The 55,105-nt window shown below is 61.1% G+C and carries 56 protein-coding genes (1 of these 56 cut by a window edge); 43 read left to right on the top strand and 13 right to left on the bottom strand.

Annotated elements, in window-relative coordinates:
* Positions 1–482 precede the first annotated feature (482 nt).
* The 6 genes from HPY65_15145 to HPY65_15120 all read left to right on the top strand — a co-directional run bounded on the left by HPY65_15145 (position 483) and on the right by HPY65_15120 (position 5,771).
* Positions 483–1,565, top strand: a complete 1,083-nt coding sequence (locus tag HPY65_15145) for a 4Fe-4S binding protein (GenBank protein NPU85811.1) — start codon at positions 483–485, stop codon at positions 1,563–1,565.
* 96 nt (positions 1,566–1,661) lie between these two features.
* Entirely contained in the window at positions 1,662–1,892 is a 231-nt protein-coding gene (locus tag HPY65_15140; GenBank protein NPU85810.1) for an amphi-Trp domain-containing protein, read from the top strand.
* A 76-nt stretch (positions 1,893–1,968) separates the two neighbouring features.
* A complete protein-coding gene (locus HPY65_15135) occupies positions 1,969–2,787 on the top strand; it encodes a DUF169 domain-containing protein (protein NPU85809.1) in 819 nt (272 codons plus the stop codon).
* Positions 2,788–2,967: 180 nt separating this feature from the next.
* A complete protein-coding gene (locus HPY65_15130; protein NPU85808.1) occupies positions 2,968–3,978 on the top strand; it encodes a DctP family TRAP transporter solute-binding subunit in 1,011 nt (336 codons plus the stop codon).
* A gap of 17 nt (positions 3,979–3,995) precedes the next feature.
* On the top strand, positions 3,996–4,481 hold the full coding sequence (locus tag HPY65_15125) for a TRAP transporter small permease (protein ID NPU85807.1): 486 nt from the start codon (positions 3,996–3,998) through the stop codon (positions 4,479–4,481).
* Positions 4,482–4,484: 3 nt separating this feature from the next.
* Complete coding sequence (locus HPY65_15120) at positions 4,485–5,771, top strand: TRAP transporter large permease (protein ID NPU85806.1); 1,287 nt, start codon at positions 4,485–4,487, stop codon at positions 5,769–5,771.
* On the opposite strand, the gene HPY65_15115 is transcribed toward HPY65_15120, so the two are convergent.
* Complete coding sequence (locus HPY65_15115; protein NPU85805.1) at positions 5,755–6,684, bottom strand: bile acid:sodium symporter; 930 nt, start codon at positions 6,682–6,684, stop codon at positions 5,755–5,757. The genes HPY65_15120 and HPY65_15115 overlap by 17 nt on opposite strands.
* 271 nt (positions 6,685–6,955) lie before the next feature.
* Here HPY65_15115 and HPY65_15110 point away from each other — a divergent pair, with 271 nt between their 5' ends.
* The 3 genes from HPY65_15110 (at position 6,956) to HPY65_15100 (ending at position 10,096) form a co-directional block, all read left to right on the top strand.
* Entirely contained in the window at positions 6,956–7,936 is a 981-nt protein-coding gene (locus HPY65_15110; GenBank protein ID NPU85804.1) for a ketoacyl-ACP synthase III, read from the top strand.
* Positions 7,937–8,145: 209 nt separating this feature from the next.
* Positions 8,146–8,388 carry an acyl carrier protein gene (locus HPY65_15105; protein NPU85803.1) on the top strand — a complete coding sequence of 81 codons (243 nt, stop codon included), beginning with the start codon at positions 8,146–8,148 and terminating at the stop codon, positions 8,386–8,388.
* Positions 8,389–8,449: 61 nt separating this feature from the next.
* The gene (locus HPY65_15100; GenBank protein ID NPU85802.1) at positions 8,450–10,096 is read left to right on the top strand and encodes an alpha/beta hydrolase; all 1,647 of its coding nucleotides are present in this window, start codon (positions 8,450–8,452) and stop codon (positions 10,094–10,096) included.
* Between the two features lie 15 nt (positions 10,097–10,111).
* Here the strand turns inward: HPY65_15100 and HPY65_15095 are convergent, their stop codons facing one another.
* Complete coding sequence (locus HPY65_15095; protein NPU85801.1) at positions 10,112–11,026, bottom strand: 2-dehydropantoate 2-reductase; 915 nt, start codon at positions 11,024–11,026, stop codon at positions 10,112–10,114.
* A 237-nt stretch (positions 11,027–11,263) separates the two neighbouring features.
* Here HPY65_15095 and HPY65_15090 point away from each other — a divergent pair, with 237 nt between their 5' ends.
* Positions 11,264–11,668: an MliC family protein gene (locus HPY65_15090; GenBank protein NPU85800.1), complete on the top strand. Its 405-nt coding sequence runs from the start codon at positions 11,264–11,266 to the stop codon at positions 11,666–11,668.
* Positions 11,669–11,858: 190 nt separating this feature from the next.
* Positions 11,859–12,269 carry a 4Fe-4S binding protein gene (locus HPY65_15085; GenBank protein ID NPU85799.1) on the top strand — a complete coding sequence of 137 codons (411 nt, stop codon included), beginning with the start codon at positions 11,859–11,861 and terminating at the stop codon, positions 12,267–12,269.
* An 82-nt stretch (positions 12,270–12,351) separates the two neighbouring features.
* Here the strand turns inward: HPY65_15085 and HPY65_15080 are convergent, their stop codons facing one another.
* The gene (locus HPY65_15080; GenBank protein ID NPU85798.1) at positions 12,352–12,702 is read right to left on the bottom strand and encodes a hypothetical protein; all 351 of its coding nucleotides are present in this window, start codon (positions 12,700–12,702) and stop codon (positions 12,352–12,354) included.
* A gap of 279 nt (positions 12,703–12,981) precedes the next feature.
* Here HPY65_15080 and mtaB point away from each other — a divergent pair, with 279 nt between their 5' ends.
* The 11 genes from mtaB (at position 12,982) to HPY65_15025 (ending at position 25,842) form a co-directional block, all read left to right on the top strand.
* The gene (mtaB, locus tag HPY65_15075; GenBank protein ID NPU85797.1) at positions 12,982–14,358 is read left to right on the top strand and encodes a tRNA (N(6)-L-threonylcarbamoyladenosine(37)-C(2))-methylthiotransferase MtaB; all 1,377 of its coding nucleotides are present in this window, start codon (positions 12,982–12,984) and stop codon (positions 14,356–14,358) included.
* The gene (gene rnc / locus HPY65_15070; protein ID NPU85796.1) at positions 14,351–15,046 is read left to right on the top strand and encodes a ribonuclease III; all 696 of its coding nucleotides are present in this window, start codon (positions 14,351–14,353) and stop codon (positions 15,044–15,046) included. The genes mtaB and rnc overlap by 8 nt, the downstream gene beginning before the upstream one ends.
* A complete protein-coding gene (locus HPY65_15065) occupies positions 15,043–16,101 on the top strand; it encodes a radical SAM protein (GenBank protein NPU85795.1) in 1,059 nt (352 codons plus the stop codon). Before rnc ends, HPY65_15065 begins: the two co-directional genes overlap by 4 nt.
* Positions 16,102–16,474: 373 nt before the next feature.
* Positions 16,475–17,728: a hypothetical protein gene (locus HPY65_15060; GenBank protein NPU85794.1), complete on the top strand. Its 1,254-nt coding sequence runs from the start codon at positions 16,475–16,477 to the stop codon at positions 17,726–17,728.
* A gap of 202 nt (positions 17,729–17,930) precedes the next feature.
* Entirely contained in the window at positions 17,931–18,839 is a 909-nt protein-coding gene (gene era / locus HPY65_15055) for a GTPase Era (protein NPU85793.1), read from the top strand.
* Positions 18,840–18,863: 24 nt separating this feature from the next.
* The gene (locus HPY65_15050; protein NPU85792.1) at positions 18,864–20,075 is read left to right on the top strand and encodes an MFS transporter; all 1,212 of its coding nucleotides are present in this window, start codon (positions 18,864–18,866) and stop codon (positions 20,073–20,075) included.
* 168 nt (positions 20,076–20,243) lie between these two features.
* Positions 20,244–21,731, top strand: coding sequence for a hypothetical protein (locus HPY65_15045; GenBank protein NPU85791.1), 1,488 nt, complete (start codon positions 20,244–20,246; stop codon positions 21,729–21,731).
* A 102-nt stretch (positions 21,732–21,833) separates the two neighbouring features.
* A complete protein-coding gene (locus HPY65_15040; GenBank protein ID NPU85790.1) occupies positions 21,834–22,946 on the top strand; it encodes a branched-chain amino acid ABC transporter substrate-binding protein in 1,113 nt (370 codons plus the stop codon).
* A 244-nt stretch (positions 22,947–23,190) separates the two neighbouring features.
* Positions 23,191–24,096 carry a branched-chain amino acid ABC transporter permease gene (locus HPY65_15035; protein ID NPU85789.1) on the top strand — a complete coding sequence of 302 codons (906 nt, stop codon included), beginning with the start codon at positions 23,191–23,193 and terminating at the stop codon, positions 24,094–24,096.
* Positions 24,097–24,118: 22 nt separating this feature from the next.
* A complete protein-coding gene (locus HPY65_15030; GenBank protein ID NPU85788.1) occupies positions 24,119–25,075 on the top strand; it encodes a branched-chain amino acid ABC transporter permease in 957 nt (318 codons plus the stop codon).
* Positions 25,072–25,842 (top strand): ABC transporter ATP-binding protein, encoded by a 771-nt coding sequence (locus HPY65_15025; GenBank protein ID NPU85787.1) that lies wholly within the window; start codon positions 25,072–25,074, stop codon positions 25,840–25,842. The genes HPY65_15030 and HPY65_15025 overlap by 4 nt, the downstream gene beginning before the upstream one ends.
* A gap of 52 nt (positions 25,843–25,894) precedes the next feature.
* On the opposite strand, the gene HPY65_15020 is transcribed toward HPY65_15025, so the two are convergent.
* Together HPY65_15020 and HPY65_15015 are read right to left on the bottom strand one after the other, a co-directional pair.
* Positions 25,895–26,473, bottom strand: coding sequence for a PilZ domain-containing protein (locus tag HPY65_15020; GenBank protein ID NPU85786.1), 579 nt, complete (start codon positions 26,471–26,473; stop codon positions 25,895–25,897).
* A gap of 70 nt (positions 26,474–26,543) precedes the next feature.
* A complete protein-coding gene (locus HPY65_15015; protein ID NPU85785.1) occupies positions 26,544–27,797 on the bottom strand; it encodes a PilT/PilU family type 4a pilus ATPase in 1,254 nt (417 codons plus the stop codon).
* A 303-nt stretch (positions 27,798–28,100) separates the two neighbouring features.
* Between HPY65_15015 and HPY65_15010 the strand changes: the two genes are divergently transcribed.
* Positions 28,101–28,823: an ABC transporter ATP-binding protein gene (locus tag HPY65_15010; protein NPU85784.1), complete on the top strand. Its 723-nt coding sequence runs from the start codon at positions 28,101–28,103 to the stop codon at positions 28,821–28,823.
* Positions 28,824–28,955: 132 nt separating this feature from the next.
* Positions 28,956–29,672, top strand: coding sequence for an epoxyqueuosine reductase (locus HPY65_15005; protein ID NPU85783.1), 717 nt, complete (start codon positions 28,956–28,958; stop codon positions 29,670–29,672).
* A 30-nt stretch (positions 29,673–29,702) separates the two neighbouring features.
* Here HPY65_15005 and HPY65_15000 read toward each other — a convergent pair whose 3' ends face one another.
* Positions 29,703–30,878 carry an ABC transporter substrate-binding protein gene (locus HPY65_15000; protein ID NPU85782.1) on the bottom strand — a complete coding sequence of 392 codons (1,176 nt, stop codon included), beginning with the start codon at positions 30,876–30,878 and terminating at the stop codon, positions 29,703–29,705.
* Between the two features lie 232 nt (positions 30,879–31,110).
* Here HPY65_15000 and HPY65_14995 point away from each other — a divergent pair, with 232 nt between their 5' ends.
* From HPY65_14995 to HPY65_14965, 7 genes are all read left to right on the top strand, one after another.
* Positions 31,111–31,986 (top strand): DMT family transporter, encoded by an 876-nt coding sequence (locus HPY65_14995; GenBank protein ID NPU85781.1) that lies wholly within the window; start codon positions 31,111–31,113, stop codon positions 31,984–31,986.
* A 453-nt stretch (positions 31,987–32,439) separates the two neighbouring features.
* Positions 32,440–34,128, top strand: coding sequence for a methylmalonyl-CoA mutase family protein (locus HPY65_14990; GenBank protein ID NPU85780.1), 1,689 nt, complete (start codon positions 32,440–32,442; stop codon positions 34,126–34,128).
* Between the two features lie 21 nt (positions 34,129–34,149).
* Complete coding sequence (locus HPY65_14985) at positions 34,150–34,554, top strand: cobalamin B12-binding domain-containing protein (protein NPU85779.1); 405 nt, start codon at positions 34,150–34,152, stop codon at positions 34,552–34,554.
* A gap of 4 nt (positions 34,555–34,558) precedes the next feature.
* Positions 34,559–35,530 (top strand): methylmalonyl Co-A mutase-associated GTPase MeaB, encoded by a 972-nt coding sequence (gene meaB, locus HPY65_14980; GenBank protein ID NPU85778.1) that lies wholly within the window; start codon positions 34,559–34,561, stop codon positions 35,528–35,530.
* Positions 35,531–35,647: 117 nt separating this feature from the next.
* Entirely contained in the window at positions 35,648–36,235 is a 588-nt protein-coding gene (locus tag HPY65_14975; protein ID NPU85777.1) for a cob(I)yrinic acid a,c-diamide adenosyltransferase, read from the top strand.
* A 289-nt stretch (positions 36,236–36,524) separates the two neighbouring features.
* Positions 36,525–37,052 carry a DUF2284 domain-containing protein gene (locus tag HPY65_14970; protein NPU85776.1) on the top strand — a complete coding sequence of 176 codons (528 nt, stop codon included), beginning with the start codon at positions 36,525–36,527 and terminating at the stop codon, positions 37,050–37,052.
* Between the two features lie 40 nt (positions 37,053–37,092).
* On the top strand, positions 37,093–37,287 hold the full coding sequence (locus HPY65_14965) for a hypothetical protein (GenBank protein ID NPU85775.1): 195 nt from the start codon (positions 37,093–37,095) through the stop codon (positions 37,285–37,287).
* 147 nt (positions 37,288–37,434) lie between these two features.
* Here the strand turns inward: HPY65_14965 and HPY65_14960 are convergent, their stop codons facing one another.
* The 6 genes from HPY65_14960 to HPY65_14935 form a co-directional block, all read right to left on the bottom strand.
* Positions 37,435–38,007: a C_GCAxxG_C_C family protein gene (locus tag HPY65_14960; GenBank protein ID NPU85774.1), complete on the bottom strand. Its 573-nt coding sequence runs from the start codon at positions 38,005–38,007 to the stop codon at positions 37,435–37,437.
* Positions 38,008–38,049: 42 nt separating this feature from the next.
* Positions 38,050–39,207 (bottom strand): acyl-CoA dehydrogenase, encoded by a 1,158-nt coding sequence (locus tag HPY65_14955; protein ID NPU85773.1) that lies wholly within the window; start codon positions 39,205–39,207, stop codon positions 38,050–38,052.
* A 190-nt stretch (positions 39,208–39,397) separates the two neighbouring features.
* Positions 39,398–40,279, bottom strand: coding sequence for an acyl CoA--acetate/3-ketoacid CoA transferase subunit beta (locus tag HPY65_14950; GenBank protein NPU85772.1), 882 nt, complete (start codon positions 40,277–40,279; stop codon positions 39,398–39,400).
* A gap of 45 nt (positions 40,280–40,324) precedes the next feature.
* Complete coding sequence (locus HPY65_14945) at positions 40,325–41,380, bottom strand: acyl CoA--acetate/3-ketoacid CoA transferase subunit alpha (protein ID NPU85771.1); 1,056 nt, start codon at positions 41,378–41,380, stop codon at positions 40,325–40,327.
* 473 nt (positions 41,381–41,853) lie between these two features.
* Entirely contained in the window at positions 41,854–42,198 is a 345-nt protein-coding gene (locus HPY65_14940; GenBank protein ID NPU85770.1) for a hypothetical protein, read from the bottom strand.
* 1 nt (position 42,199) lies between these two features.
* Positions 42,200–43,408: a methanogenesis marker 1 protein gene (locus HPY65_14935; GenBank protein NPU85769.1), complete on the bottom strand. Its 1,209-nt coding sequence runs from the start codon at positions 43,406–43,408 to the stop codon at positions 42,200–42,202.
* A 315-nt stretch (positions 43,409–43,723) separates the two neighbouring features.
* Here HPY65_14935 and HPY65_14930 point away from each other — a divergent pair, with 315 nt between their 5' ends.
* From HPY65_14930 to dnaB, 12 genes are all read left to right on the top strand, one after another.
* Positions 43,724–45,085 carry an acetyl-CoA C-acyltransferase gene (locus tag HPY65_14930; GenBank protein NPU85768.1) on the top strand — a complete coding sequence of 454 codons (1,362 nt, stop codon included), beginning with the start codon at positions 43,724–43,726 and terminating at the stop codon, positions 45,083–45,085.
* A gap of 141 nt (positions 45,086–45,226) precedes the next feature.
* On the top strand, positions 45,227–46,084 hold the full coding sequence (locus tag HPY65_14925; protein ID NPU85767.1) for a 3-hydroxybutyryl-CoA dehydrogenase: 858 nt from the start codon (positions 45,227–45,229) through the stop codon (positions 46,082–46,084).
* A gap of 152 nt (positions 46,085–46,236) precedes the next feature.
* Positions 46,237–46,569, top strand: coding sequence for an STAS domain-containing protein (locus tag HPY65_14920; protein ID NPU85766.1), 333 nt, complete (start codon positions 46,237–46,239; stop codon positions 46,567–46,569).
* Positions 46,570–46,607: 38 nt separating this feature from the next.
* Complete coding sequence (locus tag HPY65_14915; GenBank protein NPU85765.1) at positions 46,608–47,060, top strand: ATP-binding protein; 453 nt, start codon at positions 46,608–46,610, stop codon at positions 47,058–47,060.
* A 17-nt stretch (positions 47,061–47,077) separates the two neighbouring features.
* Positions 47,078–48,028, top strand: coding sequence for a GNAT family N-acetyltransferase (locus HPY65_14910; GenBank protein ID NPU85764.1), 951 nt, complete (start codon positions 47,078–47,080; stop codon positions 48,026–48,028).
* A 94-nt stretch (positions 48,029–48,122) separates the two neighbouring features.
* The gene (locus HPY65_14905) at positions 48,123–49,790 is read left to right on the top strand and encodes a SpoIIE family protein phosphatase (GenBank protein ID NPU85763.1); all 1,668 of its coding nucleotides are present in this window, start codon (positions 48,123–48,125) and stop codon (positions 49,788–49,790) included.
* Between the two features lie 133 nt (positions 49,791–49,923).
* Complete coding sequence (locus HPY65_14900) at positions 49,924–50,826, top strand: hypothetical protein (GenBank protein NPU85762.1); 903 nt, start codon at positions 49,924–49,926, stop codon at positions 50,824–50,826.
* A gap of 139 nt (positions 50,827–50,965) precedes the next feature.
* A complete protein-coding gene (gene rpsF, locus HPY65_14895; protein NPU85761.1) occupies positions 50,966–51,463 on the top strand; it encodes a 30S ribosomal protein S6 in 498 nt (165 codons plus the stop codon).
* Between the two features lie 4 nt (positions 51,464–51,467).
* The gene (locus HPY65_14890; GenBank protein NPU85760.1) at positions 51,468–51,734 is read left to right on the top strand and encodes a 30S ribosomal protein S18; all 267 of its coding nucleotides are present in this window, start codon (positions 51,468–51,470) and stop codon (positions 51,732–51,734) included.
* 108 nt (positions 51,735–51,842) lie between these two features.
* Positions 51,843–52,772 carry a YybS family protein gene (locus HPY65_14885; protein ID NPU85759.1) on the top strand — a complete coding sequence of 310 codons (930 nt, stop codon included), beginning with the start codon at positions 51,843–51,845 and terminating at the stop codon, positions 52,770–52,772.
* A 61-nt stretch (positions 52,773–52,833) separates the two neighbouring features.
* Positions 52,834–53,286, top strand: coding sequence for a 50S ribosomal protein L9 (locus HPY65_14880; GenBank protein ID NPU85758.1), 453 nt, complete (start codon positions 52,834–52,836; stop codon positions 53,284–53,286).
* Positions 53,287–53,306: 20 nt separating this feature from the next.
* A complete protein-coding gene (dnaB, locus tag HPY65_14875) occupies positions 53,307–54,662 on the top strand; it encodes a replicative DNA helicase (GenBank protein NPU85757.1) in 1,356 nt (451 codons plus the stop codon).
* 202 nt (positions 54,663–54,864) lie between these two features.
* Here the strand turns inward: dnaB and rpoH are convergent, their stop codons facing one another.
* On the bottom strand, positions 54,865–55,105 hold the 3' portion of the coding sequence (gene rpoH / locus HPY65_14870; protein ID NPU85756.1) for an RNA polymerase sigma factor RpoH. Its footprint extends 620 nt past the window's final position; only the last 241 of its 861 coding nucleotides appear in the window; its start codon lies beyond the right edge, outside the window — the gene reads right to left on this strand; the stop codon is at positions 54,865–54,867.

Here is a 55,105-nt window from a genome sequence, read left to right as displayed (position 1 = left end):
TGATGGTTTTTGAAGCTTTTTCCCAGCAGATATTTTCTGGCTTTGCTCTCGCTGGATATTACATTATGATAACTAGTTAAGTCCATGAGGCACCCTTATCACAGGTGCCAGCACAGGATCAATTACCTTCCTTTTTATTAAACAGAACCAGCCGCCGATCGGGGGTCGGATGACAGGAGGGGGACTTCCCTCGCGCTCAGGAGCGTTTTTTCGACCCTGCAGCGTCTCGCTCCGCTGCAAAGTCATAACTCGCGCCCAGGGGCGCTCAGACAGATGACTTTGCGGGCGCTTCGCTGCGACGGCAGGGTGCCCCGAAAAAGCCGCTATTCGCGCTCCGGGAAGCCCCCGTGGCAGCCCCCGCGCCATCACCCTCTAAACCGCAGGTAGTGCCCGAGCGGGCTGTTAAAAAAAATGCCCGGATGCAAGGCCCCCGAAATCCTGAACCATGAGTCGTACCCTTTGAGGATGAAAGGAAGGTTTTCATGGACGCCTACGAAAAGCTGCGGACCGTTCTGGACGCCCATCCCACCGGGGCACCCCCGTCCCCTGCCATCGACCGGATCCTCCGGATCCTCTTCACGCCCGGGGATGCCGCGCTGGCCGCCACCATGAGCTTCTCGCCCCGGCCGGTTCCGGCGATCGCCGCGAAGGCCGGGCTGGATCCCGCCGAAGCGGAGCGGATGCTCGAGGCCATGGCGGACCGGGCCGTCGTCTTCTGCCGGGAGAAGGACGGGAAACGATCCTACGGGCTCCTGCCGACGATCCCGGGCCTCTTCGAGTTTCCTTTCATGAAGGGGAGGACACGTCCGGAGCACGAGGAACTGGCGAAACTCTGGGATGAATACCACCGGGAGGGCCTGGGGGCCTCCTTTTCCGGGAATCCGACCCCCGTCGCCCGGGTGATTCCCGTCGGCGAGTCCCTGGAGGCGGCGGGACGCGTCCAGCCCTACGAGGAGGTGGCGAAGCTGATCGGAGAAGCGGGATTCATCGGGCTCGGCCGGTGCGCCTGTCGCATCGCCGTGGGTGCCTGTGATTCGCCGACGGAGACGTGTCTCTTCTTCGATGCCCCCGCCCGGTTTCTCGTCCAGCGGGGATACGCCCGGGAGATCGGCCGGGTCGAGGCCCTCCGGGTCCTGGGTGAGGCCGAAAAAGCGGGCCTCGTTCACGTCAGCAACAACAGCGCCGACCGGCCGACCTTCCTGTGCAACTGCTGCCGCTGCTGCTGCACGATCCTCACCTGCAAGACCCAGCTCTCCCTGCCCAACGCCTTTTCGACAAGCGGCTTCCTCGCCCGGGTGGACGCGGATGCCTGCACGGGCTGCAGGATCTGCGCCGACGAGCGGTGCCCCGTGGGGGCCGCCGTCATGGAGGACGACATGGCGGTCGTTTCCGCGGAGGCCTGCATCGGCTGCGGCCTCTGCGTCACGGGCTGCCCCGCGGAGGCCATCGCCCTCGTGCGGAGGGAAAATCCCCCCGCTGTCTGCACCGACGGGCAGGAGATGGGGGCTCGTGTCCTGAAGGAAAAGGGGAAACTGGAGCGCTTCCTGGAGGTCATGAAGGGATAGCGCAGCCTGTGCAGGGTGCGGCGCTTTCTTTTGACAAGGCGACCGGTTTTCCGTACCCTGGCCGCAGCCAGGATCACAGCCGATCAGGAGGCGACCATGAAAAAGAGAAAAGCGGAACGGGATGTCGAAAAGACCGTGACCAGGGAGGCTTTTGTCCGGAAGCTCCGACGCCTGGCGGACGACGTTGAGGCGGGGAGGCCTTTCCGGATCCAGGTGGCCGGGGAGAAGCTGACCGCTCCGGCCTCCGCGGAGATCAGCATCGAACACGAGCGCGAAGGGGGCGTTGAAGAACTGGAGTTTCAACTCCGCTGGAAGAAGCGTCGCTGACCCCGGAATGCACCGTTTTCACGACACGGAGAACGTCCCTCCGTTCCCGGGCCGGTTTTATGCTGGAGAGGTTGTCATGGAAAGCCGAATCGCCGAGGCCGTCCGCCTGAAGATTCCGCCCGTGGGCCTCCTGTGGGCCGACGAGAAGCCGGACCGCGCCATGATGTTCCAGGCAGGGAAATGGGGCTGCGTCATGTGGCTCGTTGCCGCCGCGACCAAGGGCAAGACGGCGGCCTGCGACGTCACGACATTCGGATGCGTAGGCGGCGGCGTAGGCCTCGGGTTTGGTAACCAGTACCGGAACTTTCCCGACGGCGAGGAGGGGTTCTGCCACTTCCTCTCCACTGGGAACGCCGAACGGGAAGGGGGAAAGGAATTGGCCGAGCAGGTTCGCCCGTTCCTCCGGGACGAGGCCTTCGACCACTTCCTCCACGGCGAGCGTTACATCAAGGATCCCGCCCTGGTACGGCGCTTCCTGGCCAGCCTGCCCATGCGGGAGATCCCTGCACGGTACGTCGTGTTCAAACCCCTGGCGGACGTGGACCCCGAACGGGACAACCTCCGGACCGTCATCTTCTTCGCCGATCCGGACCGGCTCTCCGCCCTCGTAGTCCTGGCCAACTACGGCCGGGGGGACAACGAAAACGTCATCATCCCTTACGCCGCCGGCTGCCAGACCGTCGGCATCTATCCCTACCGGGAGGCCGAGTCCCCCCTCCCCCGGGCCGTCGTCGGGCTAACAGACCTCTCCGCACGGCTCTACCTCCGCCGCCAGCTCGGGGGAGACCTGCTGACCTTCGCCGTCCCGAAGGCCCTCTTCGAGGAGATGGAAGGCAACATCAGGGGCTCCTTCCTGGAGCGCTCCACCTGGCAGGGATTGCTGGAAGGCTGTTGAAAAAAGGCGTCTGCTGTGTTGCCCTTTTCCCGAAATCCGTTTTCCGGTGTCATCTTCCTTGAATTTCCCCCGCCGTTCCTGTACGCAGTACCTGTCGGTTTCCCCTGCCGCCCGTCGGGAGTAGCGCCCGGCTCGGCCGGGCCGGCCGTGCCCACCAATCGAAAGGAGGATGCAGATCCCATGAAACGAATGATGCTGATCCTGTTGTCCCTGGCCGTGGTTTCCTTCATGGCGGGATGCGGAGGGGGCGAAAAGCCCGCGGCGACCGGAAAGGGCGAGGCAAAGATGGAACTGAAGCTCGCCTCCATGACCCCGACAAGCCACACCTACAACCAGGGCGCGGCGAAGTTCGTCGAGCTGGTGAAACAGCGCTCGAACGGACGCATCGACGTCAAGATCTATCCGGAAGGACAGCTCGGCAAGGGCGAGCGGGAACTCCTCGAGGCGATCCAGCAGGGCACCATCGACGCCTATGTAGGCTCCACGGCTCCCCTCAGCGGCTTCAGCCCCTCCATGGGCATCCTGGACCTTCCTTTTCTCTTCCGCGATTATGCCCATGTGGACATGGTCCTCGACGGGGCCATCGGACGGCAGCTCATGGACGAGATCGAGAAGACCGGCATGAAGGGCCTGGCCTTCTGGGAAAACGGCTTCCGGAACCTCACGAATTCGAAGCTCCCCGTCAGAAACCCGGCGGATGCCAGGGGGCTCAAGATTCGCACCCAGGAGAACAAGATCCACATCGCCGCCTGGAAGGCCGTCGGCGTCAACGCCGTCCCCATGGCCTGGGGCGAGGTCTACGGCGCCCTCCAGCAGAAGGCCATCGACGGCCAGGAGAACCCGATTGCAGTCATCTACTCCGTCAAGCTGAATGAGGTTCAGAAGTACCTGACCCTGAGCCAGCATGTCTACTCACCGGCGATGCTCATTTTCAGCCTGAAGAAGTGGCAGACCTTCTCGAAGGAGGACCAGGATCTGCTCCTGAAGGCGGCCCTGGAGACGGCGGCCTACCAGCGAAAGCTGGGCCGTGACAACGAGGCGAAGCAGATCGCCGAGCTGGCCGAACGGGGCATGGCGGTCACAAAGGACGTGGACAAGGCGGCCTGGCTGAAGGCCATGAAGCCGGCCCTTGAGGAATTCATTCCCCAGTTCGGCAAGGACCGTGTGGACGCCATCCGGGCCGCGAAATAGCGGGAGTGGTGTTTTCCGTGTCTGCCCTGGCAAGGCTGAACGAGTGGCTCGCCCGGGCTGCGGAGGCGGCCCTCGTCGGTTTCATGGCGGTTATCGCCGTCATCGTTCCCTATGAGGTTTTCGGCCGCTACGTTCTGGGAGAAATGCCCGCCTGGTCCGGCGAGGCCGCGACGTTCGCCCTGGTCTGGGTCACCATGATGGGCGGCGCCGCCGGCCTCCGGCGGGGCTACCGCATCGGCATTACCGTTCTCTATGAAAAGCTGACCCCCGGAGCCGCCCGGGCCGTGCGCGTCGTCGCAGACCTGCTGGTCCTGGGGTTCTTCCTGGTCATGGCCGTCTACGGCCTTCAGCAGACGCTGATCAACATCCGGCAGACGTCGCCGGCCATGGAGCTTCCCATGGCCTTTCCCTACGCGGCCCTGCCCATTGGTTTTGTCCTGATGTTCCTCTTCACCCTGGAGGAGACGATCCGGATCCTCCAGGGTGCACCCCGGGAGGGCTGACCCGTGCTGGCGGCCTTCCTGATTCTCTTTGTCGTCCTGATCGTCCTTGGCGTTCCCATCGCCGTGGCCCTCGGAGGGTCTGCGCTGGGTTACGTGCTGTTTCAGGACGGCCTGTCGCTCACACTCCTGGTACAGACCGCCTTCGCCGGAATGTCCTCCTTTCCCCTCCTGGCCATCCCCCTGTTCATGCTGGCGGGGAACCTGATGAACGAGGGCGGGATCACGGAGGACCTGGTCCGCTTTGCCCGCCTGGCCATGGGCCATGTAAGCGGCGGCCTCGGACTGGCGACGATCCTGGCCAGCGCCATCTTCGCCGCCATCTCCGGCTCCGCCGTGGCGACGGCGGTGGCCATCGGGGCCGTCATGCTGCCGGCCATGCACACCGCCGGGTATGACGACGACGTCTCCGCCGCGGTGACGGCGACAGCCTCCTGCATGGGCCCCGTCATCCCACCCAGCATCCCCTTCATCATCTACGGCGTCCTCGCCAACGTCTCCATCGCCGCCCTGTTCCTGGCGGGGATCCTGCCGGGCATCATCCTTGGCCTGGCCCTGATGACCTACATGGTCCTCACGGCCCGCCGGCGGGGATATCCCCTCGGGGAGCGGACACAGATCGGGGAACTGGCGAAGGGAACCGTTCGGGCACTCCCGGCCCTGCTGATGCCGGTCCTCATCGTGGGCGGAATCCTGGGTGGGGTCTTCACGCCGACGGAGGCTGCGGGGGTGGCGGTGGTGTATGCCCTCGTCGTGGGGATGTTCTTTTACCGGAAGATCCGCCTGAACCGCCTGCCGGCGGTACTCCTGGCGGCGGGCCTGGAAACGGCGGTGGTGATGCTGCTCCTGGGGCTGTCGGAGCCCTTCGCCTGGGTCGTAGCGGTGGAGCAGGTCCCCCTGAAGGCCGTCGGCTTCCTGGCGGAGTGGAGCACGTCGCCGGTGGTTTTCCTGCTCCTGGTGAACCTGTTCCTCCTCTTGGTCGGGGTCCCCATGGAGACGGCGCCGGCTCTGACGATCGTCACGCCGGTTCTGGCGCCCATGGCCGAGAAGATGGGGATCGACCCCGTCCATTTCGGCGTCATCGTCTGCTTCAACCTCGTCCTGGGCCTCATCACGCCCCCCGTCGGAGGCGTCCTGTTTTCCATCTGCAGCATCTCCGGCCTCACCCTCGAGCGCCTGAGCCGGGCCATCTGGATCCCCTTCGCGATCGCCGTAGCGGTCCTTCTCCTGGTTACCTTCATACCCGCCCTGAGCACGATGATTCCGTCGGCGTTTTTTACCGGGAGACCTTAGCGCGCGGCCCGCGGGCACGGGTTTTGTAAAACCGCAGCGGAATGATAATGGCGAAGTAGGGAATCAGGTACATCGCCGCCACGGTGGGCTCCAGGGGCCCGAAGAACCGGGAGGCGAAGACGATGACCAGGACGTTGTTGATGTTGCCGGCGGCAACGGCGCCGGCGAGACGGTCTGCGACGGGACCCTTCCGGAAAAGAAGGCATCCCGGCACGGCGAAGAGGCCGCACAGCAGGGTCGCCACGCCCGTCGCCTCGATCAGAAGCGCCGGTTCCCGGCGGAAGAAGTCCGCGTATTGCGAGAAAACCCCGAGGTTGATCACGGCGAACAGCACCAGCGAGATCGGGTAGTTGAGCTTCAGGAGCGGCGGCAGCGTGCGCGGCGCCCAGCGCCTGAGAATCTCCACGGCAATGATGGGGATGAAGATCACCGTTGCCAGCATGCGGAGCATGGCGACGAAGGACAGAGATACGGACTGTCCCAGGAAAATCTCCACCAGGAGCGGGAGTGTGATGGGGACCAGGGGCGAGGTCGCTACGACCAGGACCATGACCAGGGCGCTGTTTCCTCCCACCACGGTGGAAATGAAAGGGGCCGTGACCCCCGTGGAGACAGCCGCCAGGAGGAGCGCCGAGGGGGCGTAAGATGGGGCGAGGAAGAGAAAGAGGAAGTAGATTCCCGCGGGCAAGAGCAGGAGCTTGAAGAGCGTGAACAGCGCGACCGCACTGGGCGACCGCTTGAGCAGAGCCCCGATTTCGTCCAGCCGGACCGTGAGGAAGCTCAGGAAGAAGAGGACCATCAGGAAATGCTGCGGATAGGGCTGAAACGCCGACCCGAGACGGGGGTAAAGGACGGCCGCCAGGATGGAGAGGTAGACGACCAGGAGGAGAACGTAATCCTTTGTGCGCAGCATGGCTTCCCGGATGCCGGCCCTTCGATTGCACCGTGTGGCGGAGGGCCGCGAGGCGACACTGTATCCGATCCCTCTCCGGTTGTCAGGCGGATATTTGGGTTCGCGAAGATGTTTCCCCGCCGCCAGGAATGTCGTCCGGCCTTTCCCGCAACGCCTCCGCCTTATCGGCAGCCATAAAAAACGGCGAACGGGCTTGTCCATAAATCCCGTTGCCCCTCGGTTGCCGAATAATGTAAAATCTCCAGTCAATGTCGTGCCGGGAGGAGGGACCATGAAGAGCGCCGTCATTCGCGCCACCGGCAGCCACGTGCCGGAGCGGGCCGTTTCCAACGAGGAACTGGAGCAGTTCTCCCCCGAGGCCCGGGAGATGATTTTCCAGAAAACGGGGGTGCGCTCGCGCAGGCAGGCCGCTCCCGGCGAATGCACCTCCGATCTGGCGCTCAAGGCGGCCGGGACCTGTCTGGACCGGGCCGGTTTCCCGGCGGAAGACCTTGACGGCGTCGTGGTGGCCACGTCGTCCCCGGACCGGATGCAGCCGGCCACGGCGACAAGGGTCCAGCACGCCCTTGGAGCCCGGAAGGCCTTCGCCTTCGACATCAACTCCGTCTGCTCCGGCAGCACCTTCGGCATCGCCCTGGCGGACGCCTTTCTCCGGTCCGGCCAGGCACGGAACCTTCTTCTCGTCGGCGCGGAGGTTTATTCGAAAATCACCAACCCCAAGGACTTTTCCTCATACCCTTTCTTCGGGGACGGCGCCGGAGCGGTCCTCTTCACGGGGGAAAACGATTCGGGCCGCGGTGTGCTCCGCTCCTGCATGCAGAGCGACGGCGGCCTCTCCGATGTGATCTGCGTTCCCGCCGGCGGGACGATGCTCCCCTACGAACGGATGACGTCTCCCCGGCAGGCCTATTTCCGGATGAAAGGGGTCGACGTCTTCGGCTTCGCCGTGGAGAAGGGGCCGGAGATCATCCGGCGGCTTCTGTCGGAGGCCGGCGTCACTCCCGGTGACGTGGCCGGATACCTGTGCCACCAGGCCAACATCAACATCATCCGCAAGATCGCCGCGGCGCTGGGGGTGCCGGAGAACCGGTTTTTCGTCAACATTCACAAGTACGGCAACACGGCGGGGGCCTCGGTCCTCATCGCCCTGGACGAGGCCCTGGCGGCGGGCACCGTCGGCCCCGGAGACCTGGTGGTGACGGTTTCGTTTGGAGGAGGGCTGTCGTGGGGGGCGAACCTGATCCGCCTGTGACGGGCCGTTGAAAAAGGGCTGTCTGCTTCGTCTCCCTCGTCCCTCGCAGCTCGACGTACGAAAAAGTACGCTTCGTTCCTCAGGATTTGCGCGCCTTGCCTGCGGGCTTTTTCAGAGGTCGCCTTAGGCATGTTTTGACGATGAGCGGGAACAGGAAAGAACCGTTTATGGCAATCTCCCTTGAAAATAATCGCGCGAGGTGAACACCCATGGATGAAATACTCCGGAAGATCCGGGCGGGTGTCCTGGAAACCTTCCCCGATGCAGAGGGCATCGAAATCACCCTCGATACGAAACTGGGCGACATCCCCGAGTGGGATTCCATCGCTGCGGTGAATCTGCAGACGTACCTTCAGGAAACCTTTCCGGTCCGCATCCCCCTGGACCTCATGAGCGACGAGACGACCATCGGGGAGTTGACGACGTTCATCGGCAAGCGTACGGCGAAGTAACGAACCGGACGACAGCCGGGCGGGGCGTGAGAAGCCCGGCCGGATTACGCGGGAGGGCGGCATGGACCCTTTCGGCATCACCGATGCATTCCAGAGCGTGGAAGGCTCCTGGCGGCGAAACTCGCGGGAGCTGAACGTCCGGATTCTGGATCTGATCGCCGATCTACAGCGGACTTCGATGGAGGAAGCCGTCCGGATCGCAGGCGTCTTCCCGCAAGGCCCGCCGGACGAAGGGAAACCCGGCGAATGCCTGCTGGAGACGGTCCGGCAGAACACCGAGACCGCTCGAAAGATCCATGGGCATTGCACCGCCTGGCTCCGGGACATGGTCGCTCGTGGACCCGGCCTCAGTGCCCGGGAGCGCGACCGTGCCGCCTTCTGGATCCGCCAGGTCATCCAGATCCTGTCGCCGGCCAATTTCTTCTGGACCAATCCGGCCGCCGTCCTCCGCTGCCTCAATTCCGAAGGCGGGAGCCTCCGCCGGGGAGTCCTCCGATGGATCGAGGATCAAAGCCGGGGCGAGTTCCTGCCTCCGATGGTGGACCGAACCGCATTCCGACCGGGGGAAAACATCGGAACCGCAGACGGCGTCGTGGTCCACCGGAACGAACTGATGGAACTGATCCAGTACCGCCCGGCGACGGACCGGGTTTACGCCGTTCCGCTGGTCTTCATCCAGCCTTGGATCAACAAGTACTACATCTTCGACCTGGAGGAGGAAACCAGCTTCGTCCGGTATCTCACCCGGAACGGCTTCACCGTCTTCATCACGAGTTGGAGGAATCCCGGCCCGGAGATGCGGGGCGTCACCCTCGACGACTACATGCTTCGGGGAGCCCTGGAGGCCGTCCGGGCAGCCCGGTCCATCTGCCGGGTCCCGGCGGTTCACGCTGCGGGGTACTGCATCGGCGGGACGGTCCTGGCGGCCCTGATGGCCTGGCTGGCCGCGGGAAACCGGGGCGGGGGAGAGCCCGTGGCGGACTGGACCCTATTTTCCGCCCTGACGGACTTTTCCGAGCCGGGAGAGATGGGCTTCCTCGTGACCCACCGCTCCGTGTCCTTCGTCGAGGGCCTGATGGAGCAGAAGGGCATTCTGGACGCACGTCTGATCGACGCTTCCTTCCGGCTCCTCCGGGCGGACAGCTTGATCTGGCGGAACTTCGTGAACGGGTATCTCTACGGCTGCGATCCGCCGAAGTCGAACGTCCTGTACTGGAACAGCGACTCGACGAATCTCCCCGAGGCCATGGCCTCCCTTTATCTTCGGAAATTTTACCTGGAGAACCGTTTCGCCGAGCCGGGCGGCCTCGTCCTGGGCGGCCGTCCTCTCGACCTGGGGCGGGTCGGGAACCCGCTCTACGTCGTGGGAGCCCTGCTTGATCATATCAGCCCCTGGCGGGGCGCCTTCCGGACGTGCCGCCTGACGGGCGGACCCGTCCGATATGTTCTGGCCGGGGACGGCCACATTACGGGAATCGTGAACCCGCCGTCGGAATTCGGGAAGAAACGCTACTGGGCAGGCGAGGACGGCCTGGACGGCGAACCGGACACCTGGCTTGCGGGGAGGGAGGAGCGGCCGGGTTCATGGTGGGAGGACTGGACGGAATGGCTCGCCCGGCGGAGCGGACCTTCCGGTCCGCCGCCGCCCCTGGGCAACCGCCGCCATCCCGCCCGGGAGAAGGCTCCCGGGACGTATGTTTTCGGGTGATTCCCGCGCCCGGGTTTAGCCCGTCAATCCCCTGTACACTTTTTCATTCAGCAGAGTGGGGATCCCAAGCTCTTTTCCCGCCCGGACGATGTAGCCGTTGAACAGCTCGATTTCCGTCGGATTTCCTTTTTCGAAGTCCAGCTGCAGGGACGTCTTCGTCGCCGGGGGAAAGCCGGCCACCTTGGCGAGGGACGCCTCCACGATGTCTCCCGGGAGGGCGACGCCCTTCGCCCGGGCGACGGCCTCCACCTCCTCCATGAGTCCCTTCAGGAGCGCCCGGCTCTCCGGGTCCTCCATGATTTCCCCGAAGGTCTTCTTCGTGAGCGCCGTGAGGCCCGCGGAGGGGCAGATGAAGATGTACTTCGTCCAGAGGGGGACCAGCGGCTGGTCCGTCAGCATCGCGTTGACAAGGGCGTTCTTGAACAGCGCCTCGATCGGCCGGAAGGGCTCAATATTCCCGTCCCGGGGTCCGAAGACAATCTGGTGAGCCGGGCTGACCTGTTTGATCTTTCCCGGACCCTCGACAAAGGCGGAAACGTATACGAGGCCTTCCAGGACATTGGCCGTCGGCAGAATCACCTTGAGCCGGTCGGCGATGTCCACGCCGTTGAGGAGCGGCACGATCGCCGCTTTCTCCCGCAAGGCGCCTCTGAGCTGGACAGCGGCCGCCTCCAGCGAATAGCCCTTGACGCAGAAGAGAACCAGGTCCAGCGTTCCCGCCTCTTCGGGTCGGTCCGTCGCCAGATCCGGCCGGACTGTGAAGGTCCCGTCCACAGCGGCCAGGGTCAGCCCATCCTTCCTGATCGCCTCCAGATGGACCCCCCGGGCGAAGAAGACGACCTCGTGTTCTCCCTTTCCGGCGTATGCTTCAGCCAGTCTCGCGCCGAAGACGCCCCCGACGCCTCCCAATCCCATCACTGCGATTCTCATGGTCCATCCCCTCCCTGATCGGGTGTTTTTCCGTCTCTTGGAATGTGCTTCCTGTTTACCACAAGGCAGGCCGCATGGCACCGGAAATTCGGATGTCTTTCCTGTTGCAAACGGCGGCGTCATTGGCGATATAATCGGCACCTTTCGGGACATCGATTGCCGGAGCGTGGAGCCGGATCCACCCGCGGGAAAGCGTTCCGCACGGTGGTGCATCCTGGTAAGGAACAAGGAGGGAACATGAACCATAAAGGAATCTGGATCATCGTCGGAGCCCTGGTGCTGGCCTTTTTCTGCGGCGATGCCCTTGCGGCGCCGGGCAGGCTCACGGTTACGCACGGAAAAGCCGTGACATACATTTGTGAAAGCGGGGATCGTGTGCAGGCCGTATACTACCAGCTGTCCGACGGCAGCCTCGCCTTCGTGAAGGTCCGCCTGCCCGACGGGAAGGAGTACACGCTGCCCCAGGCGCTTTCCGCCTCCGGTTCCCGGTACACCGATGACCGGGAGCTGATCTGGTGGATCAAGGGGGATTCGGCCTTTGCGGAGGCGCGGGACGCCGGGGGTGAGTGGACGCCGAAATACCAGGACTGCCGAGTGACGGACGAAGGGAAGGGATCCCGGAAAGCCGCCCGGCGCCCCTAGCTGTCGGACAGGCTTGCCGGCGAGATTCGGAATTCGCCGGATCCGGGAAAACGGATCCGCCCGGGTCCGAAGTGTCAAACTGCCTCCCGGATCGGTCGGACAGAAGAGCGGCCGAAAGCCAGGAATTCCTTGACTTCCCGGCCTCCTTCCCGTAGGATTCCTGAAAATTCAAAGAGAAACGGGACGTTCCATGTATTCCAGAAAAGTTGTCATCCGCTATACGGCGGACAATGTCGAACAGCCCATCATCTGTCACCTCGTCAAGCAGTACGACCTGGAGTTCAATATCCTCAAGGCCCGAATCTTTCCCCGCCGGGACGGCATGATCGTCCTGGAGTTGGGCGGTGAGAAGGAGAATTTCGACGCGGGGATCCAGTTCCTGCGGGAGAAGGGCCTGAAGGTGGAGCCCCTTTCCAAGAGCGTCAACCAGAACAGGGACCGGTGCGTCCACTGCGGGGCCTGCACGTCCTTTTGCCCTACCGGCGCCCTGGCGTTTGAAGCGGCATCGGCAAAGGTGGCCTTCGATGCGGAGAAATGCAACGGCTGCGAGCTTTGCGTGTCCGCCTGTCCTGTCCGGGCCATGGAGGTGGACCTGCTGTAAGGCCGGCCGGGATCGGATCTTCCGGACCGTGCGGGGGGGATGATCCGGCCGTCTCATCGCCGGGAAGCATCCCGCTCTTTCGTTACCGGACGCTCGCCGGCGGTTCCGTTTCCTTCCCGTCGCTGTTGAAGGCGCGTCCGACGCCCTCGGTCACTTCCTTTCCCTTCCGGTAGACGTCCTTGCCCTTTTCGTACACCTTTTTGCTTGTGTCAAAGGCTTCTGCTGCCTGCAGCTTCGTCTTCTGGATCAGGCCGTGGAGGTCTTTCGTGCCCTGGAGGTAGAAATACCCTGCCATAACGAGGAGGACGAGGACGACGACAAGGGCCACCTTCAGGAGCTGCTTGAAAAGAAAATAGAGAAGAATCAGGCAGACAAGGATCAGCGCCATCAGAGCGATGGGGTGGGTTGACAGGTAGTGGCTAATGCCTTCCATGAAGGGGCCTCCTTGTGAAGTCGTGGCATTCTAATGCAGATGCGCCGAAATTTCCAGGGGTCGTTTGATCTTGACAAAGGGGGGCCGCCGCCGTAACAGGGGGCGATTCCCGAAACGGATAAAAACCTGGGCCGGCGGACCGGGTGCCGGTTGCGATCTCGTGCGAGCGGAACGGCGACGAACCCCGTGACTGCATATCCCGCGTCTCTCCGGAAGCGCCTTCGGAGGGGTTGGCGAGCCGGCGGCAGCGGTTTTGGGGAAGGAGAACGGCGGAGCGGGATGACGGAAGCGAAGAAAAGGACGGTGGCGCTGGCCACCCTGGGCTGCAAGGTGAACCAGTGCGAGACGGCAGCCGTTGAGGAGGCCCTTCGGGAGGCGGGCTTTACGGTGGTTCCCTTCCCGGGGCCGGCGGACGCCTTCGTGATCAACACCTGCACCGTCACGGCCCGGACGGATTTCCAGTCCCGCCAGCTGATCCGGCGGGCCTCCCGGGCCAATCCGGAGGCAGCCGTCGCGGTTACCGGCTGCTATGCCCAGTGCCGTCCGGAAGAAATCCGCCGGATCCCCGGCGTCCGGCTGATCGCCGGGAACGGTGAGAAGGAGCGTCTTCCGGAACTCCTGAAGGCGATTCTCCGGGAAGGATGCCCCGCGGGGAAGGAACCCTCCGTCGAGGTGGGCGATATCCTGAACTGCCGGGAGGCGGGCCGTCTCTGGGCGGGATCGTTTCCCGGCCATACCCGGGCGTTCCTGAAGATTCAGGACGGCTGCGATGCGGCGTGCAGCTACTGCATCGTTCCCCGGGCCCGGGGCCCCGTCCGCAGCGTTCCCTACCCGGAAGTATTGCGTCGCCTCCGCCAACTGGCAGAAGCGGGATACCGGGAAGTAGTCCTGACGGGAATCCATCTGGGGGCTTACGGTCGGGACCTGCATGGGTGCGGTGATCTGACGGATCTGCTGACACGGACCGAGGACGAAGGCATCGTGGACCGCCTCCGTCTCAGCTCCATCGAGCCCGGGGAAGTCACCGACCGGATGCTGGCGCTGCTTCGCCGGGGAAGGCGCCTGTGCCGCCACCTGCATGTCCCGCTTCAGAGCGGCGACGACGGGATCCTGCGGGCGATGAACCGGACGTACGATCGTGAGTTCTATCGGACGCTGGTGGAAAAGATCGCAGAGGAGGTTCCCGACTGCGCCGTCGGTGCCGACGTAATGGCGGGCTTCCCCGGGGAGAATGTCGGAGCGTTTGCGAATACGGTCCGCCTGATCGAAGACCTGCCCCTGGCCTACCTGCACGTATTTCCCTATTCCCGGAGGTCCGGGACACCGGCGGCGGACGATCCGCAACAGGTCGGCGATGGGGAGAAAAAGGCAAGGGCGGCGGTCCTGCGGGACTTGGGGAATCGCAAAAGAAGGGACTTCGCAGCCCGTTTCGTCGGGAAGGAAGTGGCGGTCCTCCTGGAGGACAGAAAAGACCGGGAGACGGGACTCCGGAAGGGGTTTTCCGGAGAATACGTGCCCGTCCTGGTAACCAACGGAGAAAAAAAGGATGTTAACCGGCTGGTTCCGGTGGTTCCGGTGGAAGCGCGGGAAGGAAGACTGGTGGGGGCAATCGGCGCCCCTGACCCGGCAGCGGCGGAACGCCCTGCGGGTGCTTGAAAAGAGTCTGGGACACTCCTTCGGAAACATTGAAGTTCTGAACGTGGCGCTGACGCACCGGTCCTATGCGAATGAAAACGCCTCCCTCGGCTGCGCCGACAACGAGCGTCTCGAATTCCTGGGAGACGCGGTGCTGCAGCTATGCACGAGCCATCTCCTGATGAGGCTGTTTCCGGGGGATGCGGAAGGCCATCTCTCGAAGCGCAGGACCTCCATCGTCAATGAGCGGCCCCTGGCGGAACTGGCCCGGCAGTTGAAGCTGGGTTCCTTCTTTCTTCTGGGAAAGGGGGAGGAGAACTCCGGCGGGCGCGTAAAGCCCTCCATTCTTTCGGATACCTTCGAAGCGGTCATCGCGGCGATTTACCTGGATGGCGGGTACCCGGCAGCGAACCGTTTCATCGAACGGTTCTTCATGCCGCTGATCCGGGAAGAGGGCCAGAGCCTAATCTACCACGACTACAAGTCGGACCTCCAGGAACTGGCGCAGGGCCGTTTTCGCTTTGTTCCCCGCTACGAACTGGTGGGGGAATACGGTCCGGACCACGACAAGACCTTCGAAATGGAAGTGACGGTGGCCGATGTCGTCTCCATCCGGGCCCGGGGGAAGAACAAGAAGGAGGCCGAGCAGGAGGCTGCCCGGCGCGCCCTCGATCTCCTGGCCCTCCAGGAAGGAGGCAGCGTCCCGTGATCATCCCGTTCTTCCTTCCCAATCGGGGCTGTCCCCAGCGCTGCCTTTTCTGCAACCAGTCGGTGGCCTCCGGCGAGACCCCGGGAGGCCTCCGGGAGGAGGGCTTTCACCGCCGGGTGAGGGCCGCCCTCGACGGGCTGGATGCAGGGAGAGAGAAACGGCCCGGGCGAATCCAGATCGCCTTTTACGGCGGGAACTTCACGGGGCTGTCCCCGGATCGCCGGGGGGAACTGCTCCGCTGGGCAGGTGAATATCTCCGACACGGGGATGTCGACTCCATCCGGATTTCCACCCGGCCCGACCACCTCGGCGGAGACATCCTCGGTGAGCTCTCGGCCCACGGGGTCGCCACCGTGGAGGTGGGCCTCCAGTCCCTGGACGACGGCGTCCTGGACCGGTCCCGGAGGGGGCACTCGGCCGACGACGGCGAGCGGGCCGTGGGCATGCTGAAGGAAAGGGGATTCGAGACCTCGGTCCACCTGATGCCGGGGCTGCCCGGCGACAGCCCCGCCGTCTTTGACGGGACGGTCCGCCGGACCGCGTCCCTGGGACCGGACATGGTGAGGATCCATCCCACGGTCGTCCTCCGGGGAACGGCCCTGGAGGAGGAATACCGGGCCGGGCGCTATCGCCCGCTGACGCTTGCCGAGGCGGTGGACCAATGCGCCGGCGCCGTCCGCCGGTTCTCCGCCGCCGGGATTCCCGTCATCCGCCTGGGGCTTCAGCCGACGCCGGGCATGACGTGCGGACACGACGTCGTCGCCGGCCCTTTTCATCCCTCTTTCGGATCCCTCGTCCATGAATCCCTGTTTCTTCGCGGGGCCGCCATTTTGCTGGAAAAGGCCTCCGGTATCCTCGGAGAGGCTCGCTTCCGGGCCGCCCCGGGAGACCTGTCCTTCTTCCGGGGGCAGCGAAATGCAAACACCCTTGCCCTCCGGGAGCGCTTCCGTCTCGCTTCGGTGACTGTCGAGGAAGACGCCTGCCAGACCCGGGGGATCCTGGTCCTGGATTCGGGCTCGTCCCCGTCGGCTATCGATTGCATGGGCCGGTCCTGAAGAGGTCTCCATTCGGTTCTCCCCGCTTTCTCCCCCGGCGTATTTTCTCTGCGCCCGAATGCTTCGCATCGGCATGCCTCTTGCAATTACTCCTGCAGTTGATTTTAAAATCAGGCCGGTATGTAGAATAAATAGGGCCTGAGAGTGTATCTTTCTTGACATAACGAGTTTCGCTGGCGATGGAATATTGACTATGGAGTCAATCCGTTGACGATGTGGATTGAGTCATTCAGCCCGCAGGACATCTGCCTGTTCCAGGGGCGATGTCGATGGATCAAACGGCCGTTCCAACAAGGGGCGGCTGGGAAAATGAACCGGGGATGTCCGGGGATGCCTGCCTCGCCTCCCCGATCAGCCGAAAAATAACCACCGGATGATACCTCCGGCATGCGGGAGCCCGCTGCCTGGAATAACCGCTGCGGCAGTTCAAATTCGAGTTGAGGAGGTTGCGATGGATCACGTTCTTGAAGGGTTGGGCTTATTCGGGATTATTGTCGGGATCTTGGTTTTCTGTCTCGGAGGTTTGCGGGTCGTCTTCGGAAAAAAGCGGCCCACGAAGATGTACGCGGTCGTCGTTCCGGCGGTACTGGCCGCGTGCATGTTCTTTTATATTTTCGGCCGGCTGGGGATTGCGACTTCACTGACGGGATCCCTGGTGGCGATTGCCATTGCCGGCGGCTTCATGCTCGTTTTCTTTATCTTCGTCGGCAAAAAGAAGGCGGTGCCGATCATTGGCTCCGTCTACGGCATCGTGCAGGGAGTCGAGGAAATCATCGTTGGGACCGAACAGATGACGTCGTCCAGCTCCGCCCTCGCGGAGGGGGCCAGCGAGCAGGCTGCGGCCATCGAGCAGACGTCGGCATCCCTCGAGGAGATGACGTCCATGACGGCCCAGAACGCCCAGAATGCAAACCAGGCAAACATCCTGATGTCGAAGGACACAAGGGAAAGCTACGGGATCATGGAGAAAAAGATGAATCTGATGCACGAAGTCGTTCTTGCCAGCGTCAGGGCGGGCGAAGAAACGGCGAAGATCATCAAGACCATCAACGAGATTGCCTTTCAGACGAACCTCCTGGCCCTGAACGCCGCCGTCGAGGCGGCCCGGGCCGGTGAAGCGGGAGCGGGTTTCGCCGTCGTGGCCGAAGAGGTCCGCAGCCTGGCCCTGCGCTCCGCCACCGCGGCGAGGAACACCGAAGACCTGATCGCCGACTCGACGGGAAAAACGCGCCAGGCCTCGTCTCTCTTCGACGAGATCAACAAGGAGCTTGCGCGGAACCGGGACATCGCGATGAAGGTGACGGATCTGATCGGACAGGTTGCCGAGGCCTCCAAGGAGCAGGCGCAGGGGATCGAGCAGATCAACCGTGCCGTGGCGGAGATGGACAAGGTCGTCCAGCAGAATGCCGCCACCGCAGAAGAGTTCTCCGCCGTGACCGAGAAAATCAAAAGTCAGGTCGGCAACATCCATGGATACGTCGATGTCGTCAAACCCATCCTCGGGGAGGAGATCATCATGGCCATGGGGGAAAACACCGGTGCACCGGGCGGGCCGATGAGGGATGAGGACCCCGCCTTTCTGGTGCGGACCGGGGCAAGCCCGTTGAGCCTTCCGGCAAAGGTTTGAATATGCGGGCGTAGATCCTGCCCGGGGCGGCCTCTGGTCCGATGGCGAAACGGATTTCAGGGGCCGTTCTGAACGGCAGGCATGCTGCCGTACGGAGTCGGGACCGGCTGAGGAATCAGCCGGTCTTCCGCATTCAGGGGGATTTCGCCGAAAGCCGTTCTTCCGTGTTTCCTGATCGCCTTCCGTATGCTATGAGCACCCTATGGAAGAATGTCCTCCCTTCAAGTCCGGTTTCATCGGCATCATCGGCCGGCCCAACGTGGGCAAGTCCACCCTCCTGAACACTGTCCTGGGGGAGCGCCTGGCCATCACCACGCCCAAGCCCCAGACGACACGCAACCGGATCATGGGGATCCACACGGACGCGCGGGGCCAGTTCATCTTCCTGGATACGCCGGGAATCCACCGGGGCGACAACCCACTCAACCGGTCCATGGTGTCCGCCGCCCGAGAGACCTTCCGCTCCGCCGATATCCTCCTGCTCCTGGTGGAGGCGCCCCGCATCGACAGGAACGACCGGGAGATCATCGTGTCCCTGGCAGAGCTGTCCCTGCCGGTGATCCTTGGAATCAACAAGATCGATACGATCCGGAAACCTCTCCTCCTGCCGCTCATGGACGAGGCCCGGGGGCTGTATCCGTTTCGGGGGATCGTTCCCCTGTCGGCCCGGAGCGGCGACGGAATCCCGGTTCTCCTGGAGGAGATCCGGGCCCTTCTGCCGGAAGGCCCGCCGCTCTTCCCGGAGGACACCCTGACGGACCGTCCGGAGCGCTTCATCGCCGCCGAGATCGTCCGGGAGAAGATCATCCTCTCCACCCGGCAGGAGATTCCCTATGCGTCCGCCGTCACGGTGGACACCTTCAAGGAAGAGGCAGGGCGGCGGCTGATCCGGATCCAGGCCACGATCCATGTGGAAAAGGAATCGCAGAAGGCAATCCTCATCGGCCGCCGGGGAGCCATGCTCAAGGAGATCGGCACCCGGGCCCGGCAGGAGATGGAACGCTTCTTTGACTCCCGGATTTTCCTGGAACTGTTCGTCCGGGTTCAGAAGGACTGGACGCGGGATCCCCGGGCTCTCCGGGAGTTCGGGTACTCCGAGGAGGAGGGATAGCCGCACGGGGGAAAGAGTCCGCCGATGAACTGGCGCGAACGGATCGTCGACGCCCTGGGCCTTAAGAAGAGCATGGTCGCCCTGCTGTCCATGGTCGTCCTCGTCGGCCTGGGAGAAAAGATGGCCGAGCGGTTCCTGCCGCTCTACCTCCTGGCCCTGGGAGGGGGCATCCTGTCCGTCGGGATCCTGAACGCGATGGACAATTTTTTGTCGGCCCTCTACTCCTTCCCGGGGGGCTACCTGAGCGACCGCCTGGGGACCAAGCGGGCCCTCCTGGTCTTCAACCTGATCGCGATGTTCGGGTACGCCATCGTGATCCTTTTCCCCTACTGGCAGGCGGTGATCGTCGGATCCGTCTTCTTCCTGTCCTGGACGGCCATTTCGCTTCCCGCCACCATGAGCCTCGTCTCCCGGGTCCTGCCGGAGAACCGGCGCACCATGGGGGTTTCCCTGCATTCCCTGGTCCGGCGGATTCCCATGGCCCTGGGCCCCCTCCTGGGAGGACTCCTGATCGGTTTTTACGGAGAGAAGACGGGGATCCGACTGGCCTTTGGGGCTGCGCTGGTCCTGGGGCTCTTTTCCCTGGTCCTGCAGCAGGCGATGATCGAGGAGGATCCGGGGAGGGGGCGGGGGGAGAAGCGTCCCTCCAGGCTCTGGCGGTTCATGAGCCCGTCCCTGAAAAACCTCCTCGTCTCCGACATCCTGATCCGCTTCGCCGAACAGATTCCCTATGCCTTCGTCGTCGTCTGGTGCGTGAAGAACAACGGCATCAGCCCTTTCCAGTTCGGGATTCTCACCGCCGTGGAGATGGCCGTGGCGGTCCTGGTGTACATCCCGGTGGCGTACCTGGCGGACCGGAGCGCAAAGAAGCCCTTCGTGGTGATCACCTTCTTCAACTTCACGGTCTTTCCCCTGTTTCTTCTGTTCTCCACGTCGTTTCCCATGATGGTGGCGGCCTTCGTGATCCGGGGGCTGAAGGAGTTCGGGGAGCCCACGCGAAAGGCGCTGATCATGGATCTGGCCCCGGAGGACCGGAAGGGGGGGATGTTCGGCCTGTACTACCTGGTCCGGGACGTGGTCGTCTCCGGGGCCGCCCTCGCCGGGGCCTTTCTCTGGAAAGTGTCGCCGGAGGTCAACCTGCTGACCGCGACGGCCTGCGGTCTCCTGGGGACGGTCTATTTCTCGATCTTCGGCCGTGATCTTGGCGCGGCCGCTCCGGTGTCGCCGTCTCATTGACGGATTGCGAATGAGGAATCCCGCATCATGAAAAAAAGAGCTTTATGGAAAAAGGTTTCCCGGACCATATGCTTCCTGTCTCTGGCATGCCTTCTAATCCAGTGTTCCTTTCCGGGCGCGGTTTTGTGGGACAGCGGCGAAACGAAGACGGGTCGGCTTTCTCGAGAGATGGAAACGCTCATTTCCCGCGTGGAGGAAAAGCGGGCGAATGCTTCCGTTTCCGGAGGAAAACTCCGTATTGCCTACCCCTATGACGGATCTCTCTTTCCCCCGGAGATCGCCTCTCCGACGATCAAGTGGACCGATAAAGATCCCCGGTCGCGGTTCTGGCTGGTTGCGTTCCGGTTTGAAGGCGGGCGGCCGTCCATTTTCCTGCTGACGGAGAAGCGGTCCTGGACGCCCGGGCGGGAGACCTGGGAAGCCGTAAAGGATCATTCAAAGGAAAAGGCGGCGACACTGACCGTAACCAGCCTCCCGGACCGCGAATCGGGAGACGTTCTGTCCGAGCACACCGTTTCCATCGGCACGTCCAGAGACCCCGTGGGCGACTCCGTCTTCTTCCGCCAGATTCCCCTTCCGTTTGCCGTTGCCAGCAGGAGCTTCGAGAAGACCCGCTGGCGCCTGGGTGACATCTCCTCGTACGGGAAACCGGCGACCGTCATGACGGGCATCTCCGTCTGTGCCAGCTGCCATGCCGTCTCTACCGACGGGAAACGAATCAGCATGGAATACAACTACGGGGACGACAACGGCGCCCAGTTCATCACGGAAGTGCGCAAGGACATCGTTCTCACGAAAAAGGACATCTTCACCTGGAGCGATTTTCCGAGGACGGGTGTTATCCCGCCGACGCGGGGCCTTTTCGGCCGGATGTCCCCGACGGGCCGGTATACCGCCGCGTCGGTGAACGAGATTTCCTACGCCGCCGTGATGGACGACCTGGACTACTCGCAGCTTTTCTTTCCGACCTTCGGCGTGCTTGCCGTCTACGACTCCGGGAGCGGCTCCATCAAACTGCTTCCCGGCGCCAGCGATTACAGCTATGTGCAGGCGAATCCGGCCTGGAGCCCCGATGAGAAATACATCCTTTTCTGCCGGGCCAAGGCGAAGAACGAAGTGCACGCCAACATCCTGAAGGTGACGACGGTCTTTGAGAAGAGAAGCATTCACGAATTGAACCGGCTCTTCAACATCCGGTTCGATCTCTACCGGGTTCCATTCAATGGTGGCGGCGGTGGCACTGCTGAACCCCTGGAGGGGGCGTCCGGCAACGGCATGAGCAATTACTTTCCCCGCTACTCGCCGGATGGGAAGTGGATCGTATATACCCGGAGCCGGTCGGGGATCATGCTCCAGCCCGACAGCGAGCTCTGGATCGTTCCGGCCGGGGGAGGGAAGGCGCGGCGGATGCGTTGCAACCGAGAAATCTTCAATTCCTGGCACAGCTGGTCGTCCAGCGGCCGGTGGCTCTTGTTCAGCTCCAAGGCGAACGGGCCCTACACGGAGATTTTTGTCACCCACGTGGACAAGGATGGAAACGACACGCCGCCCGTTCTCCTGTCTCGTTTCAGCGACACGGGCTACGCGGCGAACGTTCCCGAATTTTTTCCCCTTCGCGCCGACGCGATCCGGAGCATCCGGGTGTTGGGTCCCTGAACGGTTGACATCCCCGGGGAATCCTGCTATGAGACCGACGCTCCTTAAATGGTTGTTTTCAGAAAGATTGCCGGTTTAATCCCATCTTCCAAGGAGGAGATCATGAAACGCATTGCACTGTTTGCGGTCGGGTTGCTGTTAGTGGCTTCCACCGCCATGGCTGCCGGTCCCGTGAAGATCGGCCTCATGGCGCCTCTCACCGGTCCCTGGGCCAGTGAAGGGCAGGAAATGAAGCAGGTCCTGGATCTCCTGAGTGCGGACCTGAACGCCAAGGGCGGGCTCCTCGGACAGAAGGTCGAAGTGATCGCCGAGGATGACGGCGGAGACCCGAAGACGGCTGCCCTGGCGGCACAGCGCCTGACCACGAAGGGTGTGGCGGCGGTGATCGGGACATACGGTTCCTCCGTTACGGAGGCATCCCAGAACATTTACAATGAATCGAAGATCATCCAGATCGCCAACGGTTCTACGGCAGTCCGTCTTAGCGAAAAGGGTCTGAAGTACTTCTTCCGCACCTGCCCGCGTGACGACGAGCAGGGAAGGGTGGCCGCCCAGACCATCCAGAAGATGAAGGCCAAAAACGTAGCGATTCTCCATGACAACACCACCTATGCCAAGGGCCTGGCGGCGGAGGCGAAGGCGCTCCTGAAGGGCGTCAACATCGTCTTCTTCGACGCCCTGACACCGGGCGAGCGCGACTATACGGCGATTCTGACGAAACTCAAGGCGGCCAAGCCGGACGTCGTCTTCTTCACCGGTTACTATCCCGAGGCGGGGCTCCTGCTCCGGCAGAAAATGCAGATGAAGTGGAACGTTCCCTTCATCGGCGGGGATGCCCAGAACAACCCCGACCTGATCAAGATCGCCGGCAAGGAGGCCGCCAGCGGCTTCTACTTCCTCAGCACGCCGCTTCCCAAGGATCTGCCGACGAAGGAATCGAAGGCGTTCGTGGACACATACAAGAAGAAATACCGGAATGCTCCCAGTTCCATCTATGCGCTCCTGGCCGGGGACGGATTCCGCGTCATTACGGCGGCCATCAAGGAAAAGAAGTCGGTTGATCCGGATGTGCTGGCGGCATTCCTGAAGAAGGGCTTCAAGGACGACCGCGGCCTGACCGGGCGGATCGCATTCAACGCCAAGGGTGACCGGGTGGGCGAGCTTTACAGGGTCTACAAGGTCGACGCCAAGGGGAACTTCATCCTCCAGAAATAGCGCCCTGCCGGTGTGCCCGCTCGGATGCCTGCGGCCGGAGGTGCGGATTTGATGGAAAGGGCGGAAAAAGGGCGTCTCCTTTTCCGGGGTGTGATTTCATAGAGCAAAAGAGGGGTTCGGAGGGGCTGCGGTAAGAGCCGCGAAGGACCCCTTTTGCACGTCTGGTTCAGACGGTACAGCTCGAGGTACGCAGACGCCGCCGCTATCCCGCGGGAAAGGCGGCGGTTGCGGGAACGGATCGGTCGTGGAGGAGTTTTTTCAGCAGTTTGCCAACGGGCTTGCCGTGGGAGGGATCTATGCCCTGATCGCTCTGGGGTACACCATGGTGTACGGAGTGCTCAAGCTTATCAATTTCGCTCACGGGGACCTGTTTACCATCGGCGCCTACCTGGGGCTGACCGTTCTGGCCGCCCTGGGACTCACCGAATTCTACGGCGCCGTGATCGGCGTCCTCCTGGTAGCGATCATGATCATGGGGATGCTGGCGGCCATCGGGGCGGTCCTGGACCGGGCGGCCTATCGACCCCTGCGGGAATCGCCCCGCCTCTCGGCGGTGGTCTCCGCCCTCGGGGCATCCATCTTCCTCCAGAACCTGGTGATGCTTGTCTACGGAGCCCGTTTCCAAGTCTATCCTCTGGACATCCTGCCGTCCACCGCCGTTTCCCTGTTCCAGGTGGACATCCCGGTGGTGAAGATCATCGTCCTGGCCGCGTCCATCCTGCTGATGGCGGTCCTGTATCTCTTCGTCCAGCGGACCCGGATCGGGACGGCCATTCGGGCGGCCGCCATCGACCAGGGGGCGGCGAGGCTCATGGGGATCGACGTGAACCGGGTCATCCTGATCGTGTTCCTCATCGGCCCCGCCCTGGGCGGCGTGGCGGGTCTGATGGTGGGGCTCCTCTACGGGCAGATCAACTTCACCATGGGCTGGACATACGGCCTCAAGGCCTTTACCGCGGCGATCCTGGGCGGGATCGGCAACATCCCCGGGGCCATGGTGGGAGGTCTTCTCCTGGGGGTCATCGAGGCCCTCGGCGCCGCCTATATCTCGATCGCCTGGAAGGACGCCATCGCCTTCTGCGTCCTCATCGCAATCCTCATCGTCCGCCCCACGGGACTCCTGGGAGAACGGGTAGCGGAGAAGATCTGAGGAACCCGGGAGCGAAGGACGCATGAAGAACAGAAACGCCATCCTTTTCATCCTGTTTGCTGCCGTCCTGGCGACGTTGCCCCCGTTCCTGAACGCCTACTGGGTGGACGTCCTCAACGCGATCGGAATCTATGCCATCCTGGGACTCAGCCTCAACCTGATCGTGGGGCATGCAGGACTGTTCAACCTGGGCCATGCGGCCTTCTTCGCCATCGGGGCCTATACGGCGGCCATCCTCAACACGACCTTCGGCATTCCCATCCTGTGGCTCCTTCCCGTTTCCGCCCTGGCCGCCGGCCTTTTCGCCGCGGTGGTGGCCCGTCCCATCGTTCATCTCCGGGGCGATTACCTGTGCATCGTCACGATCGGCGTCGGCGAGATCGTCCGCATCGCCCTCGTCAACGACGTATTCGGGATCACCGGAGGGGCCAACGGGATTTTCGACATTTCACGACCATCGGTTTTCGGACTGACCATCCGGACGCCTTACGAATTTTTCTACCTGATCTGGTTCTTCCTGGGAGTCACCATCGTCCTGTTCCACTTCCTGGAGAACTCCCGATTCGGCCGGGCTCTCAACTACCTCCGGGAGGATGAGGTGGCGGCCGAGGGCAGCGGCATCCCGACGGCACGCTACAAGCTCGCAGTCTTCGCCCTGGGGGCCGCCTGGGCGGGAATGGTGGGATTGATCTTCGCCTCCAAGATGACGATCATCGCCCCCGAGTCCTTCAGCTTCTGGGAATCGGTCCTGATGTTCACGCTCATCATCCTGGGAGGAGCGGGAAGCATCCCCGGCGTGCTCCTGGGCGCCGCTCTCATCGTCGGAATCCCCGAGATCTTCCGGGATCTTGCCAACGCCCGGATGCTTGTGTTTGGCGCCGCCATGGTGGTGATGATGATCTTCCGCACGGAAGGGATCATTCCCCAGCGGCCCCGGGTTTACCGGCTTGAGGAAACTCCCGGGGAGGAACGGCCTTGACAGCCCTGCTCTCGCTTCAGGATCTCACCAAGTCCTTCGGCGGCCTCACGGCGGTGAACCGCGTGTCCTTCGACGTGGCGGCGGGAAGCATCGTCGGGCTCATCGGCCCCAACGGCGCCGGCAAAACGACCGTCTTCAACCTGATCACGGGCAACTACAAGCCCGACGCGGGCCGGATCCTCTTCGAGGGAAAACCCGTCAACGGCCTGCTTACCTCGAACATCGTGACCCTCGGCATCGCCCGGACCTTCCAGACGATCCGGCTGTTCCAGAGCATGTCCGTGCTGGAGAACGTCCTGGCGGGTTGCCACTGCCGCATGAGAGCCGGATTCATTTCGTCCATGCTCCGTACTCCGTCGCAGCGGCGGGAAGAGCGGGAGGCCGTGGCGAAGGCCTTGCGGGAGCTGTCTTTCGTCGGTCTCCACGAGCAAGTGAACCAGCTCTCCCGGAATCTGTCCTACGGGAATCAGCGTCTGCTGGAAATTGCCCGGGCGCTGGCGACGGAGCCCCGCTTCCTGATCCTGGACGAGCCGGCGGGGGGGATGAACGAGCAGGAAACGGCCCTGCTGGTGGGTCTGATCGGGCGGATCCGGGACCGCGGGATCACAGTGCTCCTCATCGAGCACGACATGTCCCTCGTGATGAAGGCCTGCGAGAAGGTCGTGGTGCTGGAAAACGGGGAGATGATCGCTGAAGGCACGCCGGAGCAGGTAAAGGAAGACCCCAAGGTCATCGAGGCCTACCTCGGAGTTGCGGAGGAAGGCTGACCCTATCTTACCCCCCTCCCCCTGGTGGAAGCAACCCCCTACTTTTGCTTCTTCAACGATTCACCAGCAGCAGGTTGGCGTCGCGGCTCCCCTTTTCGACGATATGACGGAGAAAGGATCGGTGCTCGGCGAAATCATAGCGAAGAAACGCATCCCGGACCTCCTCCGTTTCAGAAACAAAACGAATGGAAATGTTAAAGCCCTGTTTTTGCTCAACGGACCGGGTCACTTTTCCGTGTATCGTAAGCAGGACATGGGGCCGGCCGTAGAGGACCAGTTTCAGCTCAAGAAGCTCGCCGAGATCGAAGGGCTCAGGGGAAGAAAAACGCATGCCGTTTGCGCTCAGGTTCATGACCCGGAAGGACAGGGCTGTGAAGCCCCGCTGCTCGGGCACCAGAAGGCTCAGGATGGCCGAGAGCTTGCTGTCCAGGCGGGAGAGCACTTCGGCCAGTGATGCATTGTCCAGGGAGGGAGGCGTTGTGAAGTCCACAATAATGGGATCCTGTTCCACCCTTGATTTCAATTCCGCGGCCGGTTTTGCCTCGACGCGCCGCACGGCAATCGGCAGGTAGGTGTTGACCCGGGAATACCGACGCTGGTTCTGTACCTTTCTGGCTGGTTTCTTCTTCAAGAGAGTTCCTCCCTTGTGAAGCCTTTGGGGAAGCTCCTCCGGTGCGGGTTCACGGCTACCGGGGAACGGGTTATCTTTTCTCGAATTCCTTGATGAGCTCTTCAATGGAGGCCTCTTCCTCGATGCTCAGCAGGTTCTCGATGCTTTCGACGTCGTGGCTCATGCGCGGGGTGACGGGTCGGCTCATCGTGACACGGCGCATGAATTCAGCCTCCGATGCGTCCGGCTCGCTCGGGAAAGCCGCATAGGCTCCCTTCCTCAGGAGAACCGAATGATACATCGGCTCCTGGGCCGATTCTTCCGATGGGCGGAAGACCTCTATCGGCGAGACGAACTTCTGACGGGTGACCAGGAACTCCTCCATGTAACGATCGGCGGAGAACATGCCGCTGCCCCTGCCGGTCTGGAGAAATCCCTCGATCTGGTGCAGCTTGTTGTCGCGAATCACGTTTTTCACAGATGTGGTTCCCCGCAGAATGGAAAGCAGAGGAACCCGGAAGTTGAGTCCCTTGAGGGCAACCAGATCCTGAATGATCAGCCAGGAGACGACCGAGGCAAGTTGGATCCGGACGGCATCCTGGGAGTCCGGTGGGAAGGAATTCAGGAGACGGTAGATTGCATCTTCCACGCTGGACGCATGCAGGGTGCCGATGACCAGATGGCCGGACTCGGCCGCGTTGAGGGTCAGCCGCATGGTCTCGGGATCGCGGAGTTCGCCGACAACGATCACATCCGGGTCTTCCCGAAGAATGTCAATGAGCCCCTGGTAAAAGGATGGCATGTCCACGCCAAGTTCCCGCTGCTGGATGACGCACTTCTTGGACTGAAAGCGATATTCGATGGGATTTTCCAGCGTGATGATGTGCCCCAGCCGGCTGGCGTTTATCTCATCGATAACGGCGGCGATGGTGGATGTTTTTCCGACGCCCGTAGCCCCGCAGAACAGGACCAGTCCTGATTCCAGCGAGCTGATTTCGTGGAGGCACGGATGGAGGTTCAGATCGTCGATCGTGGGAGGATTCCCCGGGAGGATGCGAACGGCCAGGCTCAGTCCGCGGCTGTTGCTGAATATGTTGATGCGCAGGCGGGCCCGGAAAAGGCTTGTGGCAAAGTCGACAGAGAGGCGCTCCTGGAGCGCCTGGAGCTGTTCCGGGGAGAGGATCTTGCGGACGAGATCATCGATATCCCGTGCGCCCCAGAGTTGCGCGCCGTAGAAATTGATCCGGCCGTGCTTCCTGTAGGCCGCCCGATGGCCGGGGATGATGTGAACATCGGAGGATCCTTCCCGGATGGCCTGCTGAATCGTTTCCTCGAAACGCTTCATGATGTCCTCCCAACTGACATGTCGGCTGTGCATCAAAGCTGTGCGGGATAAGAAAAACCGGGTTGGCTGGTGTCGGCCGTGTTCTCCCGGAGGTGTCGCGAATAGCCGTGACTGCTTGTAATAGCAGGAAAACAATTGCAAAACCTCGGGCTGATTGCAAGGGAAAATGTAATGCTGGAAGCGTGAACGCTCCGGTAAGCGGTATTGTTCGTGCCGGGTCGGTGTGGGAGTTTTTCGTTGACTTTGCCGGATCGAAAAATTATGGATGCACCCGTGCCGCGTGACGCGACGATAAGGGAAACAATGGGCCAACTTCTGGAAATACGAAACCTGCATGTCTGTTACGGGAACGTGAAAGTCCTGCATGGGATCGACCTGTCCGTGGAGGAAGGGGAGATCGTTTCGCTGCTCGGGGCCAACGGTGCGGGAAAATCGACGACGCTCCTGGCCGTCAGTGGTCTCGTCCGCTCTTCCGAGGGGACGATTTCCCTGGACCGGGATGCCATCCAACGGCTTCCCGCTCACGAGGTTGTAAAGCGCGGGATTACCCAGGCACCGGAAGGCAGGCGGATCTTTGGAACCCTGACGGTGGACGAGAACCTGACGCTGGGCGGCTTCGTCCGTTCGGATAACGAGGGAATCGAAGAGACCCGCGCCTGGGTGTACCGGTTGTTTCCCGTACTCGGTCAGCGCCGGGAACAACTCGGCGGGACGCTGTCCGGGGGAGAGCAGCAGATGCTCACCATCGGGCGGGCCCTCATGGCGAAGCCAAGGATTCTTCTTCTCGACGAGCCTTCGCTCGGCCTGGCGCCTCTTCTCGTCCAGACGATCTTTCAGACCATTCGGGAAATCAATCGGGCCGGACTGACGGTCCTCCTTGTGGAGCAGAACGCCCGGGCGGCCCTGAAACTGGCCCACCGCGGATATGTGATGGAACTGGGGCGTATCGTCCTGGAGGATTCGGCTGCGAACCTGCTTGCCAACCAGGATATTCAGAAGGCCTACCTCGGGGGAAGTCACGCCTGACGAGGCCGCACGGAACCGGGAAAGCATGCTCTCCCGGCTGCGGAAAGGGCGTGATGCGGGGGACGCTCACAGAAGCGCGGATTCTTTTCAGATTGGGAGACAGCCTGCCGCCGGCGGGCGTGTCAGGGAGCCATGGACGACATCCGCTCCGAGCTGAAAATCGCCCTCTACCGAAAAGGGGCGGCCCTCCTGGGATTCGCGGATCTTCGGGATCTTCCATCCGGCTGCAGGATGGACCTGCCGATCGGCCTTTCCATTGCAGTGCCCCTCGAGCCGGCGGTCGTTTCCGGCATCGGGGCGGGACCGACACAATCCTATTTTGAGGAATACGGACGGGTCAACCGGATCCTGGCCGAACTCGGCCTGGCCGCCGCGGAAATCCTTGCCGACAGGGGATGGGAGGCCGTTCCCGCGGAGCCGACCCGGGAAGTCTTTTCCTCCGACTTCCGGACACCTCTTCCCCACAAGACCGTCGCCACCCGCGCGGGGCTGGGCTGGATCGGCCGCAACGCCCTTTTGATCACGGAGCCCTACGGTTCCGCGGTCCGTCTCATGACGGTCCTTACCGATGCTCCCTTTACGGTCTCTCCTCCGGTCGAAACGTCCCGCTGCGGGACCTGCAGGCTGTGCGTGGATACATGCCCCGGCCGGGCGCCGCGGGGAGAAGAATGGCAGGCAGGACTGGACCGGGATGACATCCTGGACGTCCATGCCTGCTATACCGCCGCCCGTGATCTCTCCGGCCGGGCGGGCATCGGCGCCACCACGATCTGCGGCATCTGCATCGCCTGCTGTCCCTGGACGAAGCGTTACCTGAAGCAGAGTCTCCGTACCGGCCGGCCCGGATAGGAAGCTTCTTTCGAAGAAATCACTGTTCCTTCACGGATTGGCGTTGGCGGACCACACGAACCGCCCGTCCTGGATCTTCATCATGACGGCGCTCTTGATCGGGTCCCCCGAACCTTCCCGGAACTGCATGATCCCGGTGACCCCGTCGTATTCGGGGATCCTGGCCAGTGCGTCCCGCACGGCCTGGCGGTCCAGCCTGCCCGCCGTCCGGAGGGCCTGCCAGAGAAGGCCGAAGGAGTCGTAGGTCAGGGCGGCCACATCGTCGGGCAGGACGCTATACGCTTTTCTGTAGGACTCCACAAATGCCCTGGCAGACGGCGTTGCCATTTCCACGGAAAAGTGGGTGCTGAAATAAATGCCGTCGCAGTCTTTCCCGCATGATTTCAGAAGATCCGCCGTACCCCAGGAGTCGCTGCCGAGGAATGGGGCATGAATCCCGATCTTCCTGGCCCGCCGGATCTGGTTGGGAACTTCCGTGTAATGATTGGGGAGGAAAATCACGTCCGGCCCGGCATTTTTGATTTTCATCAACGGGGTGGTGAAGTCCTTGTCACCGGGGTCATAGGATTCAAACGCCACGACCTTCCCTCCCTTTCTAAGGAAGACGTCCCGAAAGACCTCCGCGATGCCTCTGCTGTAATCCGACGAACCGTCAAAAAGGACGGCGGCCGTTTCGGCCTTTTCCTCGTTGCGGGCGAATTTTGCCAGGACCTGCCCCTGGAACGGATCGATGTAGCAGGCCCGGAACACGTATTTCTTGGGCCCCCCCGTTTTGGCATCCAAGGTTGTTCTGGGAGTGGTGGATGAAGGCGATATGAGGACGGTCCCGGCGATCTCGGCGGCATCCGAGGCGGGGATCGCAAAGCGGCTTTCGTTGGGTCCGACGATGGCCACGACCTTGTCGCTGTCGATCAGCTTCCTGGCCGCCGCGGCCGATGCCTCCGCCTGGCCGCCGCTGTCCGCAACGAGGAGCTCGACTTTGTATTTCCTGCTCCCGATCACAAGGCCTCCTCCGCTGTTGATTTCCCGGACGGCCAGCTCGGCGGCGTTTCTGCAGGAGATGCCCACTGCGGAGGATTCGCCCGTCAGTTCCGCAATCAGTCCGATCCGGAGATCCTTCAGCTTGCCGTCGCCGCCGCAGCCGGCCAGGAGCAGCACGAGCGAGAACAGCATCGCGGATGTAAACACCTTCTTCATGAGCGGCATCCTCCCTGTCTATCGGGTTGTGCCCATTTTGATAAAGGAATGTCCGGTGCGAATCAAGGAGAATAACTGCCGGCGGGGCTCCGGGGACGAGGGCGAGGCCGCCTCCCTGACGGCGGTCGAATGCAAGGAACCCCTTGTGCGCCCCGGAGGGCGATGATAAGGAGAAAACCGGCCTTCCGCCGGCCTGTTTCCCGTTTTGGCAGTTCTCCCTTCCTGACGTGTCGCGAGGTTTATGGACAACCAGAAGAAGGCCTATGGGTACGCCCTGGCAACAGTGCTGCTTTGGTCGACGGTGGCCTCGGCATTCAAGATCACTTTGCGCTACCTGTCGTTCCTGGAGATGCTTTTCCTTGCGTCCCTGACGTCTGCGGCGGCGATCTTCGGGATTCTCTGCATCCAGGGAAAACTGCGACTACTCAGGGGCATGACCCGTCGGGAATGGCTCCATTCGGCGATCCTGGGATTGCTGAACCCGTTTGCCTATTACCTGATTCTCTTCAAGGCCTACGACCTCCTCCCCGCCCAGGAGGCCCAGCCCCTGAATTACACCTGGCCCATCATGCTGGTTCTCCTGTCCGCCCTGATTCTTCGCCAGAAGATCCGCACTGCGAGCTTGTTCGCAATCCTCCTCAGTTTTGCCGGGGTTCTGGTTATATCCACCCGGGGGGATCTCCAGAGTCTCCGGTTCACCAACCCGACAGGTGCGGCCCTGGCCCTCTCCAGTTCCATCCTGTGGGCCCTCTTCTGGCTCTTTAACGTAAAAGATGCCCGGGACGAGGTTCTCAAACTGTTCCTCTGCTTCATTTTCGGTACGGCCTATACACTGGTGGCCCTCGCCCTGTTTGCTCCCCTGCGCGAGCCATCGCTTCCGGGTCTTCTGGGTGCATGCTACATAGGCCTGTTCGAGATGGGCATTACCTTCGTCCTCTGGCTGAAGGCCCTGACCCTGTCCCGGAGCACCGCCCAGGTGGGCAACCTGATCTATCTCTCCCCTTTCGTTTCCCTTTTCTTCATTGCCGTGACGGTCGGCGAGCCGATTCTTCCTTCCACGGTTTTGGGACTGTCTTTCATCGTGGCGGGCGTGGTTCTCCAGCAACGCTTCTCATGACTCCGGAACCCGCTTCCGGAGAAGGATAACCTCCCGGGCGGGTTATGACAATTTCTTGACAAATGACCGGAATCAAGTTAGCAAAGATACGCTTTACCAGTGCCCGCAGTTCATGGGGATGGTCTTTCGGTACCGGACCCTCAGGCTCTCGGCAGAAGCGCTCGTCTTGATCCGGTGTTCGGTCCGGAGGGGGGTTTCAAACACAACATTCGAAGATGTGCGGCCGTCAGGTCGGAGGGTATAATTGCACGATCCCTTCATATCGCACAACCCCCCTGTTTCTTTTGTTATTTCCCCTGTTCTGTTCGCTTGGCCCGTTTCCGCAGCGGGTTGTTTCCCTTTTCGTTTCGACCGTACAACCGATGTCCCGATCCACTCGGGAAGGCATGCGCCGGGATTCCTGTCCGCGGCGCTGAACATTGGTAGCGAATACTTTGGAAAGGAGGGGGTAACGTGTATTTCGCAACGGAAGTGTTAACGCAGTCGAGTGAGCTCCGGAAGAAGTGGGAGGACGAGGTCCGGAAGGTGATCTCCAAGAACGCCGACCAGAAGCCCGAGGCGCTCTGGTCCACCGTCTCGGATCTTCCCATCCGGCGGCTCTACGGGCCCGAGGACATCAAGGACATGGACTTCGTCCAGGACATCGGGTATCCGGGCCAGTTTCCGTTCCTCAGGGGCAACCAGGCGACGGGGTACCGGGGGAAGTACTGGACGTTCCGCATGTTCTCCGGCATGGGGGACGCCAAGACAACGAACCAGCGGTGGCATCTCTTGCTCAAGGAGGGACAGACGGGGCTTTCCACGGCCTTCGACTTCCCGACCCTGATGGGGTATGACACCGATTCGCCGAAGGCCCGCGGGGAATGTGGAAAGTGCGGCGTTGCCATCGACACCCTGGAGGATTTTCTCCAGCTCGTCGAAGGTATCCCCATGGACCGGGTGACGACGTCCATGACAATCAACCCGCCGGCGACGGCCCTCTGGGCCATGTACTGCGCCGCCGCTGAGATCAGGGGGATTCCCCTGAACAAGATCGGCGGGACGATCCAGAACGACATGCTGAAGGAGTTCATCGCCCAGAAGACCCTGATGTGCCCTCCCGAGCCGTCGGTCAAACTGATCAGCGACACCGTCGAGTTCGGCACCAAGCATGTCCCCCGGTGGAACACCATCTCCATCAGCGGCTACCACATCCGGGAGGCCGGCGCCACGGCCGTGCAGGAGCTGGCTTTTACTCTCCGGGACGGCATGGAGTATGTGGAGGATGTCATCCGCCGCAAGGGGCTCGATGTGGATTCCTTCGCGCCGCGGTTGTCCTTCTTCTTCAATTCCCACATCGATTTCTTCGAGGAGATCGCCAAGCTCAGGGCGGCCCGGAGGATCTGGGCCAAGGCCATGAGGGACCGTTACAAGGCCAAGGACGAGCGGTCCTGGTGGATGCGGTTTCATACACAGACGGCGGGCTGCTCCCTGACAGCGCAGCAGCCCTATAACAACGTCGTCCGCACGGCCACGGAGGCTCTGGCGGCCGTCCTCGGCGGGACCCAGTCGCTCCACACGAACTCCCTCGACGAAGTGCTCTGCCTGCCCTCCGACCACGCGGTCCAGATCGCGCTCCGGACCCAGCAGATCATCGCCGAGGAAACAGGTGCGGCCAACACCATCGACCCGCTGGCAGGCTCCTACTTCATCGAGGCCCTGACGAACGAGATGGAGGAGAAGGCCTGGGAGTACATTCACAAGATCGACGAGATGGGCGGCATGGTCGCCGCCATCGAGAAAGGGTATCCCCAGCTGGAGATCGCCGACTCGGCCTACAAGTACCAGCGCCAGATCGACGCCGGGGAGAAGATCATGATCGGTATCAACAAGTACGTGACTGCCGATGAAGCGCCCATCCCGTTCCTGGAGATCGACGACAGCGTCGAGAAGGAGCAGATCGAACGCCTCAGCGCCGTCCGCCGGAAGCGCGACAACAAGACCGTGAAGCGCTGCCTGGACGACCTCAAGGGCGCCTGCAAGAAGGGCGAGAACGTCATGCCCTACTGCATCGAGGCCGTGAAGAATCTGGCCAGCGTGCAGGAGATCTGCGACGTCTACCGCGAAGTGTTCGGTGAATACCGCGATCCGGGACTCTACTAACGAGGAGGGAGGGACAGTTCAATGGCAGACAAGAAACTGCGAATCATGGTTGCGAAACCGGGCCTGGACGGTCATGACCGGGGAGCCCGCGTACTGGCCCGCTGTTTCCGCGATGCGGGTTTTGAAGTCATCTATACGGGCTGCCATCAGACGCCCGAACAGATCGCTGCGGCGGCCATCCAGGAAGACGTGGACATTGTCGGACTGAGCTGCCTGTCGGGAGCCCACCGTTATCTGTTCCCGGCAGTGGTGACGCTACTGAAGGATAAGGGTGCGGACGATATCACCGTCATCGGCGGCGGGATCATTCCGGACCAGGATTTCAAACTCATGTTTGATGCCGGCCTCAAGGCGATTTTTACGCCGGGGGCCACGCTCGACAGCATCGTAGAATGGATCAACACGAATGTTCAACCAAGGGCATGACATCATGGAAAAAGTAAAAAAAATCAAGGCGGGGGACGTACGGACGGCCTCCCGCCTCATCCGTCACCTGGAAGACGGCGTTGACGAGGCCCGTGCTACCATCAAGCACATCTTCCCCCTCACCGGAAAGGCCCACGTGATCGGTATCACCGGCTCGCCCGGGGCGGGAAAGAGCACCCTGGTGGACGGCCTTGTCGAGTGTTTCCGGAAGCGGGATAAAACAGTGGGCGTCCTCGCCGTGGATCCCACCAGCCCTTTTACAGGGGGAGCCATCCTGGGCGATCGGATCCGCATGCAGCGACATGCGGAAGACCCGGGCGTCTTCGTCCGCAGTCTGGCAACCCGGGGCGCCCTGGGCGGCCTGGCGAAAGCCGTCGGCGACTCTATCCACGTCATGGACGTCATGGGGATGGACATGGTGATTGTGGAGACCGTCGGCACCGGCCAGCAGGAAGTGGACATCATCAACCACTCCCACACGGTTGTCGTGGTGCTGATTCCGGGGATGGGAGACGAGATTCAGGCCATCAAGGCGGGGATCATGGAAATCGCCGATGTTTTCGTGATCAACAAGGCCGACCGGGAAGGCTCGTCGAAACTGCGGCGGGAACTCATGGCCATGCTGGACATGGCGCCGCCGAATACATTCCCTGGAGGCTGGCGGCCACCCATCCTCCGGGTGGAGAACGCCTTCGAGCCGGATGGATTCGGAAAGAGCCTGGAGGAAATGACAGCCACGATCGAGGAGCACTACAATCACCTGGTGAAACACGACCTCCTGGGTTCCCGGATCCGGCGAAAGGCAGTGGTGGAGCTCAATGAGGCCGTTCGTACGTGCGTTCTCGAACCGGTTTTGAAAGGACTCGTCGCTTCCGGAGAAATGGATGGGATGGTCGAGAAGCTCCTTAAGAAAGAGTCCGATCCATACACCCTGGCGGAAGAGATTGCCGGGCGGTTCCTGAAAAGCTTGGACTGAGCGGTTCCGTCCGGATGAAGACGATGGTAAACCCGGGGTTTCGCCCGCGGAGGGAGCGCCTCCCGGAGGGATCCCGGGTTTTTTCTTCCAGTTGCGATGTGTCGCCGCCTTCCGGTCATGGAACGGGAGGGCGAAGGAGATGAGCCTGTGAGCAACGACCGAATCACGGAAGCCGCATCCCGGTTCAACCGGGGACTGGTGATGGTCCTGACGGGAAACGGAAAAGGAAAGACCACTTCCGCCATGGGGCAGGCCCTGCGGGCTGTCGGACACGGACGGAAGGTTCTCGTGATCCAGTTCATGAAAGGCAGAAAGTATGGGGAGGTCCTGGCGGCGGAGAAGCATCTTCCGGGGATCACGATCGTCCAGAGCGGCCTCGACAGTTTTGTCATGCGGGACAATCCGGCGCCGGTGGACGTAGAACTGGCACGGCAAGGGCTGGAGATGGCCCGCGAGGCCCTGACCGCCGGCACCCATGACATGGTGATCCTCGACGAGATCAACGTAGCCATCGATTTCAAGCTGATCCCTCTGCCGGACCTGCTGGACCTGATAAGGAACAAACCGCCGGAGGTGGACCTGATTCTAACGGGCCGTTACGCGCCTCCGGAGATCGTGGAACTGGCCGACACGGTGAGCGAGATCCGGGAGGTCCGTCATCATTACAGCAAGGGGATTAAGGAGAGAGCCGGCATCGAATACTGAGACGACCTCGGAACAAGCCCGGATGCTGCGTTGCGCTTTCCCCCTCGTCACTGCGGCATACGAAAAAGTACGCCTCGCTCCTTGGGGCTTGCGCGCCTTGCCTGCGAGCCTTTTGCGACGTCGTCCATGCGGAGTTTCAGAGACTACGGAGATAGGTTATTCACGGCTCGGGACTTCGGGCGCCTTGCATCCGACCATTTTTGAACAGCCCGGAAATGCTTTTGGTAACTGAAAGCGTGTCGCTGTGTCCAAAGAACTGAGTAAGTCAATCCCTCCGTGGCTCCGGCGTATGAAGACCGCCCTCCGCAGGGGAGGGGCAACGGAGGTACGGCCGATTTCCGTTGAGTCCATTGTCGTGGACGAGCGGGTTCGTCTCAAGTGCCAGGTGCCGCTCTGCAACAGCTACGGCCGCAACTTCACCTGTCCCCCCTATCTGCCCCCGGTGTCTCAGTTCCGAGAGATGCTGTCCCGTTTTGCGGATGCCTTACTTGTCCAGGTATCCGCCGAAGGTCCGTTTGATCCGCCGGAAGACGTGTTTGTTTTCGCCGGACGGCTTCACAATCTGATGAACCGGGCGGAGCGGATGGCCTTTGAGGAAGGATTCCGTTTTGCCGCAGCGCTGATCGGAGGGTGTTGCCGGCTGTGCGACGAGTGCGCGGCCGTCAGGCCCGGAGAACCCTGCCGACACCCGTTCAAAGCGAGGCCGTCCATGGAGGCCATGGGAATCGATGTTCTGGCCACCCTGGAAAAAGCCGGCCTGCCCGGGCGGTTCCCCGTCCGAGACCGGGTCGACTGGACAGGGCTTCTTTTGATCTGAACAGGCAGCTCGATTTGTTCAAACCACAAGGAGAATTTTTATGGCCATCTTGAAGGAAGGGGGAATTCCCATCGGCAGGATGCTGTTCATCCCGCGGGAGGGGGACCTGAAAAAAGAAGACCTGGAGATCGAGTCGAACGGCCAATATTCACTGATCGAGCGGCCCGACTGCTTTGTCATCAAAAACGGCGAGTGCTGCCGGAGCATTCTCGTGAAGGTGAGCCGGAAGGAGTAGAAAACCCTGCAAGGCAAATCCGCTGAGGAGTGGGTGCCGTTCCGGAAAACGGCATGAAAGAGGAAAGCCCCCGGATACCCCGGGGGCTCTTTTGCGTTCATGTCGCTGACAGGGTCATGCGGGGCAGTCCGCTCCGCCGGCGGTTCCTCACGTGACTTTATCGGTCTGATCCGCCGGGGGATCCTTCAGATTCTCGACGTTATGGCCGAATGGCAGCGACGCCGCCTCTTCACGGTCTGAGAAGATCAGTTCTGCAGCGATGCCCGCTGCATCGGTGATAATCTCCCGGCAGTGAAGGGCATGGTCCCGGCATAGCCAGGCGTCGTGCCACTTCGACGTGAGGTCGCGGCAGCAGGTGTAGCCGTACTTGTCCCGGAACCGGTTTGGAATCTGGTTAAAGAGGCGGTAGAGCCCGGGTTTTCCGTAAAGCTCCTGGTTCGCCTTTCTGACCGCATCTTTCGGATCCGCCCCTTCGGGAAGGCTGCTGCGGCCGTGGGCGGCCCCGACGGCGATGACCGCACCCGTGATGGCGCCGCATGTATCCCCGTACAGACCAACCCCGCCACCGAAGCCGGATGCCACTTTCTTGGTTTCCGGCGACAGCCCTGTGTCCACCAGCGTCAAAACCGCTTCCGCTACGCACTCCGCGCAGTTGTAGCCCAGTGTAAAGTTCTTGCGGGCCCGCTGGCGGATCGCATCAATTTTTTCTTCTCTTGTCATCGAAAGCACCCCTTCCCCAGCCGCCGGACGGCATCCGCCGGCTTACTTCAGACTGCTCAGGATGTCCCGGGCGATGATGACCCGCTGGATCTGGTTGGTACCCTCGTAGATCGAGGTGATCCGGACATCCCGGGCAAAACGCTCAATGGGAAATTCCCGCGTGTAGCCGTATCCGCCCATGATCTGCAGGGCGTTGTAGCAGGCCCGTTCCGCCGCTTCCGTGGCATAGTATTTGGCCATGGAGGCCTGGCGGGCGAAGAACCGGCCGTTCTCTTTCTGGAATGCGGCATTCATCAGGAGCAGCCTCGCCGCCTCGAGTTCCGTGTAGGACTCGGCGATCATCCACTGGATAGCCTGGAAATTCGAAATGGGCTGATCGAACTGTCTGCGTTCCAGGGCGTATTTCGCAGCGTATTCGATGGCTGCCTGGCCGATCCCCAGGCCCAGGGAGCCGATGCCGATCCGGCCGCCCGCGAGCTCGCCCACGGCGGTCCGGAAACCGTCGTTGGGTTTGCCCATCATGGCATCCTTGGGGATGCGGCAGTCCTCGAAGATCAACTCGTTGGTGATGGACGCGTGCTGGCCCATCTTGTGCTCGGCCCGGCCCACGGTGAAACCCTTGAGCCCGTTTTCCACGAGGAACGTGCTGATGCCCTTGCCTTTGGGGGCGGACTTGTCCGTCACGGCCCAGACGACGAAAACGCCGGCGTATTCGGCGCTGGTGATGAACATCTTGTTGCCGTTGAGGACCCACTCGTTGCCGTCCAGAACGGCGGAACAGCGCATTCCGGCAGGGTCGGAGCCGGCTGTCGTCTCCGTGAGACCGAAGCCGCCGGCGTAATACTCGCCGGAACAGATCTTCGGGATGTACTTTTGCTTCTGTTCTTCCGATCCGATGGCCTGGATGACCTCGCAGACCATGTTGTTCACCGACATGGTGACGCCCGTCGATGCACAGGCCTTTCCGATCTCCGTCACGGCCAGGCTGAAGGCCACGACGCCGGCTTCCGATCCGCCGTAATCGCCTTTCACGTTGATGCCCATGAGGCCGAGGCCGGCCAGTTTCCGCAGGTTGGCACAAAAAGCCGCCCGGTCGTCCTGTTCGTCCAGCTTGGCTGCCAGGGGTTCCAGTTCCGTCTTGGCGAAGTTGCGCGCCGTATCCTGAATAATTCTTTGTTCTTCCGTGAGATCTAGATTCATCGTTCCTTCCTTCCCTCTGAAATGTATTACGCGCCGGCGTCCGCCGGTCAGGGCGGATCGGGCGGGGCGCCGGATCATGCGCAGTCTCTTGAATGTGCGGGAAGGCGGGATAAACCCGCCTTCCCGGTCAATTGGTGCTGACATCCGGCGTCCGGGTCATGTGACTGCCCGCCGCCGGCCGGTGCCAACATCAGGCCCCTTTGTCGATGATGGCCTGAATTGCGGGCGTATAATCGGTCTTCGCGGGCAGGAAGATCAACTCCGGATCGACGAACTCGCGGAGCACGAACAGCTCCCTGTAGGTCGGATGCGGAGTCTCACCCTTGACATTCGACACATTGAGCTCGAAGCCGCAGTTTTCCTTGACCTGCTCCACCGTGACGCCCGGATGATGGGTCTCCAGGTAGATGATCCCCTCTTTGTCGAAACGGTAAACGCCCATGTTGGTCACGACGGCGGTGGGACCGCAGTCTGCAAAGGCCGTATTCTTCCAGACTTCCTTTTTGGGCTTCCACTCGTTGGTCTTGAAGTCCCAGCACCACCAGCCGGGGGTGGTCGTATAGTCGTTCCGCTCCAGGAAGCGCCGTTTTTCCTGGAGAATGATGTAGGCAGTCCGTTTGGCCATGGTCCCGATGTCGGAGTTTCCACCGGACCCGGTGAAGCGGTGGGAGGGTGCAAAATAGTCTCCGATGGAGGTCACGTTGACGCCGCCGTACTTGTCGATGGCTGCGCCGCCGAGGAACCCGAGTGTGACATAGCCCTGCTGCAGGTAGTATCCGAATGTGTCGACGAGGCCGCCCAGGGTGGAGCTCATGTTGGCCGCCCGTTGGTCGCAGACGGACATGGGGACGTGCATCGTCTTGCCGTCGCAGATTCCCGATTCGTAGATCAGGGTCGCATTCGGCGCGTTCGTGAAGTTGGCCGTCATGATGCCCACCATGGGGAGCCCCGTTCCGGCGAACACGATATCGTCATTCCGAACTTCGTGAGCCACGGCGATGGCCATCAGCTCCGGAAGAATGAACTCTCCCGGTTTCGCGAACTCATTGGGAATCAGATCGATCAATTCCATCAATTCTTCCATTGATTTTGCCATGTTTCGTATCCCCCCTTTCTTTTAGTAACCGCTGCGTGCCACGGACAAGGGCATCTTCATCCTGGGTGCCGGTTTCTTTCCTCTCATCATGCGGACGCTGTAACCGGTGGTGCTGTCCGCCTTCAGGTCCAGGAGCTTCTTGGCACCCAGCTTGACGACGAAGTCTTCCCAGCTCTTGGGACCGAAGACCCACTCATCGAGCCATTTCTTCAGGTCATCGGGGTTCCGGGAGGCCTTGTCCATATCCCGCATGAAGGGCGCATCGTAGTCGTAGTAGAAGGGGACCGAGCTCGGGAAGGCGCCCCAGGGGCACTCCACGACGGCGTCCACAACGAAGTAGGGGATCTGGTTCGTTTCGGGAAGTTTTCTCATTTCCGCTTCGGGGACGATCTCCTCGGCGATGATGACGACCTTGTCGCAGGCGAAGGAGATCTCCTTGTCGATGGTGCCGACGCCGCGCCAGCGGGCCGTTCCCTTGTCGCCGGCCTGGGCGACATGGATGATGGCCAGCTCGGGTTTGGCTGCCGGCAACAAAATGGTGTCACCCTCTCCCCAGAAGGGTTCCTCCATCTGGATGAACTTCTTCTTGGCGATCTTGGGGTTCTTTCCGTCCCGCATACCCGCCTTGCCGAGGGCGTCATACTTGGGATTGTACAGGTCGGATCCCAGAGGTGCGGAGTAGGGAATAAAGGGCGCTCCGATGGCGCCGGCCAGGAACCGCATGGCCATGGCGCCGTGGGAATAATCCTCCAGAATGACCTTACCGGCCTTGTAGTGCCGTTCCAGGTTGATGTCGATCTTGCCGGCCATTTCCCCCCAGCCCATCCAGTCGGTCTCATAGATCTTCATGGCGTTGACGGAGTTGAGGAGCCACGTACACACACCGCCGTGCCGGTCGATGACATGAATGTCCTTGATGCCCTGACGCACCGTTTCCCAGGCGAATGCGAAGGGGTTCCGGTTGAAGCCCGTGAACCCGCTGAACGCGCAGATGACCCCGTTGTGCATGTACTTCTTGACCGCTTCCTCCAGCGACAGGATCTCCGCCTTTTTCGATTTCCCGCGAATTCTTGCCATTGTTACCTCCTTTTCAGTGCAATGATAAACCCCCTTGAATTTACAAAAAACTCATCAGAACAGACAGGTTCTCTGTTACGTGCGCTCACCTCCCTTCTTCGGAAAAAAACAGACGATGATTGGATATACGTGGAAAGACACCGTGTCGAGCGGTGATGCGAAGATCGTTCCGCAACGGATGCGAGAGGAGCGGCATGAAGAGATCCCTTGGGCCTCTCAGGGCGAACTCCTGTTGAATGGTGCAACTGTCTATGTCAGAGGTTGAGGAAACGGCGATCCGTCTATCCTCCGGCCGACCGGTTGTCCCGGTTCTGGTGCAGTGCCGGAGGATGGACATGACGGGATGAAAGTTGCCTTAGGGTATAAGGGATCGGCCCCTTCGGTGTCAAGAAATAATTGGGGACGTTTCCAGGGGTTGAGGCCTTCCTGGGGCCTTTGCGGCGGGTCGATGGAAAGACGCGATGAGCCGACGGTCAGGACGGCCGGGGAGCCATTTCTGCCAGAATCTCTTCCAGGTATGACGGCGGGAGCGATTCGCCGATCGTTTCCATGTCCGTCTCGAGGACTTCACAGAGAGCCAGCGCCAAGCCTTCGTACATAATCATCAGATGGTGGAGGGCCTCTTCCACTCGCTCCTCCAGGAGGGCTTCCTCGAGGGTCTCCCGGATGAAAGGGTCTCCCGCCAGGTCCAGGGAGGACCGGCCCAGGATTTCCAGGTAGCGGGACGGGGCTTCGTCACTGCTGTAAAGGATCGCCATCTGCCTGAAGGCCAGATAACAGTAGATCGCCCGCTGGGTGACGTCTTCTTCGTTGAGCATGTCAACCTCCGTCGGGAGCGGCATAAAGGCGGTCTCCCCTCCGGCTCCTGTCGAAGCAGTGTGCCTCCATGCCGGGGACGATCACCCGTACTGTGGGGATACCGGTTCCGCCGTCCGTCAGATCCACAGCGATCACCCGATCCAGGCCGCGGTTCATGCACCTGGACATCAGAAGATGGACGTCGTCGAGGATGTCGTCTCTGAAATCGGCGTTCATGTCGCCCAGGCCGATCTGCCGGTAGCTGAAGAAGCGATAATCCTCCTCTTCCTCCCGGAAATAGGTGGAGCATCCTTCCTGCAGGCCCGCCAGCCCGCGCGTCTGAAGGAACAGGGCGCGGGTCGTCACGATTTCCAGCAGGGCCCGGGCCAGGGCCACACGGGGATCCAGGTGGGTTCCGAAACCGTCGATGGGGATCATGGAATCGTACTGCATATCCCTGGAAAAGGCTGCAATCGTGGGTACGCCGACGTCCGAGGTGATGTTTTTAGCCACGATTTCAATGCCTGCCTCGCAGAACTTTTCAATGATGTCGAGGAGGAAGGCGTTGCCGTCCGCCGCTTCAACCGACAGGGCGTCCAGGGCCTCGGCGCGGTATTGGGCGATGCTCCAGGCGTCGCGCTCGATCACCTCCGTGATGCCGTGCTCGATGGCCTCTTCGAGGGTATTGCCGGCGGCGATGCCATTGGTGTGGGTATGGATGACCAGGATGTCGTCCAGGTGAAAAGGATGAAAGACGGCACAGGCGGGCAGATAGACATCCTCGTTGCGCAGCAGGTCGTAGCCGCGGATCCAGAAGATGGGCCGGTCGTCGTCGTACTCGCTGGACTGTGAAAGGATCAGGTCAGGCGGGGGAAGGACGTTGAATTGCCGGGACAACCGGCGGTAACTGTTCCGGACCAGCCTTTCCCGGTGGACTTCGCGGAATTCGGAGGCGTGGCGCTCGACGGATTCCATCGTGAGGGATACCCGGGCCTGGATGGGCGTAATTCCCTTGCCGGTATGACGGGTTACGGATCCGTCCGGGCGGACCCTCCGGCAAGTGAAGACCGGAAGGCCGATGCGATCGTCTCGTTCGGCGTCCCGGATATCCAGCATCCCGACCTTCTCTTCCAGCCGGGTGATGAACGCCAGGGTCTCCGCCGGCGGTCGGGAGCGGTGGGTCTCCAGAATGTAAGCCTTGGGACAGGGTTTCAGAGAGAGGGGCGGCATCCGTCGTCTCCTGGTGGATCGGGGCTGCCGGAACGGAAAAACCCTCCCGCCGGCGACGGAAGGGAAGTCAATCTCAAATCGGACGGGCTGTCAACCGTTTTGTGGGGCCGTGTAAGCCGCTGTGCGCGTCATGGCACGGAAAACCGGCACCCGGAGCCAAAGCAATTGACAAACTGCCGGGGTTGTGAGAAAAATCCGAACCAGTCTTTTACTGGTAAAGCGCCTTTTTCCCCCTTCCCCAACATAGTTACGAACCGGACCTGCACGGGAGTGGAGCGTACAGGGCAAGTCCGGGGGAAATAAAAGGAGGACGAGATGGAGAAGGTACCGCAGAAACTGGATAAAACCAGACCAAAGTTTTACGCCGATGCCAAGATAGCCGGGTTCGGCGAGAGGAAACCCGATTATTCCGGCATGGGGAGAAAGATCAAAGGCCAGTTCAAGGGATTCCGGGAGGTGGTTTGCGTAGAGGCCTGCCGCACGCCTTACGGCGTTTTCGGAGGCTCCCTCAAGGGCTTCGATGCCCCTCAGTTGGGAGCGCTGGCGATCAAGGAGTGCCTGCGGCGGGTGAGCGGCAAGGTCAAGCCGGAGGACGTCGACTATGTCATCATGGGACAGGTGGTACCCGCCGGATGCGGGCAGGTGCCCAGCCGGCAGGCGACCCTGCTGGCGGGATTGCCCGAGTCCGTGCCGTCCATCACCGTGAACAAGGTCTGCTCCTCGGGCATCAAGACGATCGACCTGGCCGTTCAGATGATCCAGACAGGACGAGCCGAGATTGTCGTCGCCGGCGGCCAGGAAAGCATGTCGAACTGTCCGTATTCGCTGCCCGACATGCGCTGGGGGAGCCGCATGGGACTTCCCAACGGACGCATGGTCGATCTGATGGTCTATGACGGACTGTGGGACGCTTTCTACAATCGCCACATGGCCATCCACGGGTCGGAGACGGCCGATGAATTCGGTTTCACGAGACAGGACCAGGACGAGTGGGCGTTCACCTCGCAGATGCGGGCCGTGGAGGCCATGAAGGCCGGTCGCCTGGATGACGAGATATTCCCCGTGGAGATCAAGAAGGGGAAAGACGTGGCAGTCTTTGACAAGGACGAGGGACCCCGGACGGGTACGACCATGGACGGTCTGGCCAAGCTGCCTCCCGTCTTCAATCACAAGAGCACCGTAACGGGGCAGCTCGGCAGCGTGACGGCGGGCAACGCGCCGGGCGTGAACGACGGCGGAGACGTGTGCATGCTCATGAGTGCCGAGAAAGCGAAGGAACTAGGCTTGAAGCCCCTTTTCACGATTCTCGGTTATGCGGAGGTCTCCCAGCCGACCAAGGACATCGCCACCGTCCCGGGACTTTCCATCAAAAAAATCCTCGAAGAGAACGATCTGAAGCTCGATCAGGTGGATCTGATCGAGATCAACGAGGCCTTTGCGGCCGTCGTTCTCGTCAGTGCCCGGAGCATCCTGGGCATGTCCAAGGAAGACATGATGAAGAAGGTCAACGTCAACGGGAGCGCCATCGCTTACGGCCATCCCATCGGGGCTACCGGGGCCCGGATCCTCATGACCCTCGGATATGAACTGAGGCGGCGTGGTGGCGGCCTCGGCGTCTGCGGCATCTGCTCCGGCCACGCCCAGGGAGACGCCATGCTGATCCGGGTGGACAAGTAAAAGGGAACCGGGGGGTACGATACGGTTCTCCATCCACAACGACATACCGGAAACGGCAGAAAAAGGAAGGAGCGGGGTTTTCATGCCTCGCCGTTTCTCAGGGGCTGCCGTGTTCCAGGGAAAAAACAAGGAGGGTAGGAGATGACGATTAAAACAATCGGTGTAGTGGGTGCGGGTCAGATGGGAAACGGAATTGCCCAGGTCGCAGCCTCTCCGGGCGGCCTGAATGTCATCATGAACGACATTGCCGAACCGTTCGTGAACAGGGGTTATGAAACCATTTCCAAGAATCTGGACCGCTTGGTGGCCAAGGAAAAGCTGACGGCGGACCAGAAGGCGGAGATCCTCGGCCGGATCAAAAAGAGCACGAACGTTGAGGATATGAAGGATGCCGACATTGTCGTGGAGGCGGCCGTGGAGCGGGAGGACCTGAAACTGGGGCTCTTCAAGAAGCTCGACGAAATCTGCAAGCCCGGCGTCATTCTCGCCACGAACACGTCGTCCATTCCGATCACCAGGATCGCAGGTGCTACGAAACGCCCCGAACTGGTTATCGGCATGCATTTCATGAACCCGGTGCCGGTCATGCGGCTCGTGGAGATCATCCGCGGCCTTGCCACTTCGCAGGAAACCTATAACGCCACCGAGGCCCTGAGCAAACAGTTCGGCAAGGTCCCGGTGGAATGCAACGATTTCCCGGGATTCGTGTCCAACCGCATCCTGATGCCCATGATCAACGAGGCGGTCTATGCCCTGATGGAGGGAGTCGGGCAGCCGAAGGCGATCGACGACATCATGGTCCTGGGAATGAACCACCCCATGGGGCCTCTGGCGCTGGCGGACCTGATCGGCCTGGATACCTGCTGGGCCATCATGGACGTCCTTTACAAGGGCTTCGGCGATTCCAAGTATCGGCCCTGCCCGCTTTTGAAGAAATACGTCGACGCCGGATACATGGGGCGAAAAAGCGGGCGCGGTTTTTACGATTACAGCAAGTAATGCGGCATCCGCACGCCGTTTCCTGAAGGGATTCCGGCCCCCTCCCCCGGCATGTCCGGGAGAGGGGGCTTCGGGACCGGCTGCCGTTCCGGAGCTGATCCTTGCAAGAAGCCGGGCCGTGGCTGATTCCGGCTTCAGGACGGGGAGGAACCATGGAGATCACCACCCGCAAGGAAAAAGATACGGTTGTTGTTTCCGTCCGCGGCCGGATGGACGCCCTTTGTGCTCCGGATTTCGACCGGGCCCTGGAGTGTTTCCTGGAAGAGGGAGCGAGCCGTTTCGTCATCGACTTCAGTGCCCTCGAGTACATCAGCAGCGCCGGCCTCCAGTGCATTCTGGCGGCGGCCAGGCAACTCGAGGAAGGGAAAGGGGAAATCTTTCTGGCCGATCTGAAAGGACCTGTCCGGGAAGTCTTTGAGATATCCGGCTTCGATACTCTTTTCCCGATCTATGATACGGTGGAAGCTGCATTGAACCCCGGCTGACGGCCTTCTGCCGGGCATTCGGATTCTGTATGCCGTCCATGAAACAACCTGCAACACTGGATTCCCTTCGGCCGTTCATGGCTTTTGTGTCGAACTGCCTGGTCCTGCGGGGCTTCCATCCCCACCGGGCAAGCGAGATTGAGCTAGCGGTGGAAGAGGCCCTGGTGAACATTTTTCGATACGCCTACCCTGAACGTCCCGGCGATGTCGAGGTCCGCTGCCGGGTTACGGCTGACCGGCAGCTCGTCATCGAAATCGAGGACGAGGGCGTTCCCTTCAATCTTCTGTCCATTCCCGATCCCGAATTATCCACGGAAATCAGCCGGCGTAAAGTCGGCGGACTCGGCATCTACTTCATTCGGAAGATGATCGACGACATTCGCTATCGCCGGGAAAAAGACCACAATGTCCTGACTCTGGTCGTCTCCCCGGAGAAGCCGGCCCCGTTCGCGGGCGAACCGGGATGCCGTCATTCCGGTCAACCCCTGTAGACCCGGAAGGAGCACCCATGGATGACCAGCGGAAGGTCCGTGTGGAGAAATATCTTCGGGAGTCGGTCCTCAACGATGTGGTCGAACTGGAGAAAAGGGTATGGAACCGGGAAGGGTACCGGGAAGTGAACGCACCGATGCTGTATTTCGAACTGGCCTACCTGACCAACGGGCTCGTTCTGACGGCGTTCGACGAGGGGATTTACCCGGAGGAGGAGCGGCGGCAGATGGCCCGGGAGGATTCCTGGTACGCCCAGGACCGGCCTATCGGATTCCTGGTGTGCTTTGCCGATTTCGACAAAAAGGGGCCGTTCTGGTACGGGGCCCGAATGGGCGTGGACCGGCTCTACCGGGACAAGAACATCGGAGAGGAACTGGTCAGCGTCCTTTACGAGTGCGCCAAGGAGCGGGGTATTTCGCGGATCCGCTGGACCTACGATCCGCTTGTCTCGCGGAACGGTTATATCTATATTCACCGCATGGGTGCCATCGTGCGGGAGATCGGGTTCAACTATTACAGCGCCGTCTTCACGAGCGACGAATTCAACCGGGCCATCTCAACGGACCGTTTCATCGTGGAGTGGCTCATCCAGACCGACCGTGTCCGCGAGCGGATCGAGCGGGGCATTCTGCCGGCCCTGGACGACACCTCGGAGATGACGGAAGAGAACATCGTCAACGCCATTGACCTGGACGAGGACGGGCTGGAGTGCCCCGGCGGGAAAACCCTCTTTCATCTCAACACGACCCCCCTGTTTGTGGAAATTCCCTACAACCAGGACAGGATCCTGAAGCAGGACCGCACCAAGGCCCAGCGTCTTCGTGATTATTGCCGCGCCCTGTTCATGCATTATCTGGCCAGGGGGTATATGGTCCGCGGATTCGTGGTTCGAAAGGAAGCCGACGGCCGGAGACGGCCCTTTTACAGGCTGGAACGTGAGTTGCGCTGGAAGACACTGAACATCTAGGGAGACGGCATGGGGGGATCCTCCCGTCGATGGATCCCACGGCCCGGAACGCCGGAAGGCGAATGACACGGAGATTATCGAGAGCAGGCAACCGGTGAAATTAAAAATACCCATCCGCACCAAGCTTCTCCTCGCCTTTCTGGGTTTGCCGGTGATCTCTCTGATGATCTTCGGCTATTTCGCATTCGGGGATATCCAGCAGATCGGGAACTACGCCCTGGATAGCAGTGCAGCCCTGGGGGACCGGGCCGCCAGTGACAGCGCCAAGGCCCTGGAAGAACTTGGAGAAGGCATTATCACACAGAAGGCGGCGGATGTAGCCCTTCAGTGCCGCATCTATCTGGACGCACATCCCGGCATCCGGCTGGATGAACTCAGAAAAAGGCCGGATTTTCAGAAAATCGCCGTCCAGTCCGTTGGGAAAACCGGTTATACTCTGGTCTTCGACCGCGAAACGGGGATGATGAGATTTCACCCCAATCCGGAGGTTGTTGACTTCGATCTTCGTCAGTGGCGGGACAAACTTCCCGATTTCTGGAAAATCTTCGAGAAGACCTTCGACGGGTCCTCCAACAGCGGCTACTACGACTGGCCCGACCTGGACGGCAGGATCCGGCGTAAATTCATGTCCATCGTGCCCGTTCGGGATTCCATGTTCATGGTCGCTGCGACAACGTATATCGACGAATTCTCCATCCCGGTAAAGGAAACAAAGAAGCGGATCGACGCGACGACCCATCAGATCAAGGAGCATGTCAATGAGACCCTGGACGATATCTATCGGAACTTCTTTGCGTTCCTTCTTTTCCTGATGCTTGTGGTCCTCGGCGTCGCCGTTTTCATCTCCCGCACGATTACCCGGCCCGTCCTTTCCCTGATCCGTGGCGTGAAAGCCATCGGGCGCGGAGAGATTGACCATCGGGTGGAGGTGCAGACAGGGGATGAGATGGAGGAACTGGCCGCGGCATTCAACCGGATGACCATGGACCTGCGGGAGCATATGTCGGAGCTGAAGCAGACCACGGCTGACCGGGAAGGCCTTCTCAAGGAACTGGAAATCGCCCGGGGAATCCAGCAACGGCTGATTCCGGAGCGGGCGCCCCGTATTCCGAATATTGATCTGGCAGCCAACAATATTCCGGCGAGGGAAGTCGGGGGTGATTTTTACGACTTCATCCCCGTTCTGGATGATTTGTGGGGGGTCGTCATCGCCGACGTATCCGGCAAGGGAATGCCGGCGGCCATGTTCATGGGGCTGTCCAGGACGGTCGTCCGGGCCAGCGCCACGGGAACGCTTGATCTGGCACACGCCATCCGGCAGGCCAACGAACTGATCTGCCGCGATTCCACGTCCGGTATGTTTGTCACTCTGTTTTATACGGTTGTCGAGCCGGGTCCGAAGCTCCGTTATGTGAACGCCGGCCACAACCCTCCGCTCCTGCTGCGGAGTGGGTCGGAGGAACCGGGCTGGCTGAAGGCCCGGGGCATTGCCCTGGGGGTGAAAAGGGACATCCATGTGCAGGAAATTGGACTGCCGCTGTCGGATGGAGATCTGGTGGTTCTGTACACCGATGGCGTTACCGAAGCGGTCAACGAAAACGACCAGCCCTTCGGCCTCGACCGGCTGGTCCGGGTCGTTCGGGAAAACCGGGATTTGTCCGCCGGGGAGATCATCATGAAAATCCAGGACGCCGTCATTGCGTTCGCCGGTGGGAGGCCCCAATTCGATGATATCGCCCTTGTCGTTCTTAAAGTCGTATAAATAGACGACGATCTCCACACCTTTGCGCGCCCAGTCGGCGCCCCTGAAACGTTTCCTCTTGTTTTTCAACGGTTATTAGAGTAAAAAATGGGCATATTTTCAGGGCAATTGTCTTTGAGAATAAGGAATGCCGATGAAGGATCGCTCAAACCAGTTGGCCAACCTGTTGGACATTGAGGATCACGATGCCGTCATCGGAGAGATCCGGCTCATTGCCTCTCTTTCCTTTCCCCAATTTGACCATGGGCTGCTCGATCGGGCTTATGGAGATATCGTCCGGCTTTTCAGCGGGGAATATCCAGGCTATCGCCACTCGAACGTAGATTACCATGACCTGAGTCATACCATGGCGGTCACCCTGGCCGTCACCCGTCTGATGCACGGGGCCATTGAAGCAGGTCATTCCTTCACGGAGAAGGAATTCAACATCGGTCTCGTCTGCGGGCTGATGCATGATACCGGCTATATCCAGAGAAGTGGCGATACGGAGGGAACCGGGGCAAAATACACGCTTGTTCACATCAACCGGAGCATCGAGTTCATGGTGCAATACTACCGGAACAACCCCATATTCCGGGAGGAACTGCCCTTCTTCAGCGATATCCTGCAGTGTACCGGCCTCAACACCAAGATCGGAGAAATTCAGTTCCGCAACGATAGCATCAAACTCCTGGGGCACATGCTGGGCACGGCGGATCTTTTGGGACAGATGGCCGATCGCCATTACCTGGAAAAACTGCTGGATCTTTATGCCGAGTTTATTGAAGCCGGAATCACGGCCTATTCGAGCCAGCTGGACCTGCTGGAGAAGACTCGGGGATTCTTTCAGATGACCCGGGAGCGGTTCCGGGAGGAACTGGGGGACGCGTATCTTTACAGTCGCTACCATTTCCGGAAACGATGGAATATCGATGAAGATCTTTACATGAAAAGCATAGAAAGGAACTTGAACTATCTGGACTATCTGGTGACTCACCGCCGGGACGAGTATGAGAAACACCTTCGCAGAATGCTCGTCAAGAGGGTGCAGAACTGACATGTCAGCCTGATCTCTTCTCCCGGATGAGAAAAGGCTTGCTTTATCCATATCGATGGGATAGAAGGCGACTCCGTTTTTTGGGGACAGACTCCTTGTCCGGGCGTCCTGCCCGGGCTGAAAAGCCGTGAGGAGGTAAATGAAATTGAGGAGATATGAGACAGTTTTCATCATCCATCCGGACCTGAACGACGAGGAAGCAACCGTGCTGACGGATCGCTATTGCGATATCATCGCGGCCTACAAGGGTGTTCTGGTCAAGGTGGACCGTTGGGGAAAGCGCAAGCTTGCGTACCTGATTCGCAAGCAGTCCAAAGGGACTTACGTCCTCCTGGATTATGCCGGGTCGAGTGCCGTCGTTTCCGAAATGGAGCGGAACTTCAAGATCGACGATCATGTCCTGAAATACATGACGATCCTGAAGAACGAGAACGTCAGCCTGAAGGATCTGGAGAAGGAAGTTGCCCAGAGCAAGGAAAAGGCTGCGGATTCGACAGGGGAATCGTCGGGGGCTCCTTCCGAGACAAGGGCTCCGCTGACGGTCGTTTCACCGGCATCATCGCAGGCTCAACCGGCGGCTCAGCCTACAGCTCAGCCTGCAGCTCCGCCGGCAGCCAAGGATCAGGGGGGGGAGTAAAGCCATGGCACATCCATCATCCGGAAGCCGGCCGTCCAGGCCGCACAAGAAGTTTTTCCACCGGCGCAAATTCTGCCGCTTCTGTACGGACTCCAATATTCAGATCGATTACAAGAATCCCTCCATCCTGCGGGACTTTGTCACCGAGCGGGGCAAGATCATGCCCAGAAGAATCACCGGGAACTGCGCCGGCCACCAGCGTGAGCTTACCGTGGCCATCAAGCGGGCCCGGACGCTGGCTCTCCTCCCGTTTGCGGTTCGAGAGGGCTGACGTCGGTCTCAGCCGGACTGACTGTCGGCCGGCAGAACGGGTCGTATGGAACGGGCGTTTTCCGGCTGCAGGCGGAAGGCTTGGGGAGGCGGTCTTGGAGGGAGTGCGTTGTTTGCAGGTTTTCTCTGGACCACGCTGGTCTATCTCGCCGCCTTTTTCCTGCCCTTTGCCGGATCGTTCCTGATCCCCCTGATGCCCCTGCCCGTCTTGTACCACTATCTGCTGAAGGGCCGGAGGCAGGGCCTGATCATCCTGGCCCTGTCGTGGAGTATCGTATTCGGCGCACTGCTGTTGGCGGGTGCGGAATCGTCGATGCCCCTTTTCCTTCTGACGGGCCTGGCTGGCGTTGTCCTGGGAGAGCTCCTGGGAAGAAGCCTCTCCCTTGAGAAGGTTGTCCTTTATCCGGTCCTGGTTTTCTTCACGACGGGCTGTCTTGTTTTTATCGTTCATGGCCTTCTGACGGGCCAGGCGCCGTTTGCTGTTCTGGAAGCCTATGTAGCCGCAGGTATTCAAGATAACCTCCGGGTTTACGGGATGCTGAGCCTGTCCCCGGAGCAGATCCAGGACATCCGGGATCAACTGCCGGAACTCATCCGCTTCTTCTCCTCCGTTGTTCCGGCTTTTGCCATCGTAATGGCGACCCTCGTTCTCTGGCTCAATGTCCTGGCCGGCGGTTTTCTGATCCGGCAGCAGGGGGGAGCGTATCCCGATTTCGGCGATCTGACTCTCTGGAAGGCCCCGGAACGGACCGTGTGGTTTCTGATCGCCGCCGGTGGAGCATTGCTGGTGCCGGCCGATCCGGTCCGACAGGTCGGGCTGAACGTTCTGATTCTATGCCTGTTCGTCTACCTGTTTCAGGGGTTGGCCATCGCTGCCTGTTTTTTTGAGCGGAAGAGGATTCCACTGTTTTTCCGCTATCTTTTTTACGGGCTGGTTTTTGCCCAGCAGTATGTGGCCCTGACCCTGGCGGTCCTGGGGCTGCTCGACCTGTGGGCGGACCTGCGAAAATACATCGGCGAACGGGGTGGTCCTTCGTGACGACACGGGTTTGATTTGCAATACCGGGAAGCGATACTATCCAGAAAAAGGAGCATGAACCATGAAGGTGATTCTGAAGGAGAATGTGGATTCCCTGGGCAAGGTCGGGGAAACAGTCAAGGTATCCGACGGATATGCCAGGAACTTCCTGATTCCCAAAGGACTTGCCGTGGAGGCGAGTTCGAAGAACGCGAAATCGGTCGAAGACGAGCGGCGGCGCATCCTGCAGAAAGCAGAGAAGGATCGCCGGAAGGCCCAATCCATGGCGGATCGCCTGGCCGGCGTTACGTTTGTCGTTCGGCGCCGGGTGGGCGAGCAGGAGAAGCTGTTCGGTTCTGTGAACACGAAGGACATCGAGCAGTGCGCCGTTGACATGGGGGTGGAGCTGGAGCGGAAATGGATCCTCCTGGAGGAGCCCATCCGGGAACTGGGAACATTTCCGGTCAAGATCAGGCTCCCCGGAGGAGTGAACGCTGAAATCACCGTTTCCGTCGAGGCGGAAATGGAATCCTGAACGTATCATCCATGAGGGCCATGAAAGACATTGACGCCTCCCTGCATCGGATTCCTCCCCAGAACCTGGAAGCGGAGCAATCCATTCTCGGAGGGATTCTCCTGGATAATCATGCCCTCAACCCGGTGCTCGAGGTTCTGGACTTCAAGGATTTCTACAGCGAGGCCCACCGGAGGATCTTCAAGGCGATCGTGGAGCTGTCGGACCGCAACGACCCGGTCGACCTGATCACGCTGAGCAATCTGCTCAAGGAAAAGAAACAGCTCGATCCGGTCGGGGGAACGGCATATCTCGCCTCTCTCGTGGACAATGTGCCCTCGGCCGCCAATGTCGCTTTTCACGCCCGGATCGTCAAGGAAAAGGCCATCCTTCGAGGGCTGATCGGGACCGCCACCGAAATCCTGGGCAAGAGCTATGACGCCTCGGCGGACGTCGACCAGGTCCTCGACGAGGCGGAACACGCCATCTTCGAAATCTCGGAGAGGAAAATCAGACCCACCTTCTGGCCGTTCAAAACCATCATCAAGGAAAGCATCCGGACCATTGAGAAGCTTTACGAGCGCAAGGAACTGGTTACGGGCGTTCCGACGGGCTTCGAGAGGATCGACGAGCTGACCTCGGGTTTGCAGAAATCGGACCTGATTATTGTTGCCGGGCGCCCCAGCATGGGCAAGACGGCCTTCGCCCTCAACATCGCCCGCAACGCCGCCACCCTGTCCGGGGTGCCCGTGGCGGTGTTTTCCCTGGAGATGTCCAAAGAGCAGCTGGCGCTCCGGATGCTGGCGTCCGAAGCCAAGGTCGATTCGCAAAGGATCCGCAAGGGATTCCTGGGGGAAACGGATTGGCCGAAGCTCATCGCAGCTGCAGGTCAATTGTCGGAAGCGCTGATCTTTATCGATGACACACCCGCCCTGAGCGTTCTGGAGATGAAGGCCAAGGCGCGGCGGCTCAAGGCGGAAAACGGCCTGGGGCTTGTGATCCTGGATTACCTTCAGCTCATGAAAGGCGGCGGATCCAGGGATTCGCGGGAGCAGGAGATCTCGGAGATCAGCCGTTCCCTCAAGGCCCTGGCCAAGGAACTCTCCGTGCCCGTTATCGCGCTGTCCCAGCTGAATCGAAAGGTGGAAGACCGGACGAATCGCCGGCCCCAGATGGCTGACCTGCGGGAGTCCGGAGCGATCGAGCAGGATGCCGATGTGATTGCCTTCATCTACCGTGACGAGGTGTATAACCGGACGGAAGACAATCCCGAGAAGGGCATTGCGGAGATCATTATCGGCAAGCAGCGGAACGGCCCCACCGGGACCGTGAAGCTGGCCTTCCTGGAAAAATACACCTGCTTCGAGAATCTGGCCCGCTCCGAAGGGGCTGTATGATGCAACGATCCGTTCTTGCCGATGGTTATCCGCAGCGGGCCTGCGGCATCCCCGGCGTATTTAAGAAATCCGGATTAGCAGGCCTTTTCAGCATGTCCGGCTGCCGGTCAACCGGAATCCCGATCCGTCAGGCGTGTTTGTCGCTTCGTCGATGGACGGAGAACGGGGGGAAAACGGTGGGCGGTCGTCTTTCGACGGCCCGCTAGTTGCCCAGAAGAGGGGGATCGGTTCCGAGGTAGGGAAGTGCTGTTGCCAGCTTCTTCAGGGCCTGCTTCTCGATCTGGCGTGCTCTCTCCCGGGTGATGTGGTATCGGTTTCCGATTTCCTGAAGGGTCTCCGGATTGTCCGCCATGACCCGATGGCGGATGATGTAGCTTTCCTTTTCGTTGAGCGCGGCCATCGCTCCGGCGATGTTCTTCCGCGCCAGTTCCATTTCCTCTTTC

It is taken from the genome of Syntrophaceae bacterium (assembly GCA_013177825.1).
Lineage (GTDB): Bacteria > Desulfobacterota > Syntrophia > Syntrophales > PHBD01 > PHBD01.
This window is presented reverse-complemented; position numbering and strand designations above follow the sequence as displayed.

What these genes read in the sequence shown, in the direction of transcription:
- HPY65_15145 (NPU85811.1), top strand. Translation starts at nt 483, where the DNA reads ATGGACGCCTACGAAAAGCTGCGGACCGTTCTGGACGCCCATCCCACC.
- HPY65_15140 (NPU85810.1), top strand. Translation starts at nt 1,662, where the DNA reads ATGAAAAAGAGAAAAGCGGAACGGGATGTCGAAAAGACCGTGACCAGG.
- HPY65_15135 (NPU85809.1), top strand. Translation starts at nt 1,969, where the DNA reads ATGGAAAGCCGAATCGCCGAGGCCGTCCGCCTGAAGATTCCGCCCGTG.
- HPY65_15130 (NPU85808.1), top strand. Translation starts at nt 2,968, where the DNA reads ATGAAACGAATGATGCTGATCCTGTTGTCCCTGGCCGTGGTTTCCTTC.
- HPY65_15115 (NPU85805.1), bottom strand. Translation starts at nt 6,684, where the DNA reads ATGCTGCGCACAAAGGATTACGTTCTCCTCCTGGTCGTCTACCTCTCC.
- HPY65_15110 (NPU85804.1), top strand. Translation starts at nt 6,956, where the DNA reads ATGAAGAGCGCCGTCATTCGCGCCACCGGCAGCCACGTGCCGGAGCGG.
- HPY65_15105 (NPU85803.1), top strand. Translation starts at nt 8,146, where the DNA reads ATGGATGAAATACTCCGGAAGATCCGGGCGGGTGTCCTGGAAACCTTC.
- HPY65_15100 (NPU85802.1), top strand. Translation starts at nt 8,450, where the DNA reads ATGGACCCTTTCGGCATCACCGATGCATTCCAGAGCGTGGAAGGCTCC.
- HPY65_15095 (NPU85801.1), bottom strand. Translation starts at nt 11,026, where the DNA reads ATGAGAATCGCAGTGATGGGATTGGGAGGCGTCGGGGGCGTCTTCGGC.
- HPY65_15090 (NPU85800.1), top strand. Translation starts at nt 11,264, where the DNA reads ATGAACCATAAAGGAATCTGGATCATCGTCGGAGCCCTGGTGCTGGCC.
- HPY65_15085 (NPU85799.1), top strand. Translation starts at nt 11,859, where the DNA reads ATGTATTCCAGAAAAGTTGTCATCCGCTATACGGCGGACAATGTCGAA.
- HPY65_15080 (NPU85798.1), bottom strand. Translation starts at nt 12,702, where the DNA reads ATGGAAGGCATTAGCCACTACCTGTCAACCCACCCCATCGCTCTGATG.
- mtaB (NPU85797.1), top strand. Translation starts at nt 12,982, where the DNA reads ATGACGGAAGCGAAGAAAAGGACGGTGGCGCTGGCCACCCTGGGCTGC.
- HPY65_15060 (NPU85794.1), top strand. Translation starts at nt 16,475, where the DNA reads ATGATACCTCCGGCATGCGGGAGCCCGCTGCCTGGAATAACCGCTGCG.
- era (NPU85793.1), top strand. Translation starts at nt 17,931, where the DNA reads ATGGAAGAATGTCCTCCCTTCAAGTCCGGTTTCATCGGCATCATCGGC.
- HPY65_15050 (NPU85792.1), top strand. Translation starts at nt 18,864, where the DNA reads ATGAACTGGCGCGAACGGATCGTCGACGCCCTGGGCCTTAAGAAGAGC.
- HPY65_15045 (NPU85791.1), top strand. Translation starts at nt 20,244, where the DNA reads ATGGAAACGCTCATTTCCCGCGTGGAGGAAAAGCGGGCGAATGCTTCC.
- HPY65_15040 (NPU85790.1), top strand. Translation starts at nt 21,834, where the DNA reads ATGAAACGCATTGCACTGTTTGCGGTCGGGTTGCTGTTAGTGGCTTCC.
- HPY65_15030 (NPU85788.1), top strand. Translation starts at nt 24,119, where the DNA reads ATGAAGAACAGAAACGCCATCCTTTTCATCCTGTTTGCTGCCGTCCTG.
- HPY65_15015 (NPU85785.1), bottom strand. Translation starts at nt 27,797, where the DNA reads ATGAAGCGTTTCGAGGAAACGATTCAGCAGGCCATCCGGGAAGGATCC.
- HPY65_15010 (NPU85784.1), top strand. Translation starts at nt 28,101, where the DNA reads ATGGGCCAACTTCTGGAAATACGAAACCTGCATGTCTGTTACGGGAAC.
- HPY65_15005 (NPU85783.1), top strand. Translation starts at nt 28,956, where the DNA reads ATGGACGACATCCGCTCCGAGCTGAAAATCGCCCTCTACCGAAAAGGG.
- HPY65_15000 (NPU85782.1), bottom strand. Translation starts at nt 30,878, where the DNA reads ATGCCGCTCATGAAGAAGGTGTTTACATCCGCGATGCTGTTCTCGCTC.
- HPY65_14995 (NPU85781.1), top strand. Translation starts at nt 31,111, where the DNA reads ATGGACAACCAGAAGAAGGCCTATGGGTACGCCCTGGCAACAGTGCTG.
- HPY65_14985 (NPU85779.1), top strand. Translation starts at nt 34,150, where the DNA reads ATGGCAGACAAGAAACTGCGAATCATGGTTGCGAAACCGGGCCTGGAC.
- meaB (NPU85778.1), top strand. Translation starts at nt 34,559, where the DNA reads ATGGAAAAAGTAAAAAAAATCAAGGCGGGGGACGTACGGACGGCCTCC.
- HPY65_14975 (NPU85777.1), top strand. Translation starts at nt 35,648, where the DNA reads ATGGAACGGGAGGGCGAAGGAGATGAGCCTGTGAGCAACGACCGAATC.
- HPY65_14970 (NPU85776.1), top strand. Translation starts at nt 36,525, where the DNA reads ATGAAGACCGCCCTCCGCAGGGGAGGGGCAACGGAGGTACGGCCGATT.
- HPY65_14965 (NPU85775.1), top strand. Translation starts at nt 37,093, where the DNA reads ATGGCCATCTTGAAGGAAGGGGGAATTCCCATCGGCAGGATGCTGTTC.
- HPY65_14960 (NPU85774.1), bottom strand. Translation starts at nt 38,007, where the DNA reads ATGACAAGAGAAGAAAAAATTGATGCGATCCGCCAGCGGGCCCGCAAG.
- HPY65_14955 (NPU85773.1), bottom strand. Translation starts at nt 39,207, where the DNA reads ATGAATCTAGATCTCACGGAAGAACAAAGAATTATTCAGGATACGGCG.
- HPY65_14950 (NPU85772.1), bottom strand. Translation starts at nt 40,279, where the DNA reads ATGGAATTGATCGATCTGATTCCCAATGAGTTCGCGAAACCGGGAGAG.
- HPY65_14945 (NPU85771.1), bottom strand. Translation starts at nt 41,380, where the DNA reads ATGGCAAGAATTCGCGGGAAATCGAAAAAGGCGGAGATCCTGTCGCTG.
- HPY65_14940 (NPU85770.1), bottom strand. Translation starts at nt 42,198, where the DNA reads ATGCTCAACGAAGAAGACGTCACCCAGCGGGCGATCTACTGTTATCTG.
- HPY65_14935 (NPU85769.1), bottom strand. Translation starts at nt 43,408, where the DNA reads ATGCCGCCCCTCTCTCTGAAACCCTGTCCCAAGGCTTACATTCTGGAG.
- HPY65_14930 (NPU85768.1), top strand. Translation starts at nt 43,724, where the DNA reads ATGGAGAAGGTACCGCAGAAACTGGATAAAACCAGACCAAAGTTTTAC.
- HPY65_14925 (NPU85767.1), top strand. Translation starts at nt 45,227, where the DNA reads ATGACGATTAAAACAATCGGTGTAGTGGGTGCGGGTCAGATGGGAAAC.
- HPY65_14920 (NPU85766.1), top strand. Translation starts at nt 46,237, where the DNA reads ATGGAGATCACCACCCGCAAGGAAAAAGATACGGTTGTTGTTTCCGTC.
- HPY65_14915 (NPU85765.1), top strand. Translation starts at nt 46,608, where the DNA reads ATGAAACAACCTGCAACACTGGATTCCCTTCGGCCGTTCATGGCTTTT.
- HPY65_14910 (NPU85764.1), top strand. Translation starts at nt 47,078, where the DNA reads ATGGATGACCAGCGGAAGGTCCGTGTGGAGAAATATCTTCGGGAGTCG.
- HPY65_14900 (NPU85762.1), top strand. Translation starts at nt 49,924, where the DNA reads ATGAAGGATCGCTCAAACCAGTTGGCCAACCTGTTGGACATTGAGGAT.
- rpsF (NPU85761.1), top strand. Translation starts at nt 50,966, where the DNA reads ATGAAATTGAGGAGATATGAGACAGTTTTCATCATCCATCCGGACCTG.
- HPY65_14890 (NPU85760.1), top strand. Translation starts at nt 51,468, where the DNA reads ATGGCACATCCATCATCCGGAAGCCGGCCGTCCAGGCCGCACAAGAAG.
- HPY65_14880 (NPU85758.1), top strand. Translation starts at nt 52,834, where the DNA reads ATGAAGGTGATTCTGAAGGAGAATGTGGATTCCCTGGGCAAGGTCGGG.
- dnaB (NPU85757.1), top strand. Translation starts at nt 53,307, where the DNA reads ATGAAAGACATTGACGCCTCCCTGCATCGGATTCCTCCCCAGAACCTG.